This is a genomic window from Vibrio sp. KUL78 (assembly GCF_059725505.1).
The window spans coordinates 1-57,671 of the sequence record NZ_AP045837.1 but is presented as its reverse complement, the minus strand read 5'-3'; the positions used below and the strand labels follow the sequence as shown (position 1 = coordinate 57,671).

Here is a 57,671-nt window from a genome sequence, read left to right as displayed (position 1 = left end):
AAGCCGTCCAGCACAAAGGCAAGACATCATTTACGCGGTATACAGTAACAATCACATAGCAACAATTTTGGAAACATCTCGCACAACTGATGTCCTCCCTATAGACGTTGCAGCACAGCACACTGGGCAATCTTACAAAGCGTCAATCAAGACGGCTCGAATGCTTGAACATTATCAGGTTGCACGCTTCACTCCTGGACGTCAGGGAAATAAATCACGTATTAAGTTCAAAATGAACGCATCTGTGAAAGATCAAGTTTTAGAGGCTGTTCAAGCGCGGCGAATATTTGAAAGCATCATCAGAAACAATGATTGGGTGAATAGTGGGTATGTTGATTTAGAAGATGCAGTCGTTGAACAACTCACGAATAGGCTGGGTATCAGCCCAGACAAGGCGTTTGAGTACTTCAAGCTAGCAGAAGAGCACTGCTTGCAGGAAGCGCAAGATAGTAAAAAAATGCCAGTATCTGTAGCGCCAAAAAATTCCACATTACCACTTGAAGTTCAGGCACACATCGATGCTTTGAAACGTCTTACTGGTGCAACTCAAGTCCTACTGTCGTTCAACTAATTTAAGGGAGAATAAGTTATGAGAGCAAAAACTAAAGATTTGGCTGATAGCCAATGCGTTCTTGAGGTTAGCCGTCGACTGAGGGAGTTTCGTACGCTCAATCAGATGACCTATAAAGAGTTGTTGAGCTTGTTAGACAGATCGTGTACCTATTCTGGTCTTAGGCACCTTATCAATTACCCACACAAGCCTGTACGAGTTGTTACGCTAGCTCGTTACATAAAACAGGGACCAGCTTCTTTGTCTAGATTTGGTGCAGAGTAATCTCTGGCATCTTGCCGACTTAGAGCACGTGTCAGGTCCATGTGACTAAACTGACAGGTCGTATTTGAACTTGTTCAGTAAAGCCCAACAAAATTCTTACCAAACCTTCAGCCATGCTTGGGCTGAATCAACTTACTGAGATAGTTCGTAAAAGTCTTAAATTGCAAAGTCACTAACTCGAAGCTGTCCAAAGGTATGGCGGAGCTGATTACGGTAATTAGGTTGTTCAATCTTTGTTATCCATTTTCATTGTCATTTCTTACAGCCTTGCTGGTAACAATGAGCCTCAATCTCTAGAGCCTATATCATTATAGGGAGCTAAAAAGAGTTACAGATCTAATCAAACTATACTGTTCACCAACAGCTAGTAACAAAGTTAACCCATTTGGCTTCACATGAATGGAGAGACAATGATTTTAAGTTCTTTTGTTGTTACATCGACAAAACCCTTTACTAACACCATGTGTAACATAAATGGAGATTGCCTAGATGTAATTGGAGATGTTGAGTCTGATGCGATAATCGAGTACATCGAAGATGAGTATGGCCCGCTTGAGCAAGGCGTCACCAATGAGCAGCGTGCTCTTGACCGCGCATGGAGCTACCTAGGCTCGAAGCACTACCTTGCTCAGTGCAGCACCATGAGCAGTAAAGATAAGGCAACCTTTGAAGAGCGTGCAGAGAAGCTGATCAAAGCATTCCAAAAAGCAGAGAACCAACTGTCGGGTGCAACTAAATTCTTTAAATCGGATGCGCTCAGCAATGTGGATATGGCGTGGTTACCGCTATTGCATCGAGCTGCCATTGTAAAAGCACACTCTGGGTATGATTTCTTCTGTGGTCTACCTAAGATGCAAGCGTGGCAACAAAACATTCTCGAGTCGGGTTTGGTGGAGAAAACCGTATCTGAAGACTTCGATACTCTGTTTAGCAACTTCTATCTCACCAATACCTATCTGGCTGAAGGTAAAGATATGACGCCAACATCAGGCTGCGGCACAAGTAGCTGCTGTGGTTAATCATGACGCTCTGAGGGCACTTGCCCTCAGATTCATCGACATTAATCGTTATTAGTCATAATCAACGCAACTTTTTCCCATTGGAGAAAGTTGCTAGACTCGATTTATCATACGGACAGAGATTGCGGCTAACATGTTGGGTTGTTGAGTTCTGACAACATCGCCCCAATATGCTTTAGTACAAGCAATCAAAATATTTATAAGCTCTTGGAGAACGTAATGGCAACGCATTTTGACTATATCTGTATTGGTGGCGGCAGCGGCGGTATCGCATCTGCAAACCGTGCGGCAATGTATGGCGCGAAGGTTGCGCTTATCGAAGCGAAAGACCTAGGCGGTACTTGTGTAAACGTTGGCTGTGTACCTAAAAAGGTCATGTGGCACGGCGCGCAAATTGCTGAAGCCATGAACCTATACGCGGAAGACTATGGTTTTGACGTTGACGTTAAAGGCTTCGACTGGAACAAACTGGTTGAAAGCCGCCAAGCGTACATTGGTCGTATCCACCAATCTTACGATCGCGTACTAGGTAACAACAAAGTAAACGTTATCAAGGGCTTTGCTAAATTCGTTGACGCAAAAACCGTTGAGGTTGATGGCGAGCTATATACAGCAGACCACATCCTTATCGCAGTCGGTGGTCGTCCAACGATTCCAAACATCCCTGGTGCTGAATACGGTATCGACTCAAACGGCTTCTTCGACCTAGACGCACAACCTAAGCGTGTTGCTGTTGTAGGTGCAGGTTACATTGCTGTTGAGATCGCAGGCGTACTAAGCGCACTGGGTACAGAGACACACCTATTTGTTCGTAAAGAGTCGCCACTACGTAGCTTCGATCCAATGATCATCGACACCCTAGTTGAAGTGATGGATGCAGAAGGTCCAACGCTGCACACTCAATCTGTGCCAAAAGAAGTGGTTAAAGAAGCAGACGGCAGCCTGACTCTTCACCTAGAGAACGGCGAGAGCCAAAACGTTGACCAGCTTATCTGGGCAATTGGTCGTCACCCAGCAACAGACGCTATCAACCTAAGCGCAACAGGCGTTGAAACTAACGATCGCGGCTACATCAAGGTAGACGAGTACCAAACAACCAACGTTGAAGGTATCTACTGTGTGGGTGATATCATGGAAGGTGGTATCGAGCTAACACCAGTGGCAGTTAAAGCGGGCCGTCAGCTTTCTGAGCGCCTATTTAACAACAAGCCAAACGCGAAAATGGACTACGACCTCGTTCCAACCGTGGTATTCAGCCACCCACCAATCGGCACTATCGGTCTAACTGAGCCAGAAGCGATTGCGAAATACGGCGAAGACAACGTGAAAGTGTACACATCAGGCTTCACAGCCATGTACACCGCGGTCACTAAGCACCGTCAACCTTGTAAGATGAAGCTAGTATGTGCGGGCGACGATGAGAAAGTCGTGGGTCTACACGGCATCGGCTTTACCGTTGATGAGATGATTCAAGGCTTCGCAGTTGCAATGAAGATGGGCGCAACCAAAGCGGACTTTGATTCAGTGGTTGCTATCCACCCGACAGGCTCGGAAGAGTTCGTGACTATGCGTTGATAGCGTTGATGTCGTTAAGGTGACTAAGCGTTAATCGCGACAAACGTACATTACCTAAAAGCCCAGCCATTGCTGGGCTTTTCTACATCTAAAGTTTTGAACCACCACACATCTTTACGCAATCGAGTTATTACTCATTCCCTCCCGCCATGAATCGCCTCGCAGCAATCCAACAACAAGCGCAGAACTAATGGTTTTCACAGTAACCAGCACATAGCCTTTGTTTTAGTTTTTTCTGCTAGCTGATAGATCTCTCTTAGCATGAGTCTCTGCAAACTAGCCCAATGAAATATAAGGAACGTGAAATGAAACCCAGCCAATTGTTGGTTACGGCAGCACTTGTAGGTACAAGCCTGCCAGCACTTGCCGTCAACCCTCAGCCCGACCCTACTAATCCGACTGGCTATGTATTGTTGCGTAGTGAAGTGCAGGCAAGTGCTGCGGCTCAAACCAGTAACCCAATGTACGCAGTTTGGGCTAATGCGCTTTCGACAGCACCGAATACCATTGTTGATGCGATTGATGCGGGACTGGCCAGCAACCCTGATAACGTCAGGCGAGCAGAGCGCGTGTTCCCTCGATCGGAGTGGGACTTCCTCACTCAAATGGCCGCTCCGGAATATACCTATCAGCGCTTCTTGCAGGCCATAGGTAAGTTTCCTGCATTTTGTGGTGATTACACCGATGGACGTGATGCCGACGCCATCTGTAAACGTTCTATCGTTACAGCATTTGCCCACTTTGCCCAAGAAACTGGCGGACATATCGCCATTGATAACACCTGGGATAACCCATTGGCTTTAGAAGAATGGCAACAAGCCTTAGTACATGTGCGTGAAATGGGCTGGTCCGAAGGACAAGAAGGCTACACCACAGGCTGCGGTCAAAATGATTGGCAAAACAAGCGCTGGCCTTGTTCACCGAACCAAGGGTACTTCGGTCGCGGCGCCAAACAGCTTTCCTACCATTTTAACTACGGCCCTTTCTCGGAAGTGATGTTTGATGGTGACGCGACTGTTCTTCTTGATAACCCAGCCTTGGTGGCGGATTCATGGCTCAATCTCGCCTCTGCGATCTGGTTTTTCTTAACCCCACAAGCACCAAAACCCGCTATGCTGCACGTGATTGACCGGACTTGGACACCCTCGCAGCGTGAGCTTGATGCCGGCATTGGTTATGGCTTTGGTACGACCATCAATATCATCAACGGTGGTATCGAGTGTGGTGAACAGAACAAAACCAAAGGCCAACCGGTTAATCGCATTCGCTATTGGGAAGGGCTCGCAGCGCATTACCAAATCCCGATTGAGGCCGATGAGGCGAATACCTGTTGGCAACAAACACCTTACGGTAGCCTGAACCTCAATGGCGCCACCGACGTGTTATACACCAACTGGGAAGCAAGCTGGAAATATCATGCTGATCGCCCCGGCGGGGTCTCGTTTGAATGTAACCTGGTCGGGTATCAAACGGCATACTCTGCGCTTGTCCCTGGCGATTACGAGAAGTGTGTGACTAATTTTTATGGCTCACACGCTAACTGGCCAGAAGTTCGTATCGTCGATCAACTACCCAATACAGGTGGTGGCGATACTGATGGAGGCAATGACGGCAGTGATACCAGCACACCATCTGGCGTCATCGTTTGGGAAGCGGGAGTGACCCAAGTCGACGTGGGCGATACCGTGACACACCAAGGCAAGTGCTTTACCGTGAAAAACAAACCTGGAGTTTGGGAGACGCCCACTCAAACCAATTGGTTCTGGGAACAGGTCACCTGCCCATAGACTAGCAAGAGCCGCAGCTTAGTTAATAGCTGTGGCTCGAGTCCTCTTTTTGACTTACTTGCCTGAGTACAGGGCAATTTTTACACAACTCTGATCCACTCTCCCTTTCCTAGGTCGGAAAACTTCCTTATAGTTTGTTAAGACTGTAAGGAGTTGTTAATGGACAAAAAACACGTTTATTTCTTTGACGCTATGCGCTGTGTCGCCGCACTGGCGGTGATCATCATTCATGCTCTTGGGCCTTACCGTCATGAATTAGGACAAATCCCAATGGGCGAATGGGTCACGGCGATCACCTTTAACGGCTTCAGTCGCTGGGCAGTGCCGGTATTCATACTGATCACAGGTGCATTGATGCTCAATGACACACGCCCATTTGATCTCAAATATTACCTATCGCGCCGACTCGGCAAGGTGTTGATCCCATTTTTGGTGTGGTCGCTGTTTTATGCGTATTTATCAGGCTGGACGATTGAGGGCTTTGATGGCGGCACGGTGAAAGAGGTACTGGCAGAGAGCTACCATCACCAGACCTATTACCACCTTGGGTTCTTTTACTACTTCATTCCTTTGTATGCGGCTATTCCGTTTCTGCAAATTTTTGTTCGCATGTTTGATGATGCAGCGCTCTACGCCTTCACGGGTCTTTGGCTACTGACGACTCTGCTGTTTTTGATGCGCATCGACGGACCTTGGAGTGAGCAGTTCTGGCTATATATGGGATTATTGCCATTAGGCTATATTTTGTATCAGAAGCTGCCTGCCAGTCGCAGCGTGGTTATCGCCTCGGTGATTTTAGGTGTTGGGGCTATGGCTCTGAGCAGCTATATGGTGGTGCAAGGCAGTATCGAAGCGGAACGCTATTATGTGGGTCGCTGGTTCTCTTATAAGACACTGAATACCGTATTGGCAGCCAGTATGATTTTCATTGTTTGTAAGGCGTACGCCGATAGCCTAGCGCCTAAGGTGAAAAAAGTAGTGAGCTTTATCAGTCAATACAGCCTCGGTATTTACATTCTGCACCCACTGTTTTTGTGGCCTATGAACGAGCTCGGGCTACATCATGGTCACCCTATTTACATGATCCCGTTTTGGGTTGTTATCAGTGGTGGCTTAGCACTGGCAACTAGCTGGCTTTTAGCTCGCAGTGCCAAAACCCGCTGGTTACTACCTTAGGGACAAGTTCGTTTACTTGCCTACACACACCACATTTAGCAGGGTGTTGCCTTTTAACGGTGACACCTTGCCATTAGTGAATAGCCCCTTTTTGACCATCTCCCCAATAAGGCATTTGCAGCGGCCATTGATTGTTGACCATGACCTTAGAGTCCACCAAGGCTTGCCATTCAGTGTTGCTCACCAAATGCATATCAAGATCACTGCACACCTTAATCGCGCTGTTGTAGCTTAGTCGATTCCACGCCTTGTCATGTTCCATATAAAACTGATGGTCACCGCCTGAGAGGTAGGGAACCGCATAGCGCTTACCATCAAGTTCTGCGGAAAGTCTGACTGAGAGTGGCGAGGATTTAGTGGTTGGTAGTTCAGGAATGGTAGCTGCCTTTTTAACGGACTTGCTCGTGGCCGGTGAAGAGGATTGAGAAGCGGCTGGCTTAGGAATGGCTTGCTTTGCGAGTTTTTGCTCTGAGACTTGAGGCTTAGCGAAGGCTGCTTTGACGCCTGTGGGGTTTGATTGAGACGAGGACGAAGCCTTTGCAGTTTTCTCGCCGCGCTCCACCACTCGGATAAAGGCATCACGGTAACCGCGGATTCCCTTCACCTCATTTAAGTCTTGCTTAGCTTTATTCACATCCGTATAGGGACCTATTAGGCAGCGGTAGCTGCTTTTTTGCGGCAACATCCAAACATCAGAAGATATCTCAGAGTACAGCGGCATGGCTTGTTCCAAAGGCATGGGCGCTTCGAGTATCCCACATTGAATCCAGTATACCGCGCCCTCAGACACGGGCACCTTGCTCCCCCACACACCATTTCCTATTGGGCAATTTTCCGCAAGAATAGGGAGTTGATTGATGGAGGCTTGGCTAGCATCACATAGCGCATCATCAGCCGACGCCCCTGACGATATGACCAATATTCCGAGCAGAACACTACTACGCAGCCAGCTTATTGATGCGCTCGCTAATCCCTTTACTCTGCTAAAAGAGCTCATATCTATCCCCTGAACACTTCTTGTGAAATTTGCGACACAAATAAAAAGAGCCGCAATGATTTGCGACTCTTAGTGTAGTGAGGATTGGGTTTAAAAATCAATCACTCTCGATCACCCTTTGTAGATTTTCGGGTTAAATACATCACGTAGCCAGTCACCTAATAGGTTGATTACTAGTACTAAAGTGATCAGAACTAGACCTGGGAACGCAGTGATCCACCAAGCGCCCGAGAAGATGTACTTAAAGCCGATACTGATAAGGGCACCCAATGACGGTTGGTCAACCGGCAGACCAAGACCTAGGAACGACAGCGCCGCTTCCGACATGATGGCGTTCGCCACCTGTACTGTTGAGATAACCAAGATAGGCGACAAACAGTTAGGAAGAATGTGACGGAACATGATGCGTGGCGCTTTAAAGCCCATCACGCGTGCCGCTTCCACATACTCTTTCTTCTTCTCAGCCAGTACCGAAGCACGAATGGTACGTGCGTACTGCGGCCATTCGGCAATACCGATGATCACCACCAGCATCAGCACCGCATACTGACTGAAGAACTCGCTACCAAAGCTCGCCTTAAAGATTGCCGAGACAATGATCGCTACCATCATGGTTGAGAACGACAGCTGAACATCCGCAAAACGCATTAGGAAGCTATCAACACGGCCACCAAAGTAACCTGCTGACAAACCAATAACGGTACCCAGAAATAGCTGAAGACCTACTGCTGCAAAGCCAATCGTCAGCGATAGACGAGAGCCGTAAAGAATCGTCGACAGAATATCACGACCTTGCTCATCGGTACCCAGCGGGAAGGTTGCGTCGCCGTCTTCCATCCAAGATGGTGGCAGCTCGGCATCCATAATGTCGATGGTACTCAGATCATACGGGTTATGCGGTGCAATCAGCGGCGAAGCTAACGACATCACTAAAATCACCATAAAGACAGTGAAACTCGTCATCGCAACCTTGTCGCGTTTGAAGTAATACAGAAAATCCGATTGTTTGAAACGCTCCCAACGTGAAGGAACGGCTTGTACTGCTTGTGTCATGGTTATGCTCCTTTACCAGTTAGGTTTACTGTTGGGTTAATCAAGCCGTATAGCAGGTCGACGATAGTGTTAGTCACTACGAAGATAAGACCTACAAAGATAACGTACGCGGTAATAAGCGGTGTATCTACGCGGTTGATTGCCTCTAGGAAAAGGAAGCCTGTACCAGGCCACTGGAATACGGTTTCGGTTAGGATGGTGTACGCCACCATGGTACCGATTTGCACGCCACCTACCGTCAATACCGGTAGCATGGTGTTTTTAAGCGCATGTTGGTAGTAGATCTTATGCAGAGCTAGACCTTTCGCTTTACCAAACTTGATGTACTCAGAGCTCAGCACTTCTAGCATCTCTGCACGCACCAAACGAATAAACAGCGGCAACATAATGGAAGCCAGTGCGATACACGGCAGCACCAAGTGCGCCAAACCATCAAGCGTTAGGAAGCCAGAGTCCCAACCAAACCAGTTTGCGGTTTCACCTCGTCCATAGGACGGGAACCAACCCAGTTCGATAGAGAACACATACATCAACATGATTGCCGTTAGGAAAACAGGGATCGAGATACCGATGCTGCTGCCTGCCATCACGACTTTGGTAAAGAAGCTCTTCGGGTTAATTGCAGAGTAAACCCCAAGAGGGATAGATAAACAGATTATGATTAACGTGGCACCAAATACCAGCTCTAGCGTCGCCACTAGTTTGCTCGCAATCACTTCAACCGCTGGGCGCTTGAAGAAGTATGAGTTGCCTAAATCACCTTGTACCGCGTTACCAAGAAAACGCGCGTATTTCGTAATGAAGGGATCGTTGAGGCCCATTTCATCACGCATCGCTTGACGCTCTGCTTCTGAAACCGACTGACCTACAAGTTCACGCAACGGGTCGCCCAGGTTATCCTGAATGGCAAACGCCACCAAACTGATCACAAACATCACTATCAGTGCCTGAAACAGGCGCTTGACCAGAAACGAAAACATTCCTTGCCCCTTATGTATCCATTACATTAAAAATTCGTTCAGCCTAAAAAACGCGCTCTGCTCGCTGAACAAAGCAGAGCGCGATTATCTGTCGCTTACTCAGCGAGAGAGTGCCGCTTATTTAACGACTAGGTCACCAAAGTATGGGAAGTTCATGCCGTTGATGATTGGGCCAATCTCAACGTTAGACTTCGCTGCCCATGATGGATCTTGCCAGTGTAGAGGAACAAACGCCGCTTCATTGTAAAGCGTTGCTTCTACTTGCTTAAGCATCGCGCTACGCTTCGCTAGGTCTGTCTCAGAGTTAGACGCTTCAACAATCCTGTCCACTTCTGGATTCGAGTAGTGACCACAGTTGTACTGACCACGACCAGTATCTTCGTTACGAGTCATCGTTAGGAACTCTGTGAAGTTCGCTGAATCTTCTGTATCTGGGTGCCAACCGATCATCATCATGTCTGCTGCACACTTATCAAACTCTGGCCAGTATTGCGCTTTAGGCATTGTCTTAAGATCAACCTTGATGCCGATCTTAGATAGCATTGCTGCCGCAGCTTGAGCAATCTTGTCGTCGTTCACGTAACGGTTGTTTGGCGCCATCATAGATAGCGTAAAGCCGTTCTCATAACCCGCTTCCTTCATTAGCTCTTTCGCTTTCTTCAGGTCGTAGCGTGGTACTAGCTCTTCGTTGTAACCCGCGTAACCAACTGGGCTTTGCTGACCAGCAGGTGTCGCAGCACCTTTCATGATCTTCTTAGCAATACCTTCGTTGTTGATTGCGTGAACGATAGCTTGACGAACGCGAACGTCTTTCAGCGCTTCGTTGCTGTTTTGGTTCATTTGGAACGTGATTACACGCGTACCAGGCATAGTGTATAGGTTGATGTTGCTCGCGCTATCCACACGCTTGTAGTCATTTGGTGCTACTGGAGCAATCATGTCTACGTCGCCAGAAAGAAGTGCTGCTACACGCGTTGCTGCTTCTTTGATTGGTACAAGTGTTAGGTTATCAACGTTGCCTTTTTGATTCGGTATCCCAGTAGTTAGGGTTACGCTCAAACTCAACCTTGATGCCTTGCTCACGAGATTTAACCGTGAATGGGCCAGTACCAGAAACGTTAGTAGAAGCAAAAGAGTTACCGTGCTTAACGATTTCGCCTTTGTCTTTACCGTCTTCTGTTGTACCAGAGTAGAACTTGCTGTCCATTGGGAAGATGTACGTTGCCACGTTCTCAACTAGCGGGTAAGTACCGTCAGTCTTGATTTCGATGGTGTAGTCGTCAACTTTTGTCAGTGATACTAGCGGCGCAAAGATACCTTTGAAGTCAGCAGACTTCTTAAGACGCGCAAATGTCCACACTACGTCGTCAGCCGTTAGCTCGTTACCAGAGTGGAACTTAACGCCTTTACGTAGGTTGAAACGCATAGTTTCGTTGTCGACACGCTCCCAAGACTCAGCCAAACGAGGCTCAAATTCCATGTCTTGGTTGAAACGTACTAGTGGGTCAAATACCATGTGTGAAAGCTGCATCACACCGCCAGATAGCTGCTCTTGTGGATCAAGCGTTACTGGGTCAGCGTCGTATGCTACGGTGATGTTTGCTGCTGCAGCGCTAAAGCTTAGGCCAGCTGCCATCAAAGCCACTGCTAATTTACTTTTCATGGTTTTCATTGTGCATAACTCCTTCATGCGGGGATCCGGATCCCTTTTTGTTGTGTTTGCTTCTGCTTATATTTCCATTAGGAACTTATTTGGCTTACGCCGTTTTTACTACGTCTTCTCTTAAACCTGTAAATTCAGGCATCAAGGAAATCAGTTGCTTGCTGTATTCGTGTTGTGGGTCGGTAAACAATTGCTCGGTTGGTGCTACTTCCAGTAGCGTACCCATCTGCATTACCCCCACTCGGTCACACATCTGACGGATAACCGGCAAATCGTGACTGATGAACAGCATGGTGAGGTTCAGCTCTTGCTGAAGGTCTTTAAGTAGGTTCAAAATCTGCGCCTGAACGGATACATCAAGCGCTGATGTCGGCTCATCACAAATCAATAGACGCGGACGCGTTGCCAGTGCGCGAGCGATAGAGATACGCTGACGTTGACCACCAGAGAACTCGTGCGGATACTTCACACCGGCCATCTTGCCAAGACCCACGTGCTCAAGCAGATCTTCAACAATCTGTTTGGTTTCTGACTCGTTAGCGGTCAGTTTGTGGAAACGAATTGGCTCAGCGATGATGTCGTAGATCTTCATGCGCGGGTTCATTGAGGTGTACGGGTTTTGAAACACCATCTGCATCTGACGACGCATCGGACGACGCTCTTTCTCCGACTTAAGTGAGGTTAAGTCGATACCCTCAAACGTCACCTTACCTGAGTTTGGAGCGTACAGACCTGCGATAACTCGAGCAATAGTAGATTTACCTGAACCCGACTCACCTACTAGGCCAAATGTCTCACCTTCGTGAACCTCAAAGCTCACGTTGTTCGACGCCTGAACGTACTCACGACGACTTTCGAACAAAGAATCTTTGGTCACAAAGCGCAGGTTGACGTTCTCTACGTTAAGCAGTGGTCCTGTGTAATCACGGTGATCTTGGCTTTGACCTAACCAGTGGTTTTTCACATCAAGCGGCTCCATTTCATGAGCTTCTTCGATGTAACTAACCAGTGGGAAGCGATCCAGTTTCATGTCTGAACGAGGAACCGCTGAGATTAGGCTGCGCGTGTATGGGTGATCTGGGTCGCCCAGTACTTTCTTCGTCGCACCAAACTCAACTAGGTCACCGCGATACATCACTGCCACGCGGTCAGTCACGTTAGAAACCACACCCATATCGTGCGTCACTAGCATACAACCCACGTTGTTCTTGATGCACAGGTCGCGAATCAAACCTAGGATTTGATCTTGAATTGATACATCGAGTGCCGTGGTTGGTTCATCTGCAATGATAAGGTCAGGCTCACCCGCTAGCGCGATAGCGATAACGACACGTTGGCGCATACCACCAGAGAACTGGTGTGGGTATTGCTTAAGACGGTTTTCAGGCTGTGGAATACCCACTTGCTTCATTAGGTTAAGCGAGCGCTCATAGGCTTGCTCATCCGTCACCTTCATATTGGCGTGGATGGTCTCTTTTAATTGTTGCTCAACCGTGAAGAGTGGATTAAGTGAGGTCATTGGGTCTTGGAAAATAAACCCGATTTTTGAGCCACGAACTTTTCGCATCTGTTCAGGAGATAAACCGGAGATTTTCTCTCCATCCAAGAACACTTCGCCACCAGCGATAGTTCCTGGAGGTGATAGCAAATCGATCACCGCATTACCTACGGTCGATTTACCTGCACCAGACTCACCCACAACACCAACTATTTCGCCGCGTTCAATATTGAACGACAAATTTTTAACCGCGGCATGTACCCCATGGCGAGATGGGTATTCGATACGAAGATCTTTAACTTCTAATAATGACATTACCAGACCTCTACTGCTTTGGCAGTTTTCTGCCCCTGTCTGAAAAATTGAATCCATTCTTAGGCAGCATTTTCTGCTGACTAATTACAAGTGCATCAATTTGGCAAATCTTTCACAGAAAAGCAACAAAAATAGGATAAAAATTCGAAATTGAGCAAATCTAAAGCAGTATAAATAAATATTTATGCACATTAACTACATATAGTAATGAGACCACCCATCTAAAAACTTGATGTAGCACCAATAAAACGCACTATAAAACGATCATAAATCGCTATGCATCACGATATTAGCCATATTAATGACTAAAGCGGCGCGAATAGTTATTCCGTAATCATTTTAACACTATGGAAACATAAGTTTTGTAACAATGCCGTTTGCAGAACTAAAGTCTAGATCTTAATCACACTTCACAAGCGAAACGCTCAAAGATCGAGAGTAGGCAACATTTTCCGCTACATTAAATTGCAACATGATTGTGGCATGCAATATAGACAAAACTCTGGGATTCTGGAGTTAGCTAGAGTGATACACCATTTCTTATCAGACAAGAATCGTAGAAATGTTATTCAGCCAAGCTCCAATAAGACAACAGGCTATTTATTAAGAGAGAAAACACGATTCAACGAAAAAATGCCGCTAATCGGACAACAGAATGATATGTGACTAGATAGATGAGCTAATGATAAATAGTTTTGGAGATCATGTCGGGTTTTCAACTTGGCGCTTTTCTAGCGTGTAGATGAAAGAACCTCGTATCACGAGGAAGCTTCGAATGATGCTTAGTGAAGAGAGATTCGATTGGTTCGACACTCGACGACTGGCCTTCCATGCGACTGGGCTTCCAGCCCCCGACGCGTATGGGTTTTCCTCAAACCTGCAAAACCACATACGAAAAAAGCCTCGTCTTTCGACGAGGCTTTCAAATAGTGGTCGGTGAAGAGGGATTCGAACCCCCGACCCTCTGGTCCCAAACCAGATGCGCTACCAAGCTGCGCTATTCACCGACAGTGTTTTATTACGAGTCAACTCGTAAGGGGAAGCAAATGCTACCAAAATAAATGGGGTGGCTAACGAGATTCGAACTCGCGACCACCGGAATCACAATCCAGGGCTCTACCAACTGAGCTATAGCCACCACAAATTTTGTTTTGTTACCGTCATCAACAGTAACTGAAATAGTGGTCGGTGAAGAGGGATTCGAACCCCCGACCCTCTGGTCCCAAACCAGATGCGCTACCAAGCTGCGCTATTCACCGACAATGTTCTTTTCAGAACGCTTTCGTTTCGATTAAATCAAAACTGGAGACAAAAGTCACCGAAATAATGGGGTGGCTAACGAGATTCGAACTCGCGACCACCGGAATCACAATCCAGGGCTCTACCAACTGAGCTATAGCCACCACTATTTTTTGCCAATAATTATATCCGGATGGCACGCCCGAAAGGATTCGAACCTTCGACCTTTGGCTCCGGAGGCCAACGCTCTATCCAGCTGAGCTACGGGCGCATGCCCTATCGGCGGATGGGAATAATACGGATATCACACTATGCCGTAAAGTACTTTTTTAACTTTTTTTTTCGTTTGTTGGCTTTTTCAGCACTTTGGTACAGAAAATACTAGCTTTACGATGTGATTCACCCCGTGAAGCTGAAAAGTTGTGGTTTATTGCAACAAGTTAACAGGATATAATCACCCAATGTTTACATTGATTTAACAGCCGTTAGATCAGCAAGCAGAATAAAATCGTATAAATGAATAGCAAGCAGCGACTTGCTACCTTGTTGGATAGTAAAGTGAGTTTAATGGATATGTCTCGTCGAATCTTAACTGTGTTGTTCGCCGCACTAACTTTTTCTACTGCCTCTTTTGCAGCGGATGTGAGCCAAGAAGAATATGACGCTATCGCAGAGCGTATTAAACCCGTTGGTGGCGTTTACTTAGCAGGTAGCGAACCTGTTGTTGCAGAGCCAACTGGTCCACGTGATGGTGCCACTGTTTATAATACCTTCTGTACTGCTTGTCACTCTATTGGTGTCAGCGGTGCTCCTAAAACGGGTGACGCTGGTGACTGGGCACCACGTATCGCACAAGGCAAAGACGTGTTGGCTGATCACGCCATCAACGGCTTTAACGCGATGCCAGCGAAAGGCTCTTGTATGGATTGTTCTGACCAAGAAATCATTGATGCTATCGAGCACATGATCGCGGGCCTGTAATCCAGCATTACGCACTGTATATAAAGAAGGGGCTCACTATCTAGTGAGCCCCTTCTTTATATACAGTGCAATCTGGCGTTACTTCTTATTAAACATCGCGCGAATATTGGCGATATGCGCCTGACCTTTTTGCATGCGCTCTTCCGCTGACACCGGCTTTTTCGCTTGCTCCCATTCAACATCATCAAACGGCAGCTCATCGAGAAATCGGCTGTGCTCAGGCTTGATTAGCTCACCAAACTGACGGCGCTCCTTACATATCGTAAAGGTCAGCTCCTTTTGCGCGCGAGTGATACCGACATACATCAAGCGGCGTTCTTCTTCGACATTGTCCTCATCGATGCTGGTTTGATGCGGCAAAATGCCCTCTTCTGACCCTATCAAATAGACATAAGGAAATTCCAACCCCTTTGAGGCATGCAGCGTCATCAATTGAACCGCATCGCTGTCATCATCTTCTTCACCCCGTTCCATCATGTCGCGCAGGGTTAGACGCTGAACCACTTCTTTGAGCGTCTTTTCTTCTTTGTCGTAGTTGTCACCCTCTAAGTCAGCAACAATCCACGAATAAAGATCGGAGACGTTTTTCATGCGCATTTCAGCCGCTTTTGCGCTAGATGACGTTTCGTACAGCCAATCTTCATAGTTGATATCACGAACCAAAGCACGGACAGCCTCTACTGTATTGCCGCGCTCTGCATTATCGGCGATAGCGACGACCCATTGGGTAAAGCGGCGCAGGTTTTCAAGGCCGCGGCCGGTAAGGTGCTGCTCTAACCCAAGCTCGAAGCTTGCCTCAAACAAGCTTTTGCCTCGCATATTGGCATAACTGCCCAGCTTCTCTAATGTTGCAGGACCAATCTCGCGACGCGGCGTGTTTACGATGCGCAAGAAAGCATTGTCATCGTCTGGGTTCACGAGCACACGTAGATACGCCATTATGTCTTTGATCTCTGCGCGCGCAAAAAATGACGTGCCTCCTGAGATCTTGTAAGGCACACGGTTTTGCATCAATACCTTTTCAATAAGGCGCGACTGATGGTTGCCTCTATATAAGATGGCATAGTCACGATACTCAGTTCGATTCACAAATCGATGAGCAATGAGTTCGCCGGTGACGCGTTCTGCCTCATGCTCCTCGTTTTTAGCTTTAAGTACTTTAAGCTTTTCACCATCAGGGATCTCTGAGAACAGCGACTTCTCAAATACGTGCGGGTTATTGGCAATCAGAATATTTGCAGCGCGCAAAATTCGACTGGTTGAGCGATAGTTTTGCTCTAGCATCACCGCTTTCAGGTTTGGAAAGTCTTTGTTGAGCAATACAAGGTTCTGCGGTTTCGCGCCACGCCATGAATAAATGGACTGATCATCATCGCCTACAACGGTAAATCGAGCCCGTTCGCCGACCAACAGCTTAACAAGTTCGTACTGACTGGTGTTGGTATCTTGATACTCATCCACCAGCAAATACTGAATACGTTTCTGCCAACGCTCACGTACTTCTTGATTGGTCTTAAGCAAAATCACCGGAAGCGCGATCAGGTCATCAAAGTCGAGCGCGTTATAGGCCTTCATCTGGATTTGGTACATCTCAAAGCAGTGCGCAAACAGTTGTTCTTGTTCTGAACGCGCGCTCCCTTTGACCTGCCCTGGCGTGAGCATGTCGTTTTTCCAGTTCGAAATAGAGCTGAGCAGCGAACGAAGGAGATCCTTATCACCATCAAGCTGTTTTTCAGTGAGCTCTTTGAGCAGTGCCATCTGGTCCTGATCATCAAACAAAGAGAAACCTGCTTTCAAGCCCAGCGCCTTATACTCGCGGCGAATAATATTCAGCCCCATGGTGTGGAAGGTCGACACCATCAAGCCTTTAGATTCATTCTTACCAAGCGTCTGTCCAACACGCTCTTTCATCTCCCTAGCGGCTTTGTTGGTGAACGTCACCGCAGCGATATTTCTCGCCTTATACCCGCAGTTTTGAACTAGGTAGGCTATCTTATTAGTAATCACGCGGGTTTTACCTGACCCTGCACCAGCGAGAACCAGGCATGGACCAGAGACGTATTTCACCGCCATATCTTGCTGCGGATTTAGCTTCATTAATGTGCTCACTACTCACGACTTGTAACGCGCACATAATAGACTGCTACCGATGACAATGCCACGCTCTGTAGGAGTTTTTAACTTTTATAGAATTCTGATTAAAAATAAGTTGCACAAATAGACGTCAATTGTTTTATAATGAATGAACGTTCATTCAGTTATTGGTTGGATGGCTCATGACAACTGTAAATACCAGCGACAAACGCCTACAAATACTTGAAGCGGCTCAAAAAATGGTAGCCGAAGTAGGCATTCAAGGTGTATCTATGCAGAAGCTAGCCAATGAGGCTGGCGTCGCTGCAGGCACCATCTATCGCTACTTTGACGACAAAGACCATTTGTTGGAAGAGTTGCGACAGTATGTGGTCGCGCGTATGGCGAAAGCCGTACAAGCGGGCGTGGATGCAGACAAGCCACTGAAGGAACAGTATAGGACCATGTGGCTAAATATTTGGCGAATGGCGGCATCGAATATCAATTCGTTAAAGACACGCGCCCAATATGATTCAATTCCTTCGAAAAATTGTTATAGCACTCGGGAACAAGAACGAAAAATGTTTGCCCAAGTCGATAACCTATTCAACGAAGGAAAGAAACAAGGGGTTTTCAAAAACCTCGATAATGAAATTCTTTCTGGACTAAGCTTAGAAGCAAGTGTTTCGCTTGCGCGTAAGCATGCTCTGGGTCTCTATCAACTGGATGACGATGCGCTGGAATCAGCTATCGAAGCCAGTTGGGATGCAATTATAAAACACTAATGTGGAGTTCTCGTTAGAATGAAAAAGTGGACATTTTTCATGCTACTTATCGCAATACTGTTATTCGGCAGTGTGATAGGTTTCAACCTGTTCAAGCAACAGAAGATTGCTGAGTATTTAGCAAATCGCCCTGAGCCTGAATTTCCAGTCACAGTGACCACGGTTCAACCTGTTGATTGGGTACCGGTTATCGAAGCCATCGGTTTTGTTGAGCCTAACCAAGGTGTCACACTGACTTCAGAAACCAGCGGCGTGATCAGCAATATCTCATTTGCTTCAGGCTCAATGGTTGAGAAAGACCAGCTTCTTGTATCTCTGGATTCAGACGTAGAAAAAGCGAACCTTAAGAGTTCACAAGCACGTCTACCTGCAGCGAAAGCGAAATATGAACGCTACCAAGGTCTTTACAAGAAAGGCTCTATCTCGCGCGAAGCATACGATGATGCAGAAGCAAGCTACTTCTCTCTATCGGCTGACATCGAGAGCCTAAAAGCACAGATCGACCGCCGTGAGATCAAAGCGCCATTCTCTGGTGTTGTTGGTATCCGTAACGTATTCCTTGGTCAATACCTACAACCAAGTGACGACATCGTGCGCCTTGAAGACACTAGTCTAATGAAGCTGCGTTTTACTGTTCCTCAGACCGATTTCTCTCGCATTTCTATTGGACAAGATGTCGATATCTTCGTTGATGCGTATCCAAATCAGCCATTTAAAGGCTCTATCTCGGCTATTGAGCCTGCGGTAAGCATTCAAAGCGGCCTGATCCAAGTGCAAGCGGATATTCCAAATAACGATGGCAAGCTACGTAGCGGCATGTTCGCTCGCGCTAACATCATTCTGCCTAAGCTAGAGAACCAAGTGACGCTACCGCAAACGGCGATCACGTTTACGCTATATGGCGACAACGTATATGTCGTGACTGATGTTGATGGTGAGAAACGCGTTAAGCAGCAAGTCGTTAAAGTTGGCGAGCGTACTGGCGATATCGCCCACATCCTAGAAGGTGTGAACCCAGATGACGTTATCGTTACCTCTGGTCAGGTACGTCTAAGTAACGACGTGAAAGTCAAAGTGGTGGAAAGCGATGCGACTGTCCCACCAGCTGAGACACCGATGCTGTAATTGGAGGCAAAATGCGTTTTACTGATATTTTCATAAAACGTCCTGTTCTTGCGGTATCGATCAGCTTCTTGATTGCCTTGCTTGGTTTGCAAGCGGTATTCAAGATGCAGGTACGTGAATACCCAGAAATGACGAATACGGTTGTCACCGTGACAACCAGTTACTACGGTGCAAGTGCCGACTTGATTCAAGGCTTTATTACTCAGCCTCTGGAGCAAGCCGTCGCGCAAGCCGACAACATTGACTACATGACGTCACAGTCTGTGCTTGGTCAATCGACCATCACGGTAAACATGAAGCTTAACACCGACCCGAACGCGGCGCTGTCAGACATTCTGGCAAAGACCAACTCGGTTCGCTCTCAGCTTCCTAAAGAAGCCGAAGACCCAACGGTAACTATGTCGACTGGATCGACGACCGCGGTACTTTATATCGGCTTTACCAGTGATGAGTTGGCGTCGAGTCAGATCACCGACTACCTAGAACGCGTAATCAACCCGCAGCTGTTTACCGTTAACGGCGTATCTAAAGTAGATATGTACGGTGGTATGAAATACGCCCTGCGCGTATGGCTAGACCCACTGAAAATGGCCGCGCTGAAGATGACGGCATCGGACGTGATGAACGTTCTAAATGCCAATAACTATCAGTCAGCAACGGGTCAAGCAACGGGTGAGTTCGTTCTGTATAACGGCAGTGCCGATACTCAGGTATCAAATACCGAAGAACTGAAGAACCTGGTTGTGAGCTCAAGCGACGGTCAAGTGATTCGCTTAGGTGATATCGCGAAAGTGACGCTTGAGAAGAGTCACGATGTATACCGTGCGAGTGCTAACGGTCAAGAAGCCGTCGTAGCGGCTATCAACGCAGCACCGAGTGCCAACCCGATCAACATTGCAGCCGATGTTCTAGACCTTCTTCCTCAGCTTGAGAAGAACCTACCTAGCAACATCAAAATGAACGTGATGTATGACTCAACGGTGGCAATCAACGAATCGATTCAAGAGGTTATCAAAACCATCCTTGAAGCAGCGTTGATCGTACTTGTGGTTATCACTCTGTTCTTGGGTTCATTCCGTGCGGTTCTAATCCCTATCGTTACTATCCCGCTATCACTGATTGGTGTGGCAATGGTGATGCAGGCGATTGGCTTCTCATGGAACCTGATGACGCTGCTAGCGATGGTATTGGCTATCGGTCTGGTGGTAGATGATGCGATCGTTGTACTTGAGAACGTTGACCGTCACATTAAGCTTGGTGAGTCTCCGTTCCGCGCGGCCATCATTGGTACTCGTGAGATTGCGGTACCGGTTATCGCGATGACACTCACACTAGGTGCGGTATACGCGCCGATCGCCTTGATGGGCGGTATCACGGGCTCGCTGTTTAAAGAGTTCGCTCTGACGCTGGCAGGTTCGGTATTTGTATCCGGTATCATCGCATTGACGTTATCGCCAATGATGTGTTCGAAGCTACTTAAAGCGAACGAGACACCAAACCGTTTCGAGCAGAAAGTACATGATGTACTTGATCGCATGACCGCTCGCTACGAGAAAATGCTCACAGCAGTAATGCAGCACCGTCCGGTTATTATCGGCTTTGCAGTTATCGTGTTCGCGTCACTTCCGATGCTGTTCAAGTTCATTCCAAGTGAACTGGCACCGTCAGAAGATAAAGGCGTAGTGATGTTGATGGGTACGGGTCCGTCGAATGCGAACCTAGACTATCTACAAAATACCATGAACGATGTGAACAAGATTCTGAGCGATCAGCCTGAAGTGGCGTTTGCACAGGTGTTTACCGGTGTGCCTAACTCAAACCAAGCGTTTGGTATTGCATCAATGGTGCCGTGGAGTCAACGTGAAGCAAGCCAAGCTGAAGTAGCAAACCGTGTAGGTGCTCTCGTCGCTGAAGTACCGGGTATGGCTGTGACTGCGTTCCAAATGCCAGAACTTCCTGGTGCAGGTTCAGGTCTGCCTATTCAGTTTGTTATCACGACACCAAACAGCTTTGAGAGTTTGTTTACTATCGCGACTGACATCTGGGGTGAAGTACAACAAAACCCACAGTTTGTTTACTCAACACTGGATTTGAACTACGACTCAGCCACGATGAAAATCAATATCGACAAGGATATGGCTGGCGCCTATGGCGTGACCATGCAAGATATCGGTATTACGCTGAGTGCTATGATGGCCGATGGCTACGTGAACCGTATCGACCTAAATGGTCGTTCGTATGAGGTGATTCCTCAGGTTGAGCGTAAGTATCGTCTAAACCCAGAGTCGATGAACATGTACTTCGTGCGTTCCGACGACGGTCAAGCTATCCCACTAGGTAGCCTTATCAGTATCGATGTGGTTGCAGAGCCTCGATCACTACCTCACTTCAACCAGCTGAACTCAGCAACGGTGGGTGCGGTACCGTCACCGGGCGTGGCGATGGGTGACGCGATTGCATGGTTTGAATCGATTGCAGAAAGCAAACTGCCAAGCGGCTACAACCATGACTACATGGGTGAAGCACGTCAGTACGTAACTGAAGGTAGCGCACTGTACGCAACGTTTGGTCTAGCCCTGGCAATCATCTTCTTGGTACTGGCTATTCAGTTCGAGTCGATTAAAGACCCATTCGTTATCATGGTCTCGGTACCGCTAGCGATTTGTGGTGCCTTGATTGCTCTGGCTTGGGGCGCAGCGACCATGAACATTTACTCGCAGGTTGGTTTAATTACCCTAGTTGGTCTAATCACCAAGCACGGTATTCTTATCTGTGAGGTAGCGAAAGAAGAGCAGCTTCTGCATAAGAAGAGCAAGATGGAAGCGGTCATGGAAGCGGCGAAAGTACGTCTTCGCCCAATCCTCATGACCACGGCGGCGATGATCGCAGGTCTTATCCCACTGATGTACGCATCAGGTGCGGGTGCAGCTCAGCGCTTTAGTATCGGTATCGTAATCGTTGCTGGTCTTGCGATTGGTACACTGTTTACGCTATTTGTACTGCCAGTTATCTACACCTACTTGGCAGAGCGTCATAAGCCACTACCTGTATTTGTTGAAGACAAAGACTTAGAGAAAATTGCTCGAGTTGACGAAGCTTCAGCTGCATGCAAAGAGAATCGCGTATAAACAGTTAATGTGATTCTACGTTGTTAGTTAAAAACAGCGTTACTTAGAAAAAGGCCACATTGTGGCCTTTTTTATTACGCTAAATAACGACATTGCCCGGTGGATTACATAGAATAGTGGGATTACTTAAGGAGTTACCAGACATGTTTGACCCAAAGAAACTTGAACAGATTGCTAAGCAGATTCACGACTCTATGCCACAACCCGTGAAAGAGCTTGGTGCGGATGTTGATCAGAAAGTACGTCAAGTGATTCAAGGCCAATTGAATAAGCTCGATGTGGTTAGCCGTGAAGAGTTTGACGTGCAGACTCAAGTACTACTACGTACTCGCCAAAAAGCTAACGGAAATGGAACAAAAGCTTGCCGAGCTAGAGCAAAAGCTAGCTGACAAGTAACCATTTGTTCGCTGCCATCCGAGCATTAAGCTCGAATGGCACAGACAAAAGAAAGGGGCTACCGATTGGTAGCCCCTTTTTACTATGTTGTGTTTACTTTTTTATCTAATTTTTGGTCGGCTTAGCCGCCTACAGCGATGCGCTTCATGTCTGTCATGTAGCCACGTAGCTCTTCACCGATGTATTCAACTGGGTGGTTACGGATAACGTCGTTTACTTCGATTAGTTTGCCGTTATCTACTTGGTTAGATGTCTCACCTAGACCTTTACCGATTACGTCAGTACCCACTGATGGCATGAACTTCTCGCGAAGAAGTGGTGTTGCTACGTTCGCGAATAGGTAGTTACCGTATTCTGCTGTGTCAGAGATGACTACGTTCATTTCGTATAGACGCTTACGTGCAATCGTGTTTGCAATCAGTGGTAGCTCGTGTAGAGACTCGTAGTACGCAGACTCATCAATGATGCCTGATGCCGTCATTGCTTCGAATGCTAGCTCAACACCTGCACGAACCATAGCGACCATTAGAATACCGTTGTCGAAGTACTCTTGCTCAGAGATTTCCACATCTGATGCTGGGTAGTTTTCGAATGCTGTTTCAGCTGTCTCTGCACGCCAACCTAGAAGGTTCACGTCGTCATTTGCCCAGTCAGCCATCATAGTGCTAGAGAATTCGCCTTGGATGATGTCATCCATGTGCTTGTTGTAAAGCGGACGCATTAGGTCTTTTAGCTCTTCAGATAGGTCAAACGCTTTCACTTTCGCAGGGTTAGATAGACGATCCATCATGTGCGTGATGCCACCGAATTTTAGTGCTTCAGTGATGGTTTCCCAACCGAACTGAAGTAGTTTACCTGCGTAGCTTGGGTCGATGCCATCAGCAATCATCTTCTCGTAACATACGATTGAACCTGCTTGTAGCATGCCACATAGGATAGTTTGCTCACCCATTAGGTCAGATTTAACTTCAGCTACGAATGAAGACTCTAGAACACCTGCACGGTGACCGCCTGTTGCTGCAGCCCATGCTTTCGCGATTTCAAGACCATCACCTTGTGGATCGTTTTCTGGGTGAACTGCGATAAGAGTCGGAACACCAAAGCCACGCTTGTATTCTTCACGAACCTCAGTACCTGGACACTTAGGCGCAACCATAACAACCGTTAGGTCTTTACGGATTTGCATACCTTCTTCAACGATGTTGAAGCCGTGAGAGTAGCCTAGAGATGCGCCTTCTTTCATTAGCGGCATTACCGTCTCAACCACGTTAGTGTGCTGCTTGTCTGGAGTTAGGTTAACAACTAGGTCAGCTTGAGGGATTAGGTCTTCGTAGCTACCCACAACGAAGCCGTTGTCTTTCGCGTTTTTGAACGATTGACGCTGCTCATCAATCGCTGCCTGACGAAGTGCGTACGACACGTCTAGGCCAGAATCGCGCATGTTCAAACCTTGGTTTAGGCCTTGAGCACCACAACCAACAATGACTACTTTCTTACCTTTTAGGTAATCCGCTTCTGAAGCAAATTCAGAACGATCCATAAAACGACAACGACCTAGTTGGTCCAATTGCTCACGCAAGTTAAGAGTATTGAAATAGTTAGCCATAGTGGGGCTCTCCTGTTGAATTCTGTCCGTAGTGTCGATGCTTATCATCGAATGACTTCATACTAAAACAGAGACTAAATTGCTTAAAGTGATATATTCACAATTTGTCATTGCAATTAATGCAACTACCGATATCTTTAGTGTTATGAATATTAAAAGTCTCCAAGCTTTCATCCATCTTTGTGAGAGTAAAAGCTTCAGTAAAACCGCGACAGCGATGCACATCAGTGCCTCGGCGCTAAGTCGTCAGATTCAAAAACTTGAGCAGGATACTCATCAAAGCCTATTCCTGCGTGACAACCGATCTGTAGAGCTCACACCCGCAGGTAAAAAGCTGCTACCGATAGCCATCAATATCGTCAGTGAATGGCAGCAGTTTCAATCTGAAAGCCAACATGGTGAGAACGAGCTCAGAGGCAAACTCCGGTTGTTTTGTTCAGTCACCGCCAGCTATAGCCATTTACCTGAGCTGCTTGCGGAGTTCAGGCTGCTCTATCCGTACATCGAATTCGAATTATCGACAGGCGACCCAGCCCAAGCGATAGACAAGGTCATGAACGATGAAACGGATATCGCTATCTCTGCACTGCCTGAATTGCTCCCTGCGCGTCTGGAGTTTGAGACGATTAGTGAGATCCCCTTATCTGTTATTGCACCAGCCGGGGTAAGCAGCTTTGGCTCTGAGCTAGCCGATGGTATGCCTGACTGGAGTAAAATCCCATTCATCGTGCCAGAAGCTGGCACCGCTCGCGAACGTGCAAATTACTGGTTCAAGAAAATGCGTATAAAGCCCAATATCTATGCACAAGTATCCGGTCATGAGGCGATTGTTAGCATGGTGGCATTAGGATGTGGTGTAGGTATTGCGCCAGAAGTCGTCATCGTCAACAGCCCAGTCAGAGACAAGATACAGCGCTTGAAACTAGAGCCTATAAAGCCATTCAAACTCGGTGTGGTGTGTAAGCGCTCTAACTTGGATAACCAGCTACTCTCTGCATTTTGGAAAGTGGCGGAAAAGGTTTATATCCAACCATAACTTGGCTCACTGATTGTTGTGACAGAGAGGTGATACTTTATTACTCTGGTTATCGATATCATATTGCCGATTCTCTGCCCAAAAGGCTTTTACCCTTATGTTCGCATTCAAAAAAACGCTCCTTGCCTCTGCTTCAATTGCTTTGTTTGGCTGCTCGACTGCTCCCGATAGCGTACCAGTCTCGAATAAAGACTATTGTGCCGAACTCGTCGATAAAGAGCGCTTGCCTTTGTCTCACTATACTCAGCCTTTTGAGAGTGAAATGAAAAATGGCACAGGCGTCTATGTTTTAGAGCAAGGGGCTGAAGCAATGATGTCCCGTGCTTGGTTAACAGAGCGCGCTGAAGCCTCTATCGATGTACAGTACTTTATCTTCTCAGTCGACAACGTAGGGTTGATTGCGACTGACTATCTCGTAAGAGCGGCTGAGCGAGGCATAAAGGTGAGAGTTCTTGTCGATGACATCATGCTCAATGCCAAGGGAGATGAACTTCTCATGTTGGCAGCGCATGAGAACTTTGACATCAAGATATATAACCCCAACGCCAATATCGGTAAGAATATAGTTCAAAAGATGACAACTGTTATTACCGACTTTCACGGCATCAACCAACGCATGCACAATAAAGTGTTTTTAGTCGACGACCAGGTAGCGATCACTGGAGGAAGAAATATCGCCGACGAATACTTCGGGTTTGATCATGAGTACAACTTTAGAGATCGCGATGTATTCCTAGCTGGCAAAGCAGTTAACGCGATCGATACCTCCTTCGAGCAATATTGGAATAGCGAGCTCAGTGTCCCAGTCGAAGATCTCTTCAAATCCAACCCATATAACGGCAATCCTGATTTTTCACGATTGCATTCCTATGCGTGTAACCCTGAGCATTTTCATCCCGAGATCAGAGCAGAGATAGATAAGGTACCTGAGACCTTTCAGGCACTATCTAAAGAAGGGAAATTCCTATTCGTTGATAAGGTAGAGTATATAGCGGATGAGCCCGGCAAAAACGATCAACAAACGTTCTTGGGTGGAGGTAGTATCACTCGAGATAAGTTGATCGAGCTAGCAGAGAGTGCTCAATCCTCCATTCTGATCCAAACACCCTATCTGGTCACAACCAAAAAAGATCGAGTCTTTTTACGTAGTCTTGTAGAAAAAGGCATATCCATAAAGATCCTGACGAATAGCTTGGCCTCTAACGACAATCTGGCAGCCTTTAGCGGCTATCAAAGAAATAGGAAACAGCTGCTAGCCACTGGGGTTGAGGTTTATGAATTTAAGCCCGATGCTAAAGTCAGGCAGCGAGTAATGACGGAACACATGTATAAAAAGCTACCAACGACACCTATTTTTGGTCTTCACGCGAAAACAATGACGATTGATGACACCATTACCGTTGTTGGTACCTACAATCTTGACCCACGTAGCGCTCACTTGAACACAGAGAGCTTTGCGATCATCTACTCTCCAGAGATCACTGAGCATGTCTCAGCCGCTTTGAAGGTGGAAATGGAGCCTGAAAATGCATGGCGAATAACTACAGATTTCAATCCAGATAATGAAGTTAGCGTCACTAAAAGGGTCGGAGTGAAACTGCACCGAGTCGTACCTAAGAATATCCTCTAGCTACAGCACCGTTGTTTAGCGACAAACCGCAGAAAAGAAAAAGGCTCCGACCTAAGTCAGAGCCTTTGAATATGGCAGGGGTGGAGAGATTCGAACTCCCAACACGCGGATTTGGAATCCGCTGCTCTGCCAATTGGAGCTACACCCCTAAAGTGATATCTAATCTATGTTATTTAATAACTAAAATCAACACGTTAGATTCAAAAAAGCCTCGTCGTTAGACGAGGCTTCTTAATAAGTGGCGGAGTGGACGGGACTCGAACCCGCGACCCCCGGCGTGACAGGCCGGTATTCTAACCAACTGAACTACCACTCCGCAGTGGTCTATTTAAAGTCTTATCTAAATCGTGCTTTAAACAGATATTGTTCAAAGCCTGGCGATGTCCTACTCTCACATGGGGAAGCCCCACACTACCATCGGCGCTATTGCGTTTCACTTCTGAGTTCGGCATGGAGTCAGGTGGGTCCACAACGCTATGGTCGCCAAGCAAATTCTTTAATTCGGAAAACTGATTTTAAAAGTTCTGAACTCACATTCAATGTTCTACTTTGAGTCCATCAAAACCCTTTGGGTGTTGTATGGTTAAGCCTCACGGGCAATTAGTACAGGTTAGCTCAACGCCTCACAACGCTTACACACCCTGCCTATCAACGTTCTAGTCTCGAACAACCCTTTAGGACACTTAAAGTGCCAGGGAAGACTCATCTCAGGGCTCGCTTCCCGCTTAGATGCTTTCAGCGGTTATCGATTCCGAACTTAGCTACCGGGCAATGCGATTGGCATCACAACCCGAACACCAGAGGTTCGTCCACTCCGGTCCTCTCGTACTAGGAGCAGCCCCCTTCAATCTTCCAACGCCCACGGCAGATAGGGACCGAACTGTCTCACGACGTTCTAAACCCAGCTCGCGTACCACTTTAAATGGCGAACAGCCATACCCTTGGGACCGACTTCAGCCCCAGGATGTGATGAGCCGACATCGAGGTGCCAAACACCGCCGTCGATATGAACTCTTGGGCGGTATCAGCCTGTTATCCCCGGAGTACCTTTTATCCGTTGAGCGATGGCCCTTCCATTCAGAACCACCGGATCACTATGACCTGCTTTCGCACCTGCTCGAATTGTCATTCTCGCAGTCAAGCGGGCTTATGCCATTGCACTAACCTCACGATGTCCAACCGTGATTAGCCCACCTTCGTGCTCCTCCGTTACTCTTTGGGAGGAGACCGCCCCAGTCAAACTACCCACCAGGCACTGTCCGCAACCCCGATAAGGGGTCAACGTTAGAACATCAACACTACAAGGGTGGTATTTCAAGGACGGCTCCACTAATACTGGCGTACTAGTTTCAAAGCCTCCCACCTATCCTACACATGTAGGGTCAATGTTCAGTGCCAAGCTGTAGTAAAGGTTCACGGGGTCTTTCCGTCTAGCCGCGGGTACACTGCATCTTCACAGCGATTTCAATTTCACTGAGTCTCGGGTGGAGACAGCGTGGCCATCATTACGCCATTCGTGCAGGTCGGAACTTACCCGACAAGGAATTTCGCTACCTTAGGACCGTTATAGTTACGGCCGCCGTTTACCGGGGCTTCGATCAAGAGCTTCGACCGAAGTCTAACCCCATCAATTAACCTTCCGGCACCGGGCAGGCGTCACACCGTATACGTCATCTTACGATTTTGCACAGTGCTGTGTTTTTAATAAACAGTTGCAGCCACCTGGTATCTGCGACTCCCCATAGCTCCATCCGCAAGGGACTTCACCGCGAGGAGCGTACCTTCTCCCGAAGTTACGGTACCATTTTGCCTAGTTCCTTCACCCGAGTTCTCTCAAGCGCCTTGGTATTCTCTACCCGACCACCTGTGTCGGTTTGGGGTACGATTCCTTACAATCTGAAGCTTAGAGGCTTTTCCTGGAAGCATGGCATCAATGACTTCACTACCGTAGTAGCTCGACGTCGTGTCTCAGCCTTAAAAAGAGCCGGATTTACCTAACTCTTAAGCCTACGCACTTGAACCTGGACAACCGTCGCCAGGCCCACCTAGCCTTCTCCGTCCCCCCATCGCAATTGTAAGAAGTACGGGAATATTAACCCGTTTCCCATCGACTACGCCTTTCGGCCTCGCCTTAGGGGTCGACTCACCCTGCCCCGATTAACGTTGGACAGGAACCCTTGGTCTTCCGGCGAGGAGGTTTTTCACCCCCTTTATCGTTACTCATGTCAGCATTCGCACTTCTGATACCTCCAGCAAACCTTACAGTTCACCTTCAACGGCTTACAGAACGCTCCCCTACCCAATATACAAAGTATATTGCCGCAGCTTCGGTTTATAGCTTAGCCCCGTTACATCTTCCGCGCAGGCCGACTCGACTAGTGAGCTATTACGCTTTCTTTAAATGATGGCTGCTTCTAAGCCAACATCCTAGCTGTCTAAGCCTTCCCACATCGTTTCCCACTTAGCTATAATTTGGGACCTTAGCTGGCGGTCTGGGTTGTTTCCCTCTCCACGACGGACGTTAGCACCCGCCGTGTGTCTCCCGGATAGTACTTACTGGTATTCGGAGTTTGCAAAGGGTTGGTAAGTCGGGATGACCCCCTAGCCTTAACAGTGCTCTACCCCCAGTAGTATTCGTCCGAGGCTCTACCTAAATAGATTTCGGGGAGAACCAGCTATCTCCAGGTTTGATTGGCCTTTCACCCCTAGCCACAAGTCATCCGCTAATTTTTCAACATTAGTCGGTTCGGTCCTCCAGTTGATGTTACTCAACCTTCAACCTGCCCATGGCTAGATCACCTGGTTTCGGGTCTATATCCAGAGACTGAACGCCCAGTTAAGACTCGGTTTCCCTACGGCTCCCTAAACGGTTAACCTTGCCACTGAATATAAGTCGCTGACCCATTATACAAAGGTACGCAGTCACACCACGAAGGTGCTCCTACTGCTTGTACGTACACGGTTTCAGGTTCTATTTCACTCCCCTCACAGGGGTTCTTTTCGCCTTTCCCTCACGGTACTGGTTCACTATCGGTCAGTCAGTAGTATTTAGCCTTGGAGGATGGTCCCCCCATATTCAGACAGGATATCACGTGTCCCGCCCTACTCGATTTCACTGATGATGAGATGTCGGTTACGGGGCTATCACCCTGTATCGCGGCACTTTCCAGAGCCTTCACCTGTCTCATTAAAAGCTTAAGGGCTAATCCAATTTCGCTCGCCGCTACTTTCGGAATCTCGGTTGATTTCTCTTCCTCGGGGTACTTAGATGTTTCAGTTCCCCCGGTTCGCCTCGCTGAGCTATGTATTCACTCAGCGATACCTACTTATGCAGGTGGGTTTCCCCATTCAGGAATCTCAGACTCAAAGGTTATTACTACCTAATCTGAGCTTATCGCAAGTTATTACGCCTTTCATCGCCTCTGACTGCCAAGGCATCCACCGTGTACGCTTAGTCACTTAACCATACAACCCCAAAGGGTCTTTGTTACGTAACCAAAGTTGTCTGCATTTTTATACATGTGCAGACTCGATTTTGCCGGACTCAAATTCCAAGAACACTTGAATGTGTGTTGGTACCTACATCTTTCGATATAGGATTTGAGAACTTTTAAATGAATAACATTAATCAAATGTTATTCGTCAGCTTTCCAAATTGTTAAAGAGCTATGCAAACTAATTGCACTTTCTAAAGATTCTCGGTGCCTAGCGGCGTCAAAAATTCCAACCACGTACGCTTTACTGAAGTGGTTTGGAAATTCTTAATCCAAAAATTCTTAGAGAGTGGTGGGCGATACCGGGCTCGAACCAGTGACCCCCTCCTTGTAAGGGAGGTGCTCTCCCAACTGAGCTAATCGCCCACATTTAGTTTTTTTACATTTCCCGTGGAAGGAAATGGTGGGTCGTGCAGGATTCGAACCTGCGACCAATTGATTAAAAGTCAACTGCTCTACCAACTGAGCTAACGACCCAATGGTATCCCGTAGGGGAGTCGAACCCCTGTTACCGCCGTGAAAGGGCGGTGTCCTAGGCCTCTAGACGAACGGGACACTGCTTGTTTATTTCCGCTTTAAAAAGCGAAAGCAAACCTGTAAGTGTTGGGCACTTACATTTCTCTTTACATCATAAACCATCAATCTGTGTGAACACTCATCGCAATAATCTTTCGTATAAGGAGGTGATCCAGCCCCAGGTTCCCCTAGGGCTACCTTGTTACGACTTCACCCCAGTCATGAACCACAAAGTGGTGAGCGTCCTCCCGAAGGTTAAACTACCCACTTCTTTTGCAGCCCACTCCCATGGTGTGACGGGCGGTGTGTACAAGGCCCGGGAACGTATTCACCGTGGCATTCTGATCCACGATTACTAGCGATTCCGACTTCATGGAGTCGAGTTGCAGACTCCAATCCGGACTACGACGCACTTTTTGGGATTCGCTCACTTTCGCAAGTTGGCCGCCCTCTGTATGCGCCATTGTAGCACGTGTGTAGCCCTACTCGTAAGGGCCATGATGACTTGACGTCGTCCCCACCTTCCTCCGGTTTATCACCGGCAGTCTCCCTGGAGTTCCCACCCGAAGTGCTGGCAAACAAGGATAAGGGTTGCGCTCGTTGCGGGACTTAACCCAACATTTCACAACACGAGCTGACGACAGCCATGCAGCACCTGTCTCAGAGTTCCCGAAGGCACCAAAGCATCTCTGCTAAGTTCTCTGGATGTCAAGAGTAGGTAAGGTTCTTCGCGTTGCATCGAATTAAACCACATGCTCCACCGCTTGTGCGGGCCCCCGTCAATTCATTTGAGTTTTAATCTTGCGACCGTACTCCCCAGGCGGTCTACTTAACGCGTTAGCTCCGAAAGCCACGGCTCAAGGCCACAACCTCCAAGTAGACATCGTTTACGGCGTGGACTACCAGGGTATCTAATCCTGTTTGCTCCCCACGCTTTCGCATCTGAGTGTCAGTATCTGTCCAGGGGGCCGCCTTCGCCACCGGTATTCCTTCAGATCTCTACGCATTTCACCGCTACACCTGAAATTCTACCCCCCTCTACAGTACTCTAGTCAGCCAGTTTCAAATGCAGTTCCGAGGTTGAGCCCCGGGCTTTCACATCTGACTTAACTAACCACCTGCATGCGCTTTACGCCCAGTAATTCCGATTAACGCTCGCACCCTCCGTATTACCGCGGCTGCTGGCACGGAGTTAGCCGGTGCTTCTTCTGCAGCTAACGTCAAATGATGCCGCTATTAACGACACCACCTTCCTCACTGCTGAAAGTGCTTTACAACCCGAAGGCCTTCTTCACACACGCGGCATGGCTGCATCAGGCTTGCGCCCATTGTGCAATATTCCCCACTGCTGCCTCCCGTAGGAGTCTGGACCGTGTCTCAGTTCCAGTGTGGCTGATCATCCTCTCAGACCAGCTAGGGATCGTCGCCTTGGTGAGCCATTACCTCACCAACTAGCTAATCCCACCTGGGCATATCCTGACGCGAGAGGCCCGAAGGTCCCCCTCTTTGAGCCGAAGCTATTATGCGGTATTAGCCATCGTTTCCAATGGTTATCCCCCACATCAGGGCAATTTCCCAGGCATTACTCACCCGTCCGCCGCTCGACGCCGTTAACGTTCCCCGAAGGTTCAGTTAACTCGTTTCCGCTCGACTTGCATGTGTTAGGCCTGCCGCCAGCGTTCAATCTGAGCCATGATCAAACTCTTCAATTTAAGATTTTGTTCGGCTCAATGAATACTGAACATTACATAAAAGTAATGTTTGAATTGACTGTGCTCTTATTGGTTTTCACTTTTGAAAAAGTAAAACAAAACAGCTCAAGGCTGCTGCCCAATTCGAATGGTCACTTCGTTTCATTGAAACCTAATTTGAAACCGAAGTTTCTAATTTGATTATCATCAACGAGTGCCCACACAGATTGATAGGTTTATATTGTTAAAGAGCTTGTTTCGAGCTTCGGACTAAGCGTCCTTCTCGAAACGGACGGCCATTTTAGCGAGATAAGTTTTCGTGTCAACCACTTTTTTCAACTTATTTTGCTAAGCTTCTTAGAAGCTTGTGTCCTTCTGACTCGTTGGGGATTTCGTTGTCCTTTCCCGTGTCAGCGAGGGGGCATTATAGAGATCGGATTAAAGTTGGCAACCCTTTTTTTAAAGTTTTTCGGTTTTTTTTATCGTTCGCTTAAAAACGAGTCAAAACGGCGTAAAAAACAACGTTTTCTCTCTATAGCTGGGCAAATTTCTCAGCAAACAGCCCCACTTTCTCCCAATTGGTGTACTCAACTTCTTTGGAGGTATCCGTTTCGCCACCTGTCATGGTCATAATTAGCTTAATCATAAAGCGATCAAACGAATTATAACGAGGGTAATAGAGGGCACCGGCAAAAACACCAATAAGGGTCGGTTGCCAAGGCGACTTTTTAAGAAACGTCTTTATGTAGGCACTGCCTTCTGGCGTATCTTTACCTTGGTCTTCTTTTCTTGCCGTCAGGTTCACGCAGAAAAACGCCGCCTTCATCTCACTCAGTTGCTGTTGGTTTGCTTCAATAAACTGGTACAGCTTCTTATTCAGATGGCCATAGCGAATAGAGGCACCAATCAGTACTTTGTCATAGTCACTCAGATTTACATCTGGGTTTTCATGCAGGTTAATAGAGGCAGCATCATTGTGACCAAGCTGCTCAGCGATACGCCCAATGATTTTCTTTGTTTGTCCTTCGCGAGAAGAATAGAGATAGAGAACTTTTTCCACGATAATTTCCTTCGCTGCCATCTATTAATAATTAGCTATTGATGAATTAGCTTCGCCAGAATGCTGGCGTTAGTAGTATAAGAAGAGTGAACACTTCCAATCGCCCAAATAGCATCGACACAATCAGTACCCATTTCGCCTTGTCGTTCACATCACCAAAGTGAAGAGCCACCTCACCAAGACCTGGACCCAGGTTATTCAGTGTCGCCGCTACGGCAGAGAAAGCACTCAGCTCATCCATACCCGTTGCGATAAGTGCCAACATACACACCACAAACACCAGCGCGTAAGCGGAGAAGAACCCCCATACTGCATCGACAACGCGCTGTGATAGAGCTGTTCCGCCAACCTTGATGGTATACACCGCTCTTGGGTGAACCAAACGCTTCATTTCACGGGCACCTTGCAATGTCAGTAGAAGAATACGAATAACCTTCATGCCGCCACCCGTTGAACCCGCGCACCCACCAATAAATGAAGAGAACAGCAGGAGTACCGGCAAGAACAGTGGCCACTCAGAGAACCCCGTTGTGGTAAATCCGGCCGTCGTCGATATCGAGACTGACTGGAACAGAGCCTGATCGAACGCATCGTACATGGAATTGTAGGAGTGATGCTCAAGTAAGATAAGGAAGCACACCAAAAACAGAACCACCTGAATAAAGATGAAGGCTCTAAACTCAGGATCTTTCCAATAATATTTAGGATGCACGCCGCCAGAGGCAAAAGCCGCAAAGTGCAAAGAATAGTTACACGCAGAGATCAACAGGAATACAACGGTAATCATGTTGATAGCCGGGCTGTTGAAATAACCCATACTCGCATCGTGTGTCGAGAAGCCGCCAATCGCAATCGTCGAGAAGCTATGGGCGATGGCATCAAATGGTGTCATGCCTGCCACCCAAAACGCCGCTGCACAGGCAATAGTTAGACTGAGATAGATGTACCAAAGCGCTTTTGCAGTCTCTGCAATACGCGGCGTCATCTTACTGTCTTTCACTGGTCCAGGGATCTCTGCCCGATAGAGCTGCATCCCACCGATACCAAGTACCGGCAATATGGCCACAGCAAGTACGATGATACCCATACCACCAAACCACTGAAGTAGCTGACGATAGAACAAAATCGCTTTAGGAAGCTCATCCAAGCCAACGATCACTGTCGCCCCTGTCGTCGTGAGTGCCGAGAAGGATTCAAAGAAGGCATCCGTGACAGAGACATTGGGATAATCAGAAATCAAAAATGGCAGTGCACCCGCACTACCGATTACGGTCCAAAACAGTACAACAATAAGGAAGCCATCTCTGGCTTTGAGCTCGTGTTTATGACGACGGTTTGGAAACCAGAAAAACCCGCCACAAACAAGTAGGACGAAAAAGGTGGTCACAAAAGGCACACCCGCACCATCTCGATAAATCAGTGCGACTAAAGCGGGTGCGAGCATTGAAACGCTAAACAGAGCGAGTAGCAGTCCGACAATGCGAATTATGGATCGAAATTGCATATGAGTTGATGAAGCGCTGCTTCGTTACGTCCTAGTTGTTTTCTACTGGGGAGACCATTGCCTTGGCTCCGCTTTTATTAATGATACTCTGCGTCAGTGCATCAACATGGTTCACTTCTAACTCAACGATCAGAATGACCTTGTCGGTGTAGTGCGACTCGACCTCAACCGCTTCGAAACGACTCAGCTCGGCTTGAGCTATAGACACGAATGCATAGTCTAACTCTAGACGTAATTGTGTGGTGATTTTTTTTCGATTGTTTGAATCAGCTTAAGTGCTTGTTGTACACCGCCACCATAAGCCTTCACCAAACCGCCCGTGCCAAGCTTGATACCACCAGAATAGCGCGTGACCACCGCAGTGAGCTCTCCAATACCAGAACCACTAAGCTGCGCTAAGATAGGCTTACCTGCGGTGCCAGACGGCTCACCGTCATCACTAAAGCCCCACATCATCGAATTTTCAGGACGTCCCGCTACAAAGCCCCAACAATTATGTCGGGCACTACTGTGCTGTTTCTTCACTTGATCAACAAATGCTTTTGCCAACTCAATACTCGGCGTATGAGCGATTTGCGTGATGAACACGCTCTTTTTGATCTCTTCTTCAAAAAGAACTGGGTGCTCAGGTATCAAGTATGCAGTTGAGTTCATTGGCTTTTACGAGGTTTGTCGCCTAAAAAGGGGTATTCTAGCACGAGCAATAGCAATTGACTCCAAGATTGGACACTGGTCATAATGTTAAACAGTTGTTTAAAAAATGTATTGAAATTAAATTCGATGCGGTACACACTTAAATAACTGGTCTAACCAGAAGTAAAACTATAACAACCGCTTTCACACAATCACGGATTGTCTGTCACGGAGAATGACAATGATTTACCAATCTGAAACTCTACAGGTAAAGGAAGTACGCAGCGGCATCGCCGAGCTGTGCTTTAGCTCTCCCCAGTCGGTCAATAAACTTGATCTGGCTACTCTCGAATCTTTAGACAAAGCCCTCGATGCGCTTGCTGCATGGAGAGATCTTAAGGGACTAATCCTAACGACGGATAAAAGTGCCTTTATTGTGGGCGCTGACATCACTGAGTTCCTTGGTTTGTTTGCAAAACCAAAAGCCGAACTCAAAGAATGGCTAGGATTCGCTAACAACATTTTCAATAAACTGGAAGATTTGCCAGTACCAACGCTATCAGCACTAAAAGGCCACACCCTAGGCGGTGGCTGTGAGTGCGTATTGGCGACGGACTTTAGAATTGGTGACAAGACCACCAGCATCGGCCTACCAGAAACAAAACTGGGTATTATGCCGGGTTTTGGCGGCACTGTTCGTTTGCCAAGATTGATTGGCGCTGACAGTGCCATGGAAATCATCACGCAAGGCAAAGCCTGCAGAGCCAATGAAGCGTTGAAAGTCGGTCTTATCGACGCCATCGTCGAAACCGACGCACTGTATGATTCCGCTCTGAACACTATCGAGCTTGCCATCAACGAAAAAATTGACTGGAAAGCGCGCCGCCAAGCAAAAGTATCACCACTGACTCTTAGCAAACTTGAATCCATGATGAGCTTCACTATGGCGAAAGGTATAGTGGCACAAAAAGCGGGACCTCATTACCCAGCGCCAATGGCCGCAGTCAAAACGATTGAAGAGGCAGCACGATTTGGTCGTGATGAGGCGCTTGATGTAGAAGCAAACTACTTCATCAACCTTGCAGGCTCTGACGTAGCCAACGCATTGGTTGGCATCTTCCTTAATGATCAGTACATCAAAGGCCTTGCTAAGAAAGCCGCTAAGTCAGGCAAAGAGACTGAGCGCGCAGCAGTACTGGGCGCCGGTATTATGGGTGGCGGTATCGCTTACCAATCTGCGCTAAAAGGTGTACCTGTCATCATGAAAGACATTGCTCAAGCATCCCTTGAGCTAGGTATGACCGAAGCCTCTAAACTGCTCAACAAACGTTTACAACGTGGACGTATCGACGGATTTAAGATGGCTGGCGTGCTGGCTTCAATTACCCCTAGCCTGCATTACGCCGGTATTGAGCAAAGCGATGTGATTGTGGAAGCGGTGGTAGAGAATCCAAAAATCAAAGCCGCAGTACTGAGTGAAGTCGAAGAGATGGTGGGCGAAAACACCGTCATCGCCTCTAACACCTCAACCATTCCTATCAATGTTCTTGCGAAGTCTCTAAAACGCCCAGAAAACTTCTGTGGTATGCACTTCTTTAACCCAGTACACCGCATGCCATTGGTCGAAATCATTCGCGGTGAGCATACCTCGGAAGAAACCATCAACCGCGTTGTTGCTTACGCAGCGAAAATGGGTAAATCCCCTATCGTTGTCAACGACTGCCCTGGGTTCTTCGTTAACCGTGTTCTATTCCCATACTTTGGCGGCTTTAGTCAGCTACTGGCGGATGGCGCAGACTTCATTCAGATCGATAAAATCATGGAGCGCAAGTTTGGCTGGCCGATGGGCCCTGCTTACCTACTTGATGTGGTGGGCATTGATACCGCGCACCATGCACAAGCGGTGATGGCGGAAGGCTTCCCAGAGCGAATGGCAAAAGATCAGCGTGATTCCATTGATGTGCTATTTGAAAACACTCGCTATGGTCAGAAGAATGGCTCAGGTTTTTATGCGTACACCACGGACAAGCGCGGTCGTCCTAAGAAAGCACCAAGTGAAGACATCAATTCACTGCTTGAGTCAGTCAGCAAACCTGCACAATCGTTCGATGATGACACCATTATTCAGCGCATGATGATTCCAATGATCAACGAAGTCGTACTGTGTTTGGAAGAGGGCATCATTGCGACACCACAAGAAGCAGATATGGCATTGGTTTATGGCCTAGGCTTCCCTCCATTTAGAGGTGGTGTGTTCCGCTATCTAGACAGTATCGGTATCGATAACTACGTTGTGATGGCGAAGCAATATGAGTCGCTAGGTGCAATGTACAAGGTGCCTCAGTCGCTGGTCGATATGGCAAGCTCTGGCAAGCGCTTCTATGACGTGCAGCAAGCTAGCTCACTGTAACCACCGATTGGATGAGGAATATCAAAATGAAAAATGTTGTCGTTGTTGATTGTCTTCGTACACCTATGGGTCGTTCCAAGGGTGGTGCATTTAGACATCAGCGTGCTGAAGACTTATCGGCACATCTAATGAAAGGTATCTTGGCTCGCAACCCACAAGTGAAGCCAGAAGAGATTGAAGATATCTACTGGGGCTGTGTACAGCAAACCCTAGAGCAAGGTTTTAACGTTGCTCGTAACGCAGCGCTACTTGCAGGCCTACCGATTGAAATTGGTGCGGTCACGGTAAACCGTCTGTGTGGTTCATCTATGCAGGCATTGCATGACGCGGCGCGCTCAATCATGGTTGGCGATGCTGAGATCTGCCTAATTGGTGGTGTTGAGCACATGGGGCACGTCCCTATGACGCACGGTGTCGACTTCCACCCTCAGCTTTCTAAGAATGTCGCGAAAGCGGCGGGCATGATGGGTCTCACCGCCGAAATGCTGGGAAAACTGCATGGCATCAGCCGTGAGCAACAAGATGAGTTTGCAGCGCGAAGCCACCAACGAGCGCAAGCAGCAACGCTTGAAGGTCGCTTTAAGAACGAGATCTTGCCGACCGAAGGTCATGCAGAAGATGGTTCACTGTTTACCCTTGATTACGATGAGGTGATTCGTCCAGAAACCAATGTTGAAGGGCTATCTAAGCTTCGTCCAGTATTTGACCCTGCAAATGGCACGGTAACCGCAGGTACGTCATCGGCACTGTCTGATGGTGCGTCTGCCATGCTGATCATGAGCGAAGAGAAAGCTAACGAGCTTGGTTTAACCATTCGCGCGAAGATCCGCTCTATGGCCATTGCTGGCTGCGATCCGTCGATTATGGGTTACGGCCCGGTGCCAGCCACGCAAAAAGCACTGAAGCGTGCAGGTCTAACGATGGACGACATCGATATTGTTGAGCTAAACGAAGCATTTGCGGCTCAATCTCTGCCATGTGCTAAAGATCTTGGTCTACTGGATGTGGTCGATGAAAAGGTTAACCTGAATGGCGGCGCAATCGCTCTCGGTCACCCATTGGGTTGCTCGGGCTCTCGTATCTCGACCACACTTATCAATATCATGGAAAACAAAGACGCTAAGATCGGTCTTGCCACTATGTGTATTGGTTTGGGTCAAGGTATTGCAACCATCTTTGAAAGACCGTAGCCCTCTCATTACGGTTCTTCAACGCAAACAGCCCCGATTTCGGGGCTGTTTTTATTTATGCACAAAACGCATACATCTAATGTTGAAGTTTCATTGTTTTTTTTCGAATTTCTCACCTACACTTTGCATCAGATAACACTTCAACTCATTGGAGAACATCATGTTCAAAGCACTGTTACTTAACCAAGAAGACAAAAAAACAATCGCTACTATTTCTCAGGTAGACGAGTCACAGCTTCCAGAAGGTAATGTAAAAATAGATGTAAAATATTCATCTTTGAACTACAAAGATGGGTTGGCGATTACCGGTAAAGGTAAAATCATCCGCAATTTCCCAATGGTACCGGGTATCGATCTTTCTGGCGTAGTGTCGCAATCAGACGACCCTCGTTACAAGGAAGGCGACGAAGTGGTTCTCACTGGCTGGGGGGTCGGTGAGAATCACTGGGGTGGCATGGCTGAGAAAGCGAGCCTAAACGGTGACTGGCTAGTGCCAATGCCAGCAGGTCTCGATGCAGAAAAAGTGATGGCTATCGGTACTGCAGGTTTTACTGCGATGCTATGTGTACAAGCCATTGTTGATGCAGGCGTAAAACCAGAAGACGGCGAAGTACTGGTCACAGGCGCAAGTGGCGGTGTGGGTAGTGTGTCTGTTACGCTACTTAACCAACTAGGTTATAAAGTGGCGGCAGTAACAGGCCGCGCTTCAGCGAACGGCGAACTACTAAAATCACTCGGTGCATCACGCATTGTTGAGCGCAGCGAACTGGAAGAGCCAGCGAAACCGCTTGAGCGTCAATTCTGGGCTGCCGCTGTCGATACCGTAGGCAGTAACATGCTTGCTAAAGTGCTTGCGCAAGTGAACTACAACGGTGTTGTCGCAGCATGTGGTCTAGCGGGTGGCTTTGACCTACCTACTACAGTGATGCCATTTATCCTGCGTAACGTGCGTCTACAAGGTGTTGATTCTGTAATGTGCCCACGCGAAAAACGCATCAAAGCTTGGGAACAGCTAGCGACGCTACTTCCTGAGTCATACTATGCACAAGCAAGCAAAACCGTAGCGCTAGAAGATGCGATTCAAGCGGCAGAAGACATCACTAACGGTGCTGTAACAGGTCGCGTTACTATTAAAATCTAATTGGTAACAGCCTCATTAGAGAAAAGGCTCTCATCACGAGAGCCTTTTTTGCATCTGGGAAGGTCATTAACCTAAACCCACATCTTCAATTCGTTTCGCGATCAACTTTCCACACTCTTCTTTTACTACCGAGCGAAGCCATTTCTGAGACTCCGAGGTATCGCATCGCGCATGCCAAATCAGAGAATAATCAAACGGAGTAAAAGCAAAAGGCAGCGGTTTAATTACTAGATCGTAGCGATCTGCTACTAAATAGGCGAGATCAGCAGGCACAGTAATGATCAATGGCATGCTATCGACTATCGCCAATGCCGCTTCAAGATGATAGGCACGCAGCACCATTTTTCGGGGGTTTTGGTTGATAAGTGCGGCGTCCAACAGAGCTTTAACACCGTCACTGATCGCAATCATGGCATGAGGTGCGTTGATGTAATCTTCAAGTGATAAAGGTTTATCCGCTAACGGATGTTGCTTAGAAACTAAACAAGAGACGCCGACAGGGCCCAAGACTTCTTGATGCAAAGGCGTAACCGAACCCGTGGGACGGCAGATTGCCATATCGACCTTATCGGTGCTGAGCTGCTTGAAAAGGCTCTCGTGTTGCAGCGGAGCGAACTCCAAAGAGATGTTAGGCGCGAGCTGATAAATCTTCGGTAGTGCATAAGGAAGGATGGTTTGCATCGCATAGTCAGTCGTCGCGATGAGAAAGCGCTCATTACAATAGTAGGGATTGAACTCACTGGGTGTCAGCAACTGACGGAAGGACTCTAACGGTTGGTCAATTTGCTTACATATCTCGAGCGCTTTACTGGTAGGAATGATTCGCTGTCCTTGACGGGTGAAAAGCGGATCCCCTAATAAGTCTCTCAATCGACCTAACACTCGACTCGTTGCAGATTGGCTTAGGTTGAGTCGCACGGCCGCTTGACTAACACTGCCCTCTTCCACCAGCACCTTCAATGCCACCAATAAATTGAGGTCGCGACGATAGATTTCTTCGAGTTCCATAAGCTCTTCCTACGTAATTCTTCCCCTAGTGTACACTTGGTTTTCTTTTCTTCAGATAAAAAAAATCCCGCCTTTCAGCGGGGAAGCCCAAGAAAATGGGGATAGTGTCGGAATGTCGTAAAATGTATTGGAAGTTCTAATTTGCAAGAATGTTTACTAAATGTTAACTCTCTTGTTCTTCTGAAACATCTTGCCAGCGTCTTACCTCTAACCAGAGACCCATTATAGAGACACTTAAACCTATTAACGGAGCCCACCCGGCTTGTTGGGAAGGCTGTAATACCAAGGCACAGAATGCTATCAAGCAAAGCACCGAGTAAATTGTAATCCTGTCTAGTACGGTTAACATAGTTACGTCCCTGCTCCTTTGTTACCAACTTGTTAATAAAGTTAAAACAAAAAATTCCTTTTGCCAAGGGGTTATTGCATATTTTTTCTTCATAAGTAGAATTTGAGCTGTTTTTTAGTAAGAAAGAGTTCCCGATGACAATCAATACAGACCTAGCGACGCAAACACTCGAAGCCGAAGGACTGCGCTGCCCAGAGCCAGTGATGATGGTCAGGAAGACAATTCGTAAGATGGAAGAAGGTGAAGTGTTGTTAGTGAAAGCTGACGACCCTTCGACGACGCGCGATATTCCAAGTTTCTGTCGCTTTATGGATCACCAATTGCTGAGTGCTCAGACAGAAACCGTCCCTTACCTTTATTTGATTAAAAAAGGGTTAGCGTAACGCACTAAAAAAGGCTGCCACTGGCAGCCTTTTTACTATTCGTCATATTCGAGCGTCCTGATCTCAGATTGCAGTTTTTTTATCTGCTTTTGCATCGAACGGATCTCGTTGTGCATTGGGATCAAATGCTGAACCCGAATCCAAGACTCGACGGCCAATCCTGCCATGACGATGGCACCGACGACCATAGGTATCCACATATCGGTGAGTACCATCCCAAGCAATGTTAATACCAAACCGAAGGTGAATAAACGGCTTTGGCTTTCCGCGGTCATTCCTGTGTAACGTGTAAGCATAATCGTTGCCCTCTCGCTAGGATCCACATGATTAAAGTACCATGACAATTATGACACTAATATGTCATTCATCACGAATTTCATCAGATTCGAGCGAGAGTTTGATCCCGATTAAAGTTTGATATTTAGTTGATATTGTTATTAAAAAACAGCAGCGCCGATAGCGAGTCCTACGAACAAAATGGCGGTAATACGACGAATCCAATCAAGCGGAAGCTTGTCCGCTGATAGCTTACCAATCAAGACGACAGGCACATTGGCTAGTAGCATACCCACCGTAGTACCAATCACCACCCAGGTCAGCGCATCCGCGTATTGCGCGCCGAGAATGGAGGTCGCTATCTGAGTTTTATCGCCAATTTCAGCAATGAAGAATGCGATAAAACTGGCGATAAACGGACCGCGACTTGAAATACTCTCATCGTCATCGAGTTTATCCGGCACCAAGATCCAGGCAGCCATGGCAAGGAAACTGACCACTAATACCCACTTAAGCACTTCCGGTGATAGATAATCGGCCACTACAACCCCCAGCCATGCAGCTAATGCATGATTGGCAATGGTCGCTAAAAAGATAGCGGCAATAATAGGAATAGGTTTACGGTAACGACTGGCCAGCAGCAGAGATAAAAGTTGGGTCTTATCGCCAATTTCGGCAAGTGCCACCGTAGTAATTGATATAGCTAAAACGCTCACGACATGCTCTAAGGGGCAGGGATTATAGTATTTAACCTATAGACAAACCTCGCGCCCCACCCCGGTTCACGATGTTTATCTATGGTCTTGCTAAACTTGCGGGCACAAGTCTCGAGCGCCATGGTGATTTTGCACCAATTATGTTGACGAACGAATCCAAACGCTTGTGAGTGTATGGATAAGCTACTCCCCAAAGATGGCGGCATTGTAATCACTCAATGAATCAATTTCAACAATATTGGAGCTTACGCCCCTTCACACAGCGAATAACTCCGAAAAACCGCATTTTTTTACCTTTATGATGATTAAATCAGCACTTTTACCCCTACTCCCCTTACCGATTAGTCGGTATACTTATTTGTTATTTTCTGAATATCAGAAACACCTTTTCACTTAGAGAATTGCGCGAATTACTATGCAAAAATACGATATCAAAACCTTCCAGGGAATGATCCTCGCGCTGCAGGATTACTGGGCACAGAACGGTTGTACTATTGTTCAACCACTAGATATGGAAGTAGGTGCAGGCACCTCTCACCCAATGACATGTCTACGTGCACTTGGCCCAGAGCCAATGTCTACGGCATACGTTCAACCTTCACGTCGTCCGACCGATGGTCGTTACGGCGAGAACCCGAACCGTCTGCAGCACTATTATCAGTTCCAAGTTGCGCTTAAGCCATCTCCTGACAACATTCAGGAGTTGTACCTAGGCTCACTTGAAGTGCTTGGTATCGACCCGCTAGTTCACGACATTCGTTTCGTAGAAGACAACTGGGAAAACCCAACGCTAGGCGCATGGGGTCTTGGTTGGGAAGTCTGGCTAAACGGCATGGAAGTGACTCAGTTTACTTACTTCCAGCAGGTTGGTGGTCTTGAGTGTAAGCCAGTAACTGGCGAGATCACTTATGGTATCGAGCGTCTAGCGATGTACATTCAAGAAGTAGATTCTGTTTACGACCTAGTGTGGAACGTCGCACCAGACGGCAGCAAGGTCACTTACGGTGATATCTTCCACCAAAACGAAGTTGAACAATCAACCTACAACTTTGAGCACGCTGACGTAGATTTCCTATTCACTTACTTTGACCAGTGTGAAAAAGAAACCAAAGAGCTGCTAGAGCTAGAGAAACCTCTTCCTCTTCCAGCGTATGAGCGCATTCTTAAAGCGGCTCACGCATTCAACATCCTTGATGCACGCAAAGCTATTTCTGTAACAGAGCGCCAACGTTACATCCTTCGCATCCGCAACCTGACCAAGTCAGTTGCTGAAGCGTACTACGCATCACGTGAAGCTCTAGGCTTCCCAATGTGCCGTAAGGAAGAGGAGAAGTAATCATGGCAAAAGAATTTCTAATTGAACTCGGTACTGAAGAGCTACCACCAACGCAGCTTCGTACCCTTGCAGAAGCTTTTGCAGCGAACTTCGAAGCAGAGCTTAAAGGTGCAGACCTAACACACGAAGGTGTGAAATGGTACGCGGCTCCTCGTCGTCTAGCACTTAAGGTAGCTGGTCTTGCTGAAGGTCAGGCAGATAAAGTGGTAGAAAAGCGTGGCCCTGCGGTTTCTGTAGCATTCGATGCTGACGGTAATGCAACCAAAGCAGCTCAAGGTTGGGCTCGTGGTAACGGCATCACTGTTGAGCAAGCGGATCGTCTAGTGACAGACAAAGGCGAGTGGCTTCTTTTCAAACAAGAAGTTAAAGGCCAAGCAACAACTAAAATCGTTGTTGAGCTAGCAGCAAAAGCACTGGCTAACCTACCAATCGCGAAGCCAATGCGTTGGGGTAACAAGACGACTCAGTTCATCCGTCCTGTTAAAACACTGACTATGCTAATGGGCTCTGACCTTATCGAAGGCGAGATCCTAGGTGTCGCCTCTGACCGTACTATCCGTGGTCACCGCTTTATGGGTGAGCAAGAGTTCACTATCGATTCTGCTGAGCAATACCCTGCGATCCTAGAAGAGCGTGGTAAAGTGATGGCAGATTACGAAGCGCGTAAGGCAATCATCCTGGCTGATTCGCAAAAAGCGGCAGCAGCAGTTGGCGGTGTCGCTGATCTAGAGGATGACCTAGTTGAAGAAGTAACATCACTCGTTGAGTGGCCAGTAGTTCTTACGGCGAAGTTCGAAGAAGAGTTCCTGAAGGTGCCTTCTGAAGCGCTGGTTTACACCATGAAAGGTGACCAGAAGTACTTCCCAGTGTACGACGAGAACAAGAAGCTACTACCAAACTTCATCTTCGTCTCTAACATCGAATCTAAAGAGCCTCGCTACGTAATCGAAGGTAACGAGAAGGTTGTACGTCCACGTCTAGCGGATGCGGAATTCTTCTTTAACACTGACCGTAAGCGCCCTCTTATCGACCGTCTGCCTGAGCTAGAGCAAGCTATCTTCCAGAAGCAGCTTGGTACTATCAAAGACAAGACAGACCGCATCACTGAACTTGCTGGCTACATCGCTGAGCAAATCGATGCTGACGTAGAGAAATCTAAGCGTGCTGGCCTTCTAGCGAAGTGTGACCTAATGACCTCTATGGTATTCGAGTTTACCGATACCCAAGGTGTAATGGGCATGCACTACGCCACTCACGATGGTGAAGATGAGCAAGTAGCCCTAGCGCTTTACGAGCAGTACATGCCGCGTTTCGCCGGTGACGATCTACCAAGCACAGGTATCTCTTCAGCCGTCGCAATGGCAGACAAGCTAGATACGATTGTCGGTATCTTCGGTATTGGCCAAGCACCTAAGGGCTCTGACCCATTCGCACTTCGTCGTGCGTCTCTAGGTGTGCTACGTATCATCGTAGAAAACGGCTACAACCTAGACCTAACTGACCTAATTGCAAAAGCACAGTCACTATTCGCCCTAGAAGACGGTACTAGCAAGCTAACCAACGCGAACGTTGCAAACGACGTCATCGACTTCATGCTTGGTCGTTTCAATTCATGGTACAAAGATGAAGGCTTCAGCGTGGATATCATCCAAGCGGTACTCGCTAACCGTCCAACTAAGCCAGCAGACTTCGACCAACGCGTTAAAGCGGTATCTCACTTCCGCGAGCTAGAAGCAGCAGAAGCACTAGCGGCAGCGAATAAGCGTGTAGGTAACATCCTAGCGAAATTCGACGGCGAACTGGCAGCTGAAATCGACCTTGCACTTCTACAAGAAGATGCAGAGAAGACACTAGCAGAGAACGTTGAGGTGATGACTGAAGCTCTTGAGCCAGCATTCGCGACCGGTAACTATCAAGAAGCACTAAGCAAACTTGCTGACCTACGTGAGCCAGTGGATGCGTTCTTCGATAACGTGATGGTCATGGCCGATGACGAAGCGCTTAAGAAGAACCGTCTGACGCTACTGAACAACCTGCGTAACCTGTTCCTACAGATCGCCGACATTTCACTTCTTCAGAAGTAGTCGTCAATTTAGGCAATAATGGTTAATGAAAGGGAAGCATCCGCTTCCCTTTTTTGTACCTGACAATCAGCAACAAGTTATTGTTAGTTCTGTGAACTAGTATGAAAACTGTAGGGAGTTTACCTGCAAACTAGCGGTTATAGCACTCAGAATGTAGAGGTCGATATTTGATATAAACGTGGGATAACTTCAAGGAAGAGAACCCATGAAAAAGACCCTACTTTCACTCTCAGTGGCGATGCTCAGCGCCTGTAGCCAACTGCCAGACGACGCGTTAATACTTAGCTTAGATGACCAACAAGTGGCTTTTTCTGCCAATGAACAAGGTTTGCTGGTAGCAGAAAAGAAGCTTGATAAAGGCAGCTATACCTTTTCTATCGGTGATAATGCACAAACCTGTGGCAGCAACTTTGCTTTGGCTGAAGATGCGCGCATTAAGTTCAACCGCCCATTAAAGCTCGATGATTGTGCCGGGGAATCGGCCATTCCCATGCGAGTATTCAAGGCGAATACCTACCAGTTTACGCTCAATCCAACCAACAACGAGCTCACCGTAAAGGTGAAACCGAAACAGAGTAACGATTTTACCTCTACCTGCCCTGTTGCCACTGACAGCCCTAAAGTCATTGATGTTAGTGCTACCTTTGCCGATGGCACTGTGCTTAGGGATGCGCTGAGCGGACAACAAGCGACGGTCAGCAGTGGCAAGATTGCGCTGCAGCCTGGCGCAAACAGCCAAGGCCTATTGCTGCTAGAACCCGCAGAGCAAGCACCGAAGGCGGAATTCGACTGGGACAACGCGACGGTCTATTTCGTCATGACCGATCGCTTCTACAACGGCAACCCAGATAACGATAACAGCTATGGGCGAAGCAAAGACGGCAAACATGAGATCGGTACCTTCCATGGTGGCGATCTGGCCGGTTTGACTAAAAAGCTCGACTACATTGAATCGCTTGGCGTCAATGCCATCTGGATCACCTCGCCACTAGAGCAAATTCATGGCTGGGTTGGTGGCGGTGATAGAGGTGACTTCAAGCACTATGGCTATCACGGTTATTACCACCAAGATTGGACCAAGCTCGATGCCAACATGGGCACTGAAGCGGAGTTGCGTCAGTTTATCGATACTGCCCACAAGAAAGGTATCCGTGTCGTTTGGGACGTGGTCATGAACCATACCGGCTACGCCACGTTAGCGGACATGCAAGAATTTGGCTTTGGAAAACTGTACCTCTCTGATGAAGAGGCGAAACAAGAACTCGGTGAAAATTGGACCGATTGGCAGCCAAAATCAGGGCAAAGCTGGCACAGCTTTAATGATTACATCAAGTACAGTGATGACGAAGCATGGGATAAGTGGTGGGGTAAAGATTGGATCCGTACCGACATCGGCGACTACGACGCACCTGGATACAACGACAGAACCATGTCACTTAACTTCTTGCCAGATCTAAAAACCGAATCGACGCAGAAGACAGGCCTACCGAACTTCTATCGTAATAAAGAGACCAATGCCAAAGATATTCAAGCCACGCCAAGTGAGCATTTGATCACCTGGCTTACGGATTGGGTTCGCGAGTATGGCATCGATGGTTTCCGTGTCGATACCGCTAAACACGTCGAAATGGAAAGCTGGGCCAAGCTCAAGCAAGCCAGTAATGAAGCACTGGCAGAGTGGAAACAAAACAACCCAGACAAGGCACTGGATGATAAACCGTTCTGGATGACCGGCGAGGTTTGGGCGCACAGCGTGGTGAAGAGTCCGTATTTCGATAACGGCTTTGATTCTATCATCAACTTCGAGTTCCAAGGGGATGTTGCCCCTAAAGCACTGAAATGTTTTGCCAACCTAGACAGTGACTATCGTCGCTATGCAGAGCGTATTAACAGCGACAGTGAGTTTAATGTGCTGAGCTACCTCTCTTCGCACGACACTTCTCTGTTCTGGGCATCTCGAAGCCGAAGCATTGATGATCAGATGCGTGCCGCCAATGCACTGATGTTAAGTCCGGGTGCGGTGCAGATCTACTATGGTGATGAGATAGCAAGAGACCTAGGTGTCAGTGGCTCTGACTCACACCAAGGTACGCGCTCAGACATGCCTTGGGATAAGATAACGGGTCAGCGCGAAACCCTATTGAAGCACTGGCAAACATTAGGCGATTTCCGCCTACGTCACCCTGCCATTGCTATGGGTGAACATATTACCCGCCAGCAAAGCGGGTACTATGCGTTTGAACGTCGTTACCAAGATGACAAGGTACTCATCGTTTACACTGGCGAATAATCAATAGATTAAAGCCTACTCAATCACATCAAAAGGGAGCGCTACTGCGCTCCTTTCTTATTGCTCATTTTCTTTGCACTCAAATAGTGCTTTGCCTGCCGTAGTCATTGCTGTATGTTCAAAGGTTCATCTTGCCACCAGCAGGATAAAACCCCTTAAAAACACAACAAGTGAACACGATGAACTAGGTACAGCAATGCAATTTTCGAAGTTTGGTGAAAAATTTAATCGTTACTCAGGTATTACCCAATTAATGGATGATCTTAATGATGGCCTTCGCACTCCAGGCGCCATCATGCTCGGAGGTGGCAACCCAGCCGCCATTCCTGCCATGCTCGAGTATTTTCACCAAGCCAGTAGTGACCTCCTCACCAGTGGTGAGCTGGTGGCCGCCATGGCCAACTACGATGGTCCACAAGGAAAAGATGCGTTTGTTAAATCGCTCGCTAAACTGCTGCGCGATACCTATGGCTGGAACATTACCGAAAAGAACATCAGCCTGACCAATGGCAGCCAAAGTGGTTTTTTCTATCTGTTTAACCTACTCGCAGGTAAGCAAAGCGATGGCAGCCACAAGAAAATCTTGCTACCAATTGCACCCGAGTACATTGGTTACGGTGATGCCGGCATAGACGAAGACATCTTTGTCTCCTACCACCCAGAGATTGAGCTACTTGATAACGGTCTATTCAAATACCATGTGGATTTTGAGCACCTAGAGATCGATGATTCCGTTGCCGCGATTTGTGCCTCACGCCCAACCAACCCAACGGGTAACGTACTCACCGACGAAGAAATCCATAAGCTGGATAAACTGGCTCGTGAAAATAACATTCCACTGATCATCGATAACGCCTACGGCTTGCCATTCCCAAACATCATTTTTGAAGATGTGGAGCCGTTTTGGAATGAGAACACCATTCTTTGCATGAGCTTATCTAAGCTAGGTCTGCCAGGGTTGCGCTGCGGTATCGTGATTGCCAGTGAAGAAGTCACCCAAGCGATGACCAATATGAATGGAATTATTAGCCTAGCGCCGGGCAGCTTTGGACCCGCACTTGCTCATCACATGATTGAGAAAGGTGACATTCTAGAGCTCAGCTCGAATGTCATTAAGCCGTTCTACCAACAGAAATCCCAGCGCGCGGTTGAGTTATTGCAATCGGCGATTACCGATCCCCGTTTTCGAATCCATAAGCCAGAAGGCGCGATTTTCCTATGGCTATGGTTTGATGAACTACCCATTACCACTATGGAGCTTTACCAACGTTTGAAAGATCGCGGCGTGTTGATTGTCCCAGGGGAATACTTCTTTATTGGTCAGGAAGATGAATGGGATCATGCCCATCAATGTCTGCGCATGAACTATGTGCAAGATGACGACAAGATGCAGCAAGGTATCGCGATTATCGCGGAAGAAGTGGCTAAAGCATACGCGCAAAGCACTAGCGATTAAGGCTCCAAAAACACAAGATAACAATAGAATAGATACAAAAAGAGCGCCGTCTGGCGCTCTTTCACTCTTTATATCAGGGCTTTCGTTTCAGCGAAATGATTAGCCTTCGATCAGTTTGTTACCACCAATCTCAATTTTACGTGGCTTCATCGCTTCTGGGATTTCACGCTCTAGGTCAATATGTAGCAAACCATTTTCCATGCTTGCACCCACGACTTTCACGTAGTCAGCTAGCTGGAACTTACGCTCGAAATCGCGCTCTGCGATACCTTGGTACACGTAGTTTTTACCTTCTTCGGCTTTACGCTCACCCTTAACAATCAACATGTTCTCTTTTTGAGTCAGATCGAGTTGGTCTTCAGCAAAGCCTGCCACAGCCATAGTAATACGGAAGTGGTTCTCGTCTTGTTGCTCGATGTTGTATGGAGGGTAACCGCCTGAAGAGTTTTTCGCTGAGTTCGCTTCCATCATGTTAAATAGACGATCGAAGCCAATTGCGTTGCGGTATAAAGGAGTGAAATCTACAGTTCTCATAATGCTATCCTCATAGTAAGCAATAGTCTTAGCCGTGAGTTTTCACCTACACCCAGCCTATAAACTGATGCAGTGACGACTAAGGGACTTATCCACCACTCCGCTGACAGCCTTGCTGTTCGGGGACGTAGCAATAAATCAGTTTTTTAGGTGTGCCGTTAAAGTGATCCTCCACTGAGCGATACTTTGCAGGCGTTTAAAAGGTCTGTTTCTTCTCTCTTGAGCAAGACAGCTCCCTCTTCACAAATAGATATAGGGATGACGAAAATCGCTTTCAAGGCATTTTCTTTAATTATTTTTATAACGGTTATTTTTCATAGAGTTAAAAACAAAAAAGACCGCCGTGTAAGGCAGTCTTTTTGTTTTTAGATTGGTTTATCGAAGCTGGGTGAGCTGAGTTCAAGGAGAAGGCGCGCAATTTATAGGTATAAATGAGCACCTTCGACGCAGAAATCAGTTCAGCCAGCGAAGAGAAACCAATCTAAACGTCTAGATTAGCTACTTTCAGTGCGTTCTCTTCGATGAAGTTACGACGAGGCTCTACTTGGTCGCCCATTAGCGTCGTGAACAGTTGGTCTGCGCCAACCGCATCTTCAATCGTGACTTGCATCATGCGACGTGTTTCTGGGTCCATTGTGGTTTCCCAAAGCTGGTCTGGGTTCATCTCACCTAGACCTTTGTAGCGCTGTAGGCTCAGACCGCGACGCGACTCTTTGATTAGCCAGTTTAGGGCATCTTCAAAGTTGCTCACTGGTTGAGTACGCTCACCACGTTTCACGTAAGCACCCTCTTCAATCAGACCTTCTAGAGCCTCAGATAGAGATGCTAGCTTGCCGTACTCTTTCGAGTTCAGTAGGTCAATACTCAGTACATGCTCATGGGTCACACCGTGAGTACGCACGATAATTTTCGGTAGGTTCAGACCTAGCTCAGCGTGCTGTTCAACCTCGAAGCTGTATTGGCTTGCGCCCACTTCTTTCGCATTGAGCTGCTCAACAAGCTGCTTAGACCATGCTTCAACCGCCGCCGCATCGTGACACTGCTCAGCGGTTAGGCGTGGGGTGTACATGAACTCACTCACTAGCGCGTGCGGGTAACGACGAGCCATGCGCTCGGCAATTTTCACTGCGCCGTTGAACTGCTGTACCAGTTTCTCTAGTGATTCACCGGCTAGTGCTGGTGCTTCAGGGTTCACGTGTAGAGCAGCGTTATCCAGCGCCAAAGACACTTGGTACTGGTTCATCGCATCTTCATCTTTGATGTACTGCTCTTGCTTACCTTTCTTCACTTTGTAAAGCGGTGGCTGAGCGATGTACACATAACCGCGCTCGATAAGCTCTGGCATTTGACGGTAGAAGAAGGTCAAAAGCAGCGTACGGATGTGAGAACCATCGACGTCCGCATCGGTCATGATGATGATGTTGTGGTAACGCAGTTTATCTGGGTTGTACTCGTCACGGCCGATACCACAGCCTAGAGCTGTAATTAGCGTTGCCACTTCTTGTGAAGAGAGCATCTTATCGAAACGTGCTTTTTCAACGTTTAGGATCTTACCTTTCAGTGGAAGAATCGCTTGGTTCTTACGGTTACGACCCTGCTTAGCGCTACCGCCCGCAGAGTCACCCTCCACTATGTACAGTTCAGAAAGCGCTGGGTCTTTCTCTTGGCAGTCAGCCAGTTTTCCTGGCAGACCCGCTAGGTCTAGAGCGCCTTTACGACGTGTCATTTCACGCGCTTTACGCGCTGCATCACGAGCACGAGCGGCGTCAATGATCTTAGTACAAACTATCTTCGCTTCACCTGGGTTCTCTACTAGGAACTCAGACAGCTTCTCACCCATCGCCGACTCAACCGCGGATTTCACTTCAGAAGAAACCAGCTTGTCTTTGGTTTGGCTTGAGAACTTCGGATCTGGCACTTTTACCGATACGATAGCGGTTAGACCTTCACGAGCATCATCACCTGACGTCGCCGTCTTGGCTTTCTTAGAGAAGCCCTCTTTATCCATGAACGAGTTCAGCGTACGCGTTAGTGCAGCACGGAAGCCCGCAAGGTGAGTACCACCATCACGTTGAGGGATGTTGTTGGTAAAACAGTAAATGTTTTCTTGGTAGCCATCATTCCACTGCATCGCCACTTCAACCGTGATGCCGTCATCACGCTCGTTATCAAAGTGGAAGATTTTCTGGATGATTGGTGTCTTGTTGGTGTTTAGGTGCTCAACAAACGCTTGGATACCACCTTCAAACATGAAGTGATCCATTTTGTCTTCTTCGCGCTTATCGATGAGCTTGATTGAGACACCTGAGTTTAGGAACGACAGTTCACGTAGACGCTTGGCAAGAATATCGTAGTGGAACTCGACGTTTGAGAAGGTTTCTTCGCTTGGCCAGAAACGAATCTCTGTACCTGTCTTATCGGTATCACCAATCACTGTCAGTGGCGCTTCTGGCTCACCGTGATGATAGGTTTGAGTATGAATTTGACCGCTGCGATGGATAGTCAGCGTCACTTGCTTAGACAGCGCGTTTACTACCGATACACCTACACCGTGCAGACCACCCGATACCTTGTACGAGTTGTCATCGAACTTACCACCCGCGTGAAGTACCGTCATGATAACTTCTGCCGCAGAGACTTGCTCTTCTGGGTGCATTTCCGTTGGGATACCGCGACCATCATCGCTTACAGAAACAGAGTTGTCCTCATGAATAGTCACGATAATGTCGTTACAGTGACCTGCTAACGCTTCATCAATTGAGTTATCAACCACCTCAAAAACCATGTGGTGTAGACCGGTTCCATCATCCGTGTCGCCGATGTACATTCCCGGACGCTTACGTACCGCATCCAGACCCTTTAGTACCTTAATACTCGATGAATCGTAATTTTCTGACATGAGTTTCTCTCACTATTTACCTTGCTCTATTGTGCCATGTTCCACATGAAACATCTTGCCATTTTCGTCAATCATGTCGGCAACTTGGCTTTCAGTAATAGAGCTTACAAAAACTTGAGCCTGAGTCTGTTTTAAGTAATCCGCTAAGCGTTTACGACGCAGGCTATCTAATTCTGAAGCAAAGTCATCTATCAGATAGATACATTGCTTTCCGGTCAACTCTGCAAGATGCTGCCCTTGCGCAAGGCGCAGCGCACACATCATCAGTTTTAGCTGACCACGAGACAACACATCCTCTACAGGGGTGTTGTTCACTTTAATTCTTAAATCGGCTTTATTTGGGCCACTAAAGGTGTACCCCAAACTTTGGTCACGCTCAAAGTTACGTTCTAAGAGCTCGCCATACGGCGTGTCTTTTCCCAGCCACGGTAATAACCGAGTTTAATTTCAAACTCCGGCAGAAAAGACTGACACATTTCTTCAGCCAAGGTTTTCATTTGTTCGACATAGGTGCGGCGCCACCCATCGATTTGTTCAGCAAGCTGGGCTAAATCTCTATCCCAGTAGCTTAACTCTCGGTAGCTGGTGGCCGTCTTAAGTAGCGCATTACGCTGCTTACTGAGACGCTTAAAACGACCCCAAGCCTCAAAAAAACCTGGCTCAGAGTGAAATACACCCCAGTCGATAAATGCCCGGCGAAACTTAGGGCCATCAGTGAGCAATTCAAAGCCCTCTGGATGGATAAGTTGCAGCGGCAGAACCTTGGCTAGCTGAGCTAACTTTTGCCCAGATTGACCGCCTATTTTAACCTCTGTTGAGCCATCGCGCTGCTTATTAATGCCAATGGGTATCTCAAATTGATCCGAGTTCAAAAAACGGCCATGTACAAATAGCTCTTGGCAGTCATTTTGTATCACTCGACCGGTGAGCGAACTCTTAAATGAGCGCCCATGACCGAGCAAATAGATCGCCTCCAACAAGCTGGTTTTGCCACTGCCATTGGGGCCAATAATAAAGTTAAAGCCTGTAGATAGTTCAATATCACAGGCTTTAATATTTCGAAATTGCTGTACGATTAAACGCGTAAGCGGCATAACGTCATGCTCGTCTTAGAGACGAATCGGCATCACCACGTACATGGCACTGTCATCTTCGCTATTTTCAATCAACGCACTGGCGTTGGCATTGGACATCGACATGCGTACCTGGTCGCAGCGAAGCGTATTAAGTACATCGAGAACGTAAGATACGTTGAAACCAATCTCGAGCGCGTCACCTTGGAAGTTCACGTCGAGCATCTCTTCCGCTTCTTCTTGCTCAGGGTTATTAGCCGTAATGCGCATCTCGTTGTCCGCTAGGTTGACACGAACACCGCGGAATTTCTCATTCGATAGAATCGCGGCACGGGAGAACGCCTGACGCAACTCATCACAGTTTGTTTCGAGTGTCTTGTCGGTATTTTGCGGCATTACGCGGCGATAATCGGGGAAACGACCATCAACAAGCTTAGAAGTGAAGACATAGTTGTTCACTTCAGCACGGATGTTAGAACTGCCAATTTGCAGCGTGACTGGCTGCTCTGGCGCATCGAGAAGCTTAGAAAGCTCCTGTACACCTTTTCGCGGCACAATGATCTGTTTGTTGTCAAAGCTGCCTTCTAGCGCCACCGTTGCCACCGCCATACGGTGACCATCAGTCGCCACTGAGCGCAATGTGGTTTGGTCTAACTCAAACAACATACCGTTTAGGTAGTAACGCACATCTTGGTTAGCCATTGAGAACTGAGTTTTGTCGATCAGCGACTTAAGCTCAGCTTGAGTCACCGTCACCGCCACTTCTTGCTGCCAATCTTCAATGTTTGGGAAATCGCTCGCTGGCAATGTGGATAGGGAGAAACGGCTACGACCAGAGCGCACTTGTACGCGATCGCCTTCTAGTACGATGGTAATTGTCGAGTCATCGGGTAGCCCACGACAGATATCGAGGAACTTACGTGAAGGCACCGTTACGCTGCCTGCTTCGAACTCACTCTCTAGCGTTACTTTACTTACCAGCTCAACCTCTAGGTCTGTCGCAGTAAGAGAAAGTACCCCTTCTTCTACCTTAAGTAGCAAGTTGCCCAAAATAGGTAATGTAGGACGACCGCCCAGTGCGCCAGAGACTTGCTGTAGCGGCTTTAGTAGGTGGTGACGTTCGATAGTAAATTTCATAGATAACTCTTCGTAAAGATGGCAATCCATGCCACTTATATGCGAAATACAATAACTTGAATGCTAATTATAGTGATTATGCCACTATTATGAAGAAAGCGTGCGAATTAAGTTGGAATAGTCTTCCTTAATGTCGTGACTTTCCTCACGCAGCTGAGCGATTTTTCGACACGCGTGCAACACGGTAGTATGGTCGCGACCACCAAACGCATCACCAATCTCTGGTAGGCTGTGGTTGGTCAGCTCTTTGGCTAACGCCATCGCCAACTGACGCGGGCGAGCAACAGAGCGAGAACGTCGCTTAGAAAGCAGATCCGCCACTTTAATCTTGTAGTATTCAGCAACCGTCTTTTGAATGTTATCAATTGTCACCAACTTCTCTTGCAACGCCAGCAAGTCACGCAGTGCTTCACGAACAAAGTCGATAGTAATAGGGCGACCGGTAAAGTTCGCATTGGCGATAACTCGGTTTAGTGCCCCTTCCAGCTCACGAACGTTTGAACGTAGGCGTTTAGCAATAAAGAATGCGACTTCATCGGCTAAGTGAATTTGATGGTCTTCAGCTTTTTTCATCAAGATCGCGACACGGGTTTCCAGCTCAGGCGGCTCGATAGCCACGGTCAAGCCCCAACCAAAACGAGATTTCAAGCGATCTTCTACGCCGTTGATCTCTTTGGGATAACGATCCGATGTCAGGATGATCTGTTGATTGCCTTCAAGCAACGCATTAAAGGTATGGAAGAACTCTTCTTGCGAGCGCTCTTTATTGGCGAAGAATTGAATATCATCGATAAGCAGCGCATCGACACTACGGTAGTAGCGCTTAAATTCTTCAATCGCGTTGTTTTGTAGCGCCTTAACCATGTCCTGAACAAAACGCTCTGAGTGCATGTACACCACTTTCGCGTTGGGTTTGTTATCTACGATGGCATTGCCCACTGCATGTAATAAGTGGGTTTTACCCAGACCTGTACCACCATACAAGAATAGTGGGTTATAAGCTGCGCCAGGGTTATCAGCGACCTGACGCGCCGCAGCAAGACCAAGTTGGTTCGACTTACCTTCAACGAAGTTGTTGAACTTGTGCTTGATGTTGACGTTCGAACGATGGTTGATGTCCGAGACCTCTGTTTCATCATCCCAGGTTTTATGCACAGGTTGGCGCGCTTGTAGCTGCGCAGGTGCAGAAGACTCAGCCGCAACATCCGCTGCGGTCTTAACTGGCTTAGGTGCTGGTGGCGCAGAAACCGGCTTGCTACCGACTTCGAAACGCAGATTTGGAACATCATTACCGCAGTACTCTTTTAGTAGGCGGTTAATGCTGTTGAGGTATCTATCGCGCACCCAGTCGAGTACAAAGCGGTTAGGCGCAAATAGAGTTAGGGTGTTGTCATTAAGCTCAGCTTGTAAGGGTCTGACCCACATGCTGAATTCGGTAGCGGGTAGCTCTTCTTGTAGACGTTGCGAACATTGCAACCAAAGCGAAGATGACACGGTGCTCTCACTCTATTTATTGGAATTGGAAAAGATTGGTAATTTTACCTGTTGATAACCAAGATCGCCAGTAAATGATCGGCGATCCAGTGAATAAGAT

Annotated in this window: 34 protein-coding genes, 10 tRNA genes, 3 rRNA genes and 5 pseudogenes; 21 read left to right on the top strand and 31 right to left on the bottom strand. The window is 47.6% G+C overall.

The window, feature by feature from the left end:
- Positions 1-67 precede the first annotated feature (67 nt).
- The 6 genes and pseudogenes from AC6I8Y_RS00260 to AC6I8Y_RS00235 all read left to right on the top strand — a co-directional run bounded on the left by AC6I8Y_RS00260 (position 68) and on the right by AC6I8Y_RS00235 (position 6,392).
- Entirely contained in the window at positions 68-571 is a 504-nt protein-coding gene (locus tag AC6I8Y_RS00260; RefSeq protein ID WP_498020599.1) for a hypothetical protein, read from the top strand.
- Positions 572-589: 18 nt separating this feature from the next.
- Positions 590-835: a hypothetical protein gene (locus AC6I8Y_RS00255; protein ID WP_498020598.1), complete on the top strand. Its 246-nt coding sequence runs from the start codon at positions 590-592 to the stop codon at positions 833-835.
- Between the two features lie 506 nt (positions 836-1,341).
- Positions 1,342-1,854 (top strand): annotated as a pseudogene (locus AC6I8Y_RS00250) (glutathione binding-like protein); the annotation flags it as partial.
- Between the two features lie 219 nt (positions 1,855-2,073).
- Positions 2,074-3,429: a glutathione-disulfide reductase gene (gene gorA, locus AC6I8Y_RS00245; protein WP_498020597.1), complete on the top strand. Its 1,356-nt coding sequence runs from the start codon at positions 2,074-2,076 to the stop codon at positions 3,427-3,429.
- 305 nt (positions 3,430-3,734) lie between these two features.
- Positions 3,735-5,216 carry a chitinase gene (locus AC6I8Y_RS00240; RefSeq protein WP_498020596.1) on the top strand — a complete coding sequence of 494 codons (1,482 nt, stop codon included), beginning with the start codon at positions 3,735-3,737 and terminating at the stop codon, positions 5,214-5,216.
- A gap of 159 nt (positions 5,217-5,375) precedes the next feature.
- Positions 5,376-6,392 (top strand): acyltransferase, encoded by a 1,017-nt coding sequence (locus tag AC6I8Y_RS00235; RefSeq protein ID WP_498020595.1) that lies wholly within the window; start codon positions 5,376-5,378, stop codon positions 6,390-6,392.
- Between the two features lie 73 nt (positions 6,393-6,465).
- Here AC6I8Y_RS00235 and AC6I8Y_RS00230 read toward each other — a convergent pair whose 3' ends face one another.
- The 10 genes and pseudogenes from AC6I8Y_RS00230 to AC6I8Y_RS00185 form a co-directional block, all read right to left on the bottom strand.
- On the bottom strand, positions 6,466-7,389 hold the full coding sequence (locus AC6I8Y_RS00230) for an SPOR domain-containing protein (protein ID WP_498020594.1): 924 nt from the start codon (positions 7,387-7,389) through the stop codon (positions 6,466-6,468).
- Between the two features lie 111 nt (positions 7,390-7,500).
- Positions 7,501-8,442, bottom strand: coding sequence for an ABC transporter permease (locus tag AC6I8Y_RS00225; protein ID WP_112461464.1), 942 nt, complete (start codon positions 8,440-8,442; stop codon positions 7,501-7,503).
- Positions 8,443-8,444: 2 nt separating this feature from the next.
- Positions 8,445-9,422: an ABC transporter permease gene (locus AC6I8Y_RS00220; protein WP_042477785.1), complete on the bottom strand. Its 978-nt coding sequence runs from the start codon at positions 9,420-9,422 to the stop codon at positions 8,445-8,447.
- 117 nt (positions 9,423-9,539) lie between these two features.
- Positions 9,540-11,094, bottom strand: a pseudogene (locus AC6I8Y_RS00215) (ABC transporter substrate-binding protein).
- Between the two features lie 85 nt (positions 11,095-11,179).
- Complete coding sequence (locus AC6I8Y_RS00210; RefSeq protein ID WP_112461466.1) at positions 11,180-12,898, bottom strand: dipeptide ABC transporter ATP-binding protein; 1,719 nt, start codon at positions 12,896-12,898, stop codon at positions 11,180-11,182.
- Between the two features lie 930 nt (positions 12,899-13,828).
- Positions 13,829-13,905: transfer RNA gene (locus AC6I8Y_RS00205), tRNA-Pro, on the bottom strand.
- Between the two features lie 55 nt (positions 13,906-13,960).
- A tRNA-His gene (locus AC6I8Y_RS00200) sits at positions 13,961-14,036 on the bottom strand.
- A 44-nt stretch (positions 14,037-14,080) separates the two neighbouring features.
- Positions 14,081-14,157: transfer RNA gene (locus AC6I8Y_RS00195), tRNA-Pro, on the bottom strand.
- Between the two features lie 68 nt (positions 14,158-14,225).
- A tRNA-His gene (locus AC6I8Y_RS00190) sits at positions 14,226-14,301 on the bottom strand.
- A gap of 30 nt (positions 14,302-14,331) precedes the next feature.
- Positions 14,332-14,408: transfer RNA gene (locus AC6I8Y_RS00185), tRNA-Arg, on the bottom strand.
- Positions 14,409-14,704: 296 nt separating this feature from the next.
- Between AC6I8Y_RS00185 and AC6I8Y_RS00180 the strand changes: the two genes are divergently transcribed.
- Positions 14,705-15,118: a c-type cytochrome gene (locus AC6I8Y_RS00180; RefSeq protein WP_042477783.1), complete on the top strand. Its 414-nt coding sequence runs from the start codon at positions 14,705-14,707 to the stop codon at positions 15,116-15,118.
- A gap of 78 nt (positions 15,119-15,196) precedes the next feature.
- Here AC6I8Y_RS00180 and rep read toward each other — a convergent pair whose 3' ends face one another.
- The gene (rep, locus tag AC6I8Y_RS00175) at positions 15,197-17,215 is read right to left on the bottom strand and encodes a DNA helicase Rep (RefSeq protein WP_498020593.1); all 2,019 of its coding nucleotides are present in this window, start codon (positions 17,213-17,215) and stop codon (positions 15,197-15,199) included.
- Positions 17,216-17,394: 179 nt separating this feature from the next.
- Here rep and AC6I8Y_RS00170 point away from each other — a divergent pair, with 179 nt between their 5' ends.
- The 4 genes and pseudogenes from AC6I8Y_RS00170 (at position 17,395) to ubiK (ending at position 22,625) form a co-directional block, all read left to right on the top strand.
- Positions 17,395-17,976: a TetR/AcrR family transcriptional regulator gene (locus tag AC6I8Y_RS00170; protein WP_042477781.1), complete on the top strand. Its 582-nt coding sequence runs from the start codon at positions 17,395-17,397 to the stop codon at positions 17,974-17,976.
- A gap of 18 nt (positions 17,977-17,994) precedes the next feature.
- A complete protein-coding gene (locus AC6I8Y_RS00165) occupies positions 17,995-19,101 on the top strand; it encodes an efflux RND transporter periplasmic adaptor subunit (protein WP_128648336.1) in 1,107 nt (368 codons plus the stop codon).
- Between the two features lie 11 nt (positions 19,102-19,112).
- On the top strand, positions 19,113-22,229 hold the full coding sequence (locus AC6I8Y_RS00160; protein ID WP_394153948.1) for a multidrug efflux RND transporter permease subunit: 3,117 nt from the start codon (positions 19,113-19,115) through the stop codon (positions 22,227-22,229).
- A 143-nt stretch (positions 22,230-22,372) separates the two neighbouring features.
- Positions 22,373-22,625: pseudogene (ubiK, locus tag AC6I8Y_RS00155) on the top strand (ubiquinone biosynthesis accessory factor UbiK).
- Between the two features lie 121 nt (positions 22,626-22,746).
- On the opposite strand, the gene ilvC reads toward ubiK, so the two are convergent.
- Complete coding sequence (gene ilvC / locus AC6I8Y_RS00150) at positions 22,747-24,231, bottom strand: ketol-acid reductoisomerase (RefSeq protein ID WP_006075378.1); 1,485 nt, start codon at positions 24,229-24,231, stop codon at positions 22,747-22,749.
- Positions 24,232-24,376: 145 nt separating this feature from the next.
- Here ilvC and ilvY point away from each other — a divergent pair, with 145 nt between their 5' ends.
- Both ilvY and AC6I8Y_RS00140 read left to right on the top strand, forming a co-directional pair.
- Entirely contained in the window at positions 24,377-25,267 is an 891-nt protein-coding gene (ilvY, locus tag AC6I8Y_RS00145) for an HTH-type transcriptional activator IlvY (RefSeq protein ID WP_498020592.1), read from the top strand.
- 97 nt (positions 25,268-25,364) lie between these two features.
- Positions 25,365-26,897: a phospholipase D family protein gene (locus AC6I8Y_RS00140; RefSeq protein WP_498020591.1), complete on the top strand. Its 1,533-nt coding sequence runs from the start codon at positions 25,365-25,367 to the stop codon at positions 26,895-26,897.
- 72 nt (positions 26,898-26,969) lie between these two features.
- Here the strand turns inward: AC6I8Y_RS00140 and AC6I8Y_RS00135 are convergent.
- The 11 genes and pseudogenes from AC6I8Y_RS00135 to AC6I8Y_RS00085 all read right to left on the bottom strand — a co-directional run bounded on the left by AC6I8Y_RS00135 (position 26,970) and on the right by AC6I8Y_RS00085 (position 35,816).
- Positions 26,970-27,046 (bottom strand) — tRNA-Trp (locus AC6I8Y_RS00135).
- A 90-nt stretch (positions 27,047-27,136) separates the two neighbouring features.
- Positions 27,137-27,213, bottom strand: a tRNA-Asp gene (locus tag AC6I8Y_RS00130).
- A 56-nt stretch (positions 27,214-27,269) separates the two neighbouring features.
- Positions 27,270-27,385: ribosomal RNA gene (rrf, locus tag AC6I8Y_RS00125) — 5S ribosomal RNA — on the bottom strand.
- Positions 27,386-27,476: 91 nt separating this feature from the next.
- Positions 27,477-30,362, bottom strand: a 23S ribosomal RNA gene (locus AC6I8Y_RS00120).
- A gap of 319 nt (positions 30,363-30,681) precedes the next feature.
- Positions 30,682-30,757 (bottom strand) — tRNA-Val (locus AC6I8Y_RS00115).
- 35 nt (positions 30,758-30,792) lie between these two features.
- Positions 30,793-30,868 (bottom strand) — tRNA-Lys (locus AC6I8Y_RS00110).
- Positions 30,869-30,870: 2 nt separating this feature from the next.
- A tRNA-Glu gene (locus tag AC6I8Y_RS00105) sits at positions 30,871-30,946 on the bottom strand.
- Between the two features lie 121 nt (positions 30,947-31,067).
- Positions 31,068-32,619 (bottom strand): 16S ribosomal RNA (locus tag AC6I8Y_RS00100).
- Together the 16S, 23S and 5S rRNA genes with 5 tRNA genes alongside form the textbook arrangement of a ribosomal RNA operon.
- A gap of 511 nt (positions 32,620-33,130) precedes the next feature.
- The gene (hemG, locus tag AC6I8Y_RS00095; RefSeq protein ID WP_498020590.1) at positions 33,131-33,658 is read right to left on the bottom strand and encodes a menaquinone-dependent protoporphyrinogen IX dehydrogenase; all 528 of its coding nucleotides are present in this window, start codon (positions 33,656-33,658) and stop codon (positions 33,131-33,133) included.
- Between the two features lie 46 nt (positions 33,659-33,704).
- The gene (locus tag AC6I8Y_RS00090; RefSeq protein ID WP_112460744.1) at positions 33,705-35,162 is read right to left on the bottom strand and encodes a TrkH family potassium uptake protein; all 1,458 of its coding nucleotides are present in this window, start codon (positions 35,160-35,162) and stop codon (positions 33,705-33,707) included.
- A gap of 31 nt (positions 35,163-35,193) precedes the next feature.
- Positions 35,194-35,816: pseudogene (locus AC6I8Y_RS00085) on the bottom strand (YigZ family protein).
- A gap of 220 nt (positions 35,817-36,036) precedes the next feature.
- On the opposite strand from AC6I8Y_RS00085, the gene fadB reads away from it, so the two are divergent.
- The 3 genes from fadB to acuI all read left to right on the top strand — a co-directional run bounded on the left by fadB (position 36,037) and on the right by acuI (position 40,536).
- On the top strand, positions 36,037-38,205 hold the full coding sequence (gene fadB, locus AC6I8Y_RS00080; protein WP_498020589.1) for a fatty acid oxidation complex subunit alpha FadB: 2,169 nt from the start codon (positions 36,037-36,039) through the stop codon (positions 38,203-38,205).
- Between the two features lie 26 nt (positions 38,206-38,231).
- Entirely contained in the window at positions 38,232-39,395 is a 1,164-nt protein-coding gene (fadA, locus tag AC6I8Y_RS00075) for an acetyl-CoA C-acyltransferase FadA (protein WP_042478154.1), read from the top strand.
- 160 nt (positions 39,396-39,555) lie between these two features.
- Positions 39,556-40,536, top strand: coding sequence for an acrylyl-CoA reductase (NADPH) (gene acuI, locus AC6I8Y_RS00070; RefSeq protein WP_128649930.1), 981 nt, complete (start codon positions 39,556-39,558; stop codon positions 40,534-40,536).
- Between the two features lie 66 nt (positions 40,537-40,602).
- On the opposite strand, the gene AC6I8Y_RS00065 is transcribed toward acuI, so the two are convergent.
- On the bottom strand, positions 40,603-41,544 hold the full coding sequence (locus AC6I8Y_RS00065; protein ID WP_252012989.1) for a LysR family transcriptional regulator: 942 nt from the start codon (positions 41,542-41,544) through the stop codon (positions 40,603-40,605).
- A gap of 483 nt (positions 41,545-42,027) precedes the next feature.
- Here AC6I8Y_RS00065 and tusA point away from each other — a divergent pair, with 483 nt between their 5' ends.
- Positions 42,028-42,276 carry a sulfurtransferase TusA gene (gene tusA, locus AC6I8Y_RS00060; RefSeq protein WP_042478150.1) on the top strand — a complete coding sequence of 83 codons (249 nt, stop codon included), beginning with the start codon at positions 42,028-42,030 and terminating at the stop codon, positions 42,274-42,276.
- 35 nt (positions 42,277-42,311) lie between these two features.
- Here the strand turns inward: tusA and AC6I8Y_RS00055 are convergent, their stop codons facing one another.
- Together AC6I8Y_RS00055 and AC6I8Y_RS00050 are read right to left on the bottom strand one after the other, a co-directional pair.
- Positions 42,312-42,572: a hypothetical protein gene (locus AC6I8Y_RS00055; protein WP_042478170.1), complete on the bottom strand. Its 261-nt coding sequence runs from the start codon at positions 42,570-42,572 to the stop codon at positions 42,312-42,314.
- Between the two features lie 141 nt (positions 42,573-42,713).
- On the bottom strand, positions 42,714-43,268 hold the full coding sequence (locus AC6I8Y_RS00050; protein ID WP_042478147.1) for a TMEM165/GDT1 family protein: 555 nt from the start codon (positions 43,266-43,268) through the stop codon (positions 42,714-42,716).
- 415 nt (positions 43,269-43,683) lie between these two features.
- Between AC6I8Y_RS00050 and glyQ the strand changes: the two genes are divergently transcribed.
- From glyQ to AC6I8Y_RS00030, 4 genes are all read left to right on the top strand, one after another.
- Positions 43,684-44,604, top strand: coding sequence for a glycine--tRNA ligase subunit alpha (gene glyQ, locus AC6I8Y_RS00045; RefSeq protein WP_394154529.1), 921 nt, complete (start codon positions 43,684-43,686; stop codon positions 44,602-44,604).
- Positions 44,605-44,606: 2 nt separating this feature from the next.
- Positions 44,607-46,688: a glycine--tRNA ligase subunit beta gene (gene glyS, locus AC6I8Y_RS00040; protein WP_498020588.1), complete on the top strand. Its 2,082-nt coding sequence runs from the start codon at positions 44,607-44,609 to the stop codon at positions 46,686-46,688.
- A gap of 205 nt (positions 46,689-46,893) precedes the next feature.
- Positions 46,894-48,978, top strand: a complete 2,085-nt coding sequence (locus AC6I8Y_RS00035) for an alpha-amylase (RefSeq protein ID WP_498020587.1) — start codon at positions 46,894-46,896, stop codon at positions 48,976-48,978.
- Between the two features lie 196 nt (positions 48,979-49,174).
- Positions 49,175-50,434: a valine--pyruvate transaminase gene (locus AC6I8Y_RS00030; RefSeq protein ID WP_498020586.1), complete on the top strand. Its 1,260-nt coding sequence runs from the start codon at positions 49,175-49,177 to the stop codon at positions 50,432-50,434.
- A 99-nt stretch (positions 50,435-50,533) separates the two neighbouring features.
- Here AC6I8Y_RS00030 and AC6I8Y_RS00025 read toward each other — a convergent pair whose 3' ends face one another.
- From AC6I8Y_RS00025 to dnaA, 5 genes and pseudogenes are all read right to left on the bottom strand, one after another.
- The gene (locus AC6I8Y_RS00025; RefSeq protein WP_394154537.1) at positions 50,534-50,968 is read right to left on the bottom strand and encodes an Hsp20 family protein; all 435 of its coding nucleotides are present in this window, start codon (positions 50,966-50,968) and stop codon (positions 50,534-50,536) included.
- A gap of 481 nt (positions 50,969-51,449) precedes the next feature.
- On the bottom strand, positions 51,450-53,867 hold the full coding sequence (gene gyrB / locus AC6I8Y_RS00020; RefSeq protein WP_498020585.1) for a DNA topoisomerase (ATP-hydrolyzing) subunit B: 2,418 nt from the start codon (positions 53,865-53,867) through the stop codon (positions 51,450-51,452).
- A gap of 12 nt (positions 53,868-53,879) precedes the next feature.
- A pseudogene (gene recF / locus AC6I8Y_RS00015) lies at positions 53,880-54,961 on the bottom strand (DNA replication/repair protein RecF).
- A gap of 15 nt (positions 54,962-54,976) precedes the next feature.
- Positions 54,977-56,077 (bottom strand): DNA polymerase III subunit beta, encoded by a 1,101-nt coding sequence (gene dnaN, locus AC6I8Y_RS00010; protein ID WP_042502452.1) that lies wholly within the window; start codon positions 56,075-56,077, stop codon positions 54,977-54,979.
- 87 nt (positions 56,078-56,164) lie between these two features.
- Entirely contained in the window at positions 56,165-57,571 is a 1,407-nt protein-coding gene (dnaA, locus tag AC6I8Y_RS00005) for a chromosomal replication initiator protein DnaA (protein ID WP_096994000.1), read from the bottom strand.
- Positions 57,572-57,671 lie beyond the last annotated feature (100 nt).

Bases quoted from the DNA above. Each gene is read 5' to 3' on its own strand.
- fadA (WP_042478154.1), top strand. From the start codon at position 38,232: ATGAAAAATGTTGTCGTTGTTGATTGTCTTCGTACACCTATGGGTCGT.
- glyS (WP_498020588.1), top strand. From the start codon at position 44,607: ATGGCAAAAGAATTTCTAATTGAACTCGGTACTGAAGAGCTACCACCA.
- ilvC (WP_006075378.1), bottom strand. From the start codon at position 24,231: ATGGCTAACTATTTCAATACTCTTAACTTGCGTGAGCAATTGGACCAA.
- AC6I8Y_RS00220 (WP_042477785.1), bottom strand. From the start codon at position 9,422: ATGTTTTCGTTTCTGGTCAAGCGCCTGTTTCAGGCACTGATAGTGATG.
- AC6I8Y_RS00160 (WP_394153948.1), top strand. From the start codon at position 19,113: ATGCGTTTTACTGATATTTTCATAAAACGTCCTGTTCTTGCGGTATCG.
- AC6I8Y_RS00065 (WP_252012989.1), bottom strand. From the start codon at position 41,544: ATGGAACTCGAAGAAATCTATCGTCGCGACCTCAATTTATTGGTGGCA.
- AC6I8Y_RS00240 (WP_498020596.1), top strand. From the start codon at position 3,735: ATGAAACCCAGCCAATTGTTGGTTACGGCAGCACTTGTAGGTACAAGC.
- AC6I8Y_RS00035 (WP_498020587.1), top strand. From the start codon at position 46,894: ATGAAAAAGACCCTACTTTCACTCTCAGTGGCGATGCTCAGCGCCTGT.
- AC6I8Y_RS00255 (WP_498020598.1), top strand. From the start codon at position 590: ATGAGAGCAAAAACTAAAGATTTGGCTGATAGCCAATGCGTTCTTGAG.
- gyrB (WP_498020585.1), bottom strand. From the start codon at position 53,867: ATGTCAGAAAATTACGATTCATCGAGTATTAAGGTACTAAAGGGTCTG.
- AC6I8Y_RS00210 (WP_112461466.1), bottom strand. From the start codon at position 12,898: ATGTCATTATTAGAAGTTAAAGATCTTCGTATCGAATACCCATCTCGC.
- ilvY (WP_498020592.1), top strand. From the start codon at position 24,377: ATGAATATTAAAAGTCTCCAAGCTTTCATCCATCTTTGTGAGAGTAAA.
- AC6I8Y_RS00140 (WP_498020591.1), top strand. From the start codon at position 25,365: ATGTTCGCATTCAAAAAAACGCTCCTTGCCTCTGCTTCAATTGCTTTG.
- AC6I8Y_RS00030 (WP_498020586.1), top strand. From the start codon at position 49,175: ATGCAATTTTCGAAGTTTGGTGAAAAATTTAATCGTTACTCAGGTATT.
- tusA (WP_042478150.1), top strand. From the start codon at position 42,028: ATGACAATCAATACAGACCTAGCGACGCAAACACTCGAAGCCGAAGGA.
- gorA (WP_498020597.1), top strand. From the start codon at position 2,074: ATGGCAACGCATTTTGACTATATCTGTATTGGTGGCGGCAGCGGCGGT.
- AC6I8Y_RS00225 (WP_112461464.1), bottom strand. From the start codon at position 8,442: ATGACACAAGCAGTACAAGCCGTTCCTTCACGTTGGGAGCGTTTCAAA.
- fadB (WP_498020589.1), top strand. From the start codon at position 36,037: ATGATTTACCAATCTGAAACTCTACAGGTAAAGGAAGTACGCAGCGGC.
- rep (WP_498020593.1), bottom strand. From the start codon at position 17,215: ATGAAGCTAAATCCGCAGCAAGATATGGCGGTGAAATACGTCTCTGGT.
- AC6I8Y_RS00180 (WP_042477783.1), top strand. From the start codon at position 14,705: ATGGATATGTCTCGTCGAATCTTAACTGTGTTGTTCGCCGCACTAACT.
- AC6I8Y_RS00025 (WP_394154537.1), bottom strand. From the start codon at position 50,968: ATGAGAACTGTAGATTTCACTCCTTTATACCGCAACGCAATTGGCTTC.
- dnaN (WP_042502452.1), bottom strand. From the start codon at position 56,077: ATGAAATTTACTATCGAACGTCACCACCTACTAAAGCCGCTACAGCAA.
- AC6I8Y_RS00090 (WP_112460744.1), bottom strand. From the start codon at position 35,162: ATGCAATTTCGATCCATAATTCGCATTGTCGGACTGCTACTCGCTCTG.
- AC6I8Y_RS00170 (WP_042477781.1), top strand. From the start codon at position 17,395: ATGACAACTGTAAATACCAGCGACAAACGCCTACAAATACTTGAAGCG.
- glyQ (WP_394154529.1), top strand. From the start codon at position 43,684: ATGCAAAAATACGATATCAAAACCTTCCAGGGAATGATCCTCGCGCTG.
- acuI (WP_128649930.1), top strand. From the start codon at position 39,556: ATGTTCAAAGCACTGTTACTTAACCAAGAAGACAAAAAAACAATCGCT.
- AC6I8Y_RS00055 (WP_042478170.1), bottom strand. From the start codon at position 42,572: ATGCTTACACGTTACACAGGAATGACCGCGGAAAGCCAAAGCCGTTTA.
- AC6I8Y_RS00235 (WP_498020595.1), top strand. From the start codon at position 5,376: ATGGACAAAAAACACGTTTATTTCTTTGACGCTATGCGCTGTGTCGCC.
- AC6I8Y_RS00165 (WP_128648336.1), top strand. From the start codon at position 17,995: ATGAAAAAGTGGACATTTTTCATGCTACTTATCGCAATACTGTTATTC.
- AC6I8Y_RS00230 (WP_498020594.1), bottom strand. From the start codon at position 7,389: ATGAGCTCTTTTAGCAGAGTAAAGGGATTAGCGAGCGCATCAATAAGC.